Here is a 56974-nt window from a genome sequence, read left to right on the forward strand (position 1 = left end):
GCGGCTCACCGAGAACGTCAACGAGCTGGCCGGGAACCTCACCCGCCAGGTCCGGGCCATCGCCGAGGTCGCCAGCGCGGTCGCCGAGGGCGACCTGACTCGCTCGATCACGGTCGACGCCTCCGGCGAGGTCGCCGAACTCAAGGACAACATCAACTCCATGGTCGGCTCGCTGCGCGAGACCACGCGCGCGAACCAGGAACAGGACTGGCTCAAGTCCAACCTCGCCCAGATCTCCGGACTCATGCAGGGCCACCGCGACCTCGCCGTCGTCGCCGAACTCGTCATGGACGAACTCACCCCCCTCGTCGACGCCAGCTACGGTGCCTTCTACCTCGGCGAGGAAATCGACGGCCAGGCAGGGCTCACCCTGATCGGTTCCTTCGGCCGGCCGGTGGAAAGCCCCGCCGCCACGCGGGTGCGGCACGGCGAGACGCTGGTGGGACAAGCGGCACGCAGCCGCCGCATCCTGACCACCAACAACGTGCCAGCCGGCTATCTGATCTCATCCGGGCTGGGCCAAGCAGCGCCGGCCCACCTGATCGTCCTGCCCATCGTCGTCGAGGACCAGGTCCTGGGCGTCATCGAGCTTGCCTCCTTCGCCCCCTTCACGCCCGTGCACCGTGACTTCCTGGGCCGGCTGATGGAGACCATCGGCGTCAACGTCAACACCATCGTGGCCAACGCCCGCACCGACGAACTCCTCGGCGAGTCCCAGCGGCTGACCGGCGAACTCCAGGCCCGCTCGGAGGAACTCCAGGTCCAGCAGGAGGAACTCCAGCAGCTGTCGCTGGCTTCCAAGTACAAGTCCGAGTTCCTCGCGAACATGAGCCACGAACTGCGCACCCCGCTCAACAGCCTCCTCATCCTCGCCCAGCTCCTCGCACAGAACCCCACCCGCAACCTCTCCCCGAAGCAGGTCGAGTACGCGGGCATCATCCACTCGGCCGGCTCCGACCTGCTCCAGCTGATCAACGACATCCTCGACCTGTCGAAGGTCGAGGCGGGCAAGGCTCCGGGCGTACCCGTGGACCTGCTCACCGACGACGCCCGCCTGCAGCAGATCCTCCGCAATCTGCTGTCCAACGCGGTGAAGTTCACCGAACACGGCCGCGTCCACGTCAAGATCGAACCCGCGAGCTCGGCAGAGCTCCCCGATGAGCTGACGCAGGCCGGATCCGTGGTCGCCTTCCGCGTCATCGACAGCGGCATCGGGATCGCCGAGCAGCAGCTGGAAGCCATCTTCGCCGCGTTCCAGCAGGCCGACGGCACCACCAGCCGCAAGTACGGCGGCACTGGCCTGGGCCTTTCCATCACACGGGAGATCGCGCGCCTCCTGGGCGGCGCCGTCACCGCCCGCAGCGAAGTCGGCAAGGGCTCCACCTTCACGCTCTTCCTCCCCGTCTCAGGACGCGAACTCACCGAAGACGCCACGGCCGCCCTCGAAAGCGCGCAGCCCGGCAGCTCTGGGGCCGAGCAGCCGGACGGTGCTGCCCAGCCGGCCCTCGAAGAGCAGCGTCATCCCCGCCGCATTCTGGTCATCGAGCAGCGCAGCAACGGTCTCCTCAGCCTCGTCGCCGAAAGCGCGGCCAGCGATCTGACCGCGGGACGGGCAGTCACCGTGCCGGCAGACCGCGCCGAGGTCGTCACCGCCGTCACCGCAGCGGACGCGGCGGCCGTCCTGGCACAAGCGCCCTTCCACTGCGTGGTCCTGGAGCTCGGATCCGACGGGGAAGGACTGCGCTTCCTGCAGGCTCTCGCTGGGGACGGCGCGCTGGCCTCCCTGCCGGTCCTCGCCCACGACAACCGGCGCATGACACGGGAGCAGCAGGCAGAGGTCGCCGAGCGCGCCGCCGTCCAGCCGCTGGAAGTGCTCACCAGCCTGGACGAACTCCGCGAGCGCATCGCCCTGCACCTGTCGGCGGACCGTCCAGGCGACGTTCCCACCCTCGTGCGCGACGCCAGCCACCTTGCCGTCTCCGAACACGCCGTCGTCGACGCCAGCCTCGCCGGCCGGTCGGTCCTCGTCGTCGATGACGACCCGCGCAACCTGTACGCCATCAGCGGGATCCTGGAACTGCACGGCATGCACGTCCTGCACGCCGAGAACGGACGCAGGGGCATCGAAACCCTGACCGCCACACCGGGAATCGACCTGATCCTGATGGACGTGATGATGCCGGAACTGGACGGATACGCGGCAACCACAGAGATCCGGCGCATGCCCGAATACAGCGCTCTCCCGATCATCTCGGTCACGGCGAAGGCCATGCCGGGAGATCGTGAGAAGAGCCTGGCTTCCGGCGCGAACGACTACGTCACCAAGCCCGTCGACGCCAATGACCTCATCACCCGACTCCGCCGTTGGCTGCCGGCCCAGAACACCTCAGGCACCACCCCAGCCTGACACCCCTGGCCACCCTACGGAGGAACAGCGACGCTCGGTGAACACCACTCCTGACGAACACACAGCATCCCAACCCGACACCACCCCTACCCCCGCTGCGGGCAATGCCATACTCGGCGCCGCCCACCCTGAGAACGAGAAGCCTCTGCCGCACCGGTCCACCCCGCGCTCCGACGCCGGCACGGAGGCCGGTCGGCTCGCGGTGACCGTGGAGCGCCTGCGCGAAGAGGCGCTCGAAGCCCAGTCGGCCGCCGACGGGCGTGCTCTGGTGGAGCTGGCGAAGGGCATCCTCGTCGGACAACTCGGCTGCGGGCCCGCCGAGGCATCCCGACAGCTCGGCAAACTCGCCGAACAGTCCGGCGCCACCCTCCTCGCACTTGCCGTCGATGTCATCAACCAGGCCGCCCGTGACCGCGTCAGCGAGGTGGCGCAGGATTTCCTCGCCACCGCTGTCACCGAGCACACGTCCGCAGAGGCAGCACCGGCCGTCCGGCTGCGGACAGCAGAAAGCCGCGCCCTGGCGGCCGGCGATACGCCGGCCGTCGCCACAGCGCTCCTCGAAAACGCGCTCGCCCCCCTCGGCGCTCACTGCGTCGCGATCTGGGTAGCGGGAGCCGATTCCTCCCTCACCCTGGCCGGCCAGGCGGGCTTCACAGCGGAGGACGCTGACCGCTGGCGCTACGTCCCACCCGAGGTCGCCACGTGTGCCCGGCTCGCCCTCACCCACCGCGAGTTCTCCGTCGTCGCCAGCCTTTCAAAGGCCAGTCTGCCGACCATCGGACGGCGCCAGCACCCCGACGGCGGCCGCATCGTCATCCCCGCAGGCACCGGCGGCCGCATCCACGGTGTCCTGGAAATCGGATGGCCCCAACCCCTGGCCCCTCAGCCCGTACAGATCATCCGCCAACTGGAGGCGCTGGCCGAGCTGTGCGCCCACACCCTCGAAGAACAGTCCCCAGACCTCACTCCCGCCGCCTCTGACGCCGCGCACCACGCCGCCCTGGCCGAACTCACCGACCTCGCCGACCACCTCGACGACACGGTCCTCGTCCTTGCCCCTGTCCTCGACACCAACGGCCGTCTGGCGGACTTCCGCATTCACCACCTCAACAACAGCTTCATCGACCCGGCCGGCCGGCCCCGCTCCATGATCACCGGCCGCCACTTCCTCGAGATCTATCCGGCGGCAGCCGAGAGCGGTGGCCTCTACGATCAGCTGGAGAGGGTCTACGCCACCGGTGAGGCCTGCCAAGCACGACGCACCGCACTGACGACCTTCGTCGGAGAGGTCCCCCTCACCACCGTCGCGGACGTACGGATCAGCCGACACGGCTTCGCCCTTCTCCTCATCTGGAAGATCGAAGACGAAAAGGCGCGCCTGGCCAATCTGCTGCAACACGCACAACGCCTCGGCCGGGTCGGCGGCTTCGACCAGAACATGCGTACCGGGGAGATCAGCTGGAACGAGCAGCTGTTTGCCCTGTTCGGGCTGCCGATGAGCGCCAGGCCCGTCCCACTCGAGGACCTCGCCGCCCACGCACACGACCACGACGTCAATTCCATCGGGCGGTTCCTGCGCACACTCCTGCACAGCCAGCGCGAATCATCCGTGGAGTTCCGCCTCCAGCGACCCGACGGCATCACCCGTCACATCCGCATGGTCGCCGAACCCGTCCTGGACCACCAGGGCCGCCTCTACTCGGTACGCGGCGCCTGCCAGGACGTCTCCTCCCAGCACTGGACCGAGGTCGCCCTCGCCGCCACCCGCGACCAGCTGGCCGACACCGAAGCAGAATCCGCCGACCGCAGCCGCCTCGCCCTGCAACTGCAGCACGCCATCATGCCCCCGGCACCGGCATCCCTCGAGGTTCCCGGCATCCGGATCGCAGTGCGCTACCGACCGGCCGAGTCGGAATCCCTCGTCGGCGGCGACTGGTACGACTCCGTGATCCTCCCCAACGGGACAATCCTCCTCAGCGTCGGCGACGTCGCCGGGCACGGCATCCAAGCCGCCACCGGCATGGTTGCCCTGCGCAACGCCCTCCGCGGCCTCGCCGTCACCGGCGCCGGCCCGGCGCAACTGCTCGCCTGGCTCAACAGCGTCGCCTTCCACCTCACAAGCCACCTCACCGCCACCGCCGTCTGCGGTCTCTTCGACCCCAAGACCCGAACCCTGCAATGGGCCCGCGCCGGCCACCTACCACCGGTCCTGGTCAGGGGCGCGCAGGCCCATTCCTTCTCCCTTACCGCCGGCATCCTGCTCGGCGCACTGCCCAACGCCACATTTGCGGAAGAAGAGGTACAGCTCGAAGCCGACGACATCCTCCTCATGTACACCGACGGACTCGTCGAGCGCAGAGACATCGCCGTCACCGACTCCCTCGCCCAGCTACTCACCGTGGCCTCGCGGCCTGCGGACACCCTGGAAAAGCGGCTGGACAGCGTGCTGACATACAGCGCATCCGACACCGATGACGACACCTGCCTCATCGGAATCGAGGTCCGCTGACCCCGGGCCACCTCCGAAAGGGCGCTGAGGAACACCGCGCCTCCGGGCCTGCCCGGCCGAACGCGCCAGGACTCCCTGACGGCCGCGGACTACGAGTCGCCTGTCAAGGCCCAGCAGGATCCGCTGCCGGCCCGCCCCATGGGGTTCACCGATCCGGGTGCGGACGGCATCAAGAGGGCCTGGCAGAAGCTGGCCGAGGCGCGACGGCAGCGCGGCCTCGTCGCCCGCTGCTCGCCCGCGCTGCCGCCCGCTGTCCCGGATCGTCACCGGTGGACAGCGGGCAGATTGCACAGTTTGAGTCCGTCCTCGACGGACGCTCACACGCGGAGCCAGATGACCAGGGCTGCTGTGATCGCGGTGCCAAGGAAGTGATCAACACCCTCTTGTCCGGTCCGAGCCCGGCGGCCCGCAGCGAGCGCAGTGCCGCCACTCCGGCGACCGGCAGAGCCACCGCCAGCGCCAGGTCCAAGCCCTTCGGCACCTCGGCGAGCGCACCCACGTCCGATCGCGACGCGCCCGGTAGCAACGCCCCCCGGGGTCAGGGCCACCACCTGGGTGCCCACCAATGGACCGGTTCACTGCGGCCCGGCCCGCCCCGGCCCGCCCCGGCCCGCCCCCGCGACCGGAGGACGGGGCGGGCCTACCGCTTGCTGCCCCTTGCCGTACGGCTGCTGCGAGCGAGCGGGTACGCACGGGTTGCGGACCGGGACCCGCCGGCCGGGCTTCTCGGTGCACGGCTGGAGTTCCGTGGCCAGGGCGTGGGCGCCCTCGGTGACGCCTCGGCGCAGGGTGAGGAAGACCTGGGTGAGCCAGCGCCAGGTGTCCCTTCTGCGGCCCCCCCGCTGAGGTGCTCCGGCCCAGGGGTGCGGTCGGGGTACCGTCTCCCTGGCCTCGGCGACATCCTGCGGCTTTTTCATGGGGGAGAGAGGCGGCTGCCACGCCCGTCGTTCGGGGCCAAGCGTGGTGCCCCGGGCCTGAGCAGCAGGCCCCTACTTCCCGGGATCGGCACCCTCTCAGGGCGACCCTTTCACGGGAAGCCCTCACTCCGCACGCACCACCGCAGGCATGCCGGCACGGCCGAAGGAGCCAGTCGCGTGGGCGGTGGGCACCCTGATGGCGATGGTCCCGGCCCCGGCTCGCGAGGCCGGGCGCGTCCTGTCCGCCGCAGCCGCACAAGCTGGCTTGCCCGAGACGATGCTCGCCCAGGGGATGCTCGCCGACTCCCGTGGTCGGCCCGTCCCGGCCCGCGCCGAGCGGGCGCTGCGCCAGGCCGTCCAGGCGACGCGTACCCCGAAGACCAGGACTGCCTGCTCACCCTGAGCGTCCTCATGGCCGAGCCCTGTGCCTACGCCGCGGTGCACGATGCAGTCCAGTACACAGAGGGCTGAAACCTCAGTGCTCGGTTCCCGGAAACCTGCTGGGGACGATCTGCGCTGACCGGGCGCCCAGCAAGTACGAATCTCCGCGCCGGGCCGAGGCCGCCACTCTTCCACCACGATCCGTATTCGGATGCTGCGCATGGTGAAGGCGCCGTGTCAGTGCCTACGGGGGCGGTGGGGAAGTGGGGTCGGCTTCGGCCGCGTCGGCCAGGGCTTGGGCGGCGGCTTCTGCAGCCTGCGCGGCGTCGTCGGCGGCCTGGTTCGCCCTGTCCTGCGTGGGCCCGGCGTGGGTGGCCGGTGACGGAGGGAGCACTTCGTTGAAGGCGCGGCTGACGGCTTGGAGCGCGGAGGTGACCTCGCCGGGGATGATCCAGAAGGTGCTGCCTGGTCCTTGGGCAAGCTGCGGCAGTGCCTGAAGGTACTGGTAGGCCAGCAGCTTGGGGTCGGGGTCGTTGCGGTGAACGGCCTGGAACACCTCGTCGATGGCTCGGGACTGGCCCTCGGCCCGGAGGATCTCGGCCGTTCGCTCCCCTTCGGCGCGCAGTACGGCCGACTGCTTGTCCCCTTCGGCGGTCAGGATCTGCGACTGCCGTTGTCCTTCAGCTCCCAAGATCGCGGCGCGCTTGTCCCGCTCCGCTCGCATCTGCTTCTCCATCGCGTCCTTGATCGACTGTGGCGGATCGACGGCTTTGATCTCCACGCGGTTGACCCTCAGGCCCCATTTGCCCGTGGCGTCGTCCAGGACGCCGCGGAGTTGGCTGTTGATGGTGTCGCGAGAGGTGAGGGTCTTCTCCAGGTCCATGGACCCCACGACGTTGCGCAGGGTGGTGACGGTGAGCTGTTCGACGGCCTGGAGGTAGTTCGCGATCTCGTAGGCGGCCGCCCGAGGGTCGGTGACCTGGAAGTACAGGACGGTGTCGATCTCGACTACGAGGTTGTCCTCGGTGATGACCGGCTGCGGCTTGAAGGAGACGACCTGCTCGCGCAGGTCGATCACGGGATACACGCGGTCGATGTAAGGGATGACCACGTTGAGGCCGGGTCTGAGCGTGCGATGGTAGCGGCCCAACCGTTCCACGTTGCGGGCGCGTGCCTGAGGCACGATGCGGACGGCCCGCACCACTGTGAAGACGGCGAAGACCGCGACAATGACGCCGGCGACGACCCAGGCTTCCATGGTCACTCCCGCGGGTAGACGAATGCGGTGCTGCCGCTGATCTCCACGACATCGGCGGTCGTTCCCGTAGGGATCACCAGCGTCTCGTCGTAGGCCCGAGCGGTCCACTCCTCGCCTCCGATGCGGACCCTGCCGCCCTGGGCGGACACCTCACTGACCACGTAGGCAGGCTTCCCCACCAGCGCGTCCACGCCGAAGCGGGCCTCCTGGCGCGGTGAGAGGCGTCGCAGCGCGAGGGGGCGTACGAAGAGCACGCTGAGCGTCGCTACGAGGGCGAACACCAGGAACTGCCAGGGCACGGGGAGGCCGAGCGCGGCGGACGCGGCGGTGATCGCCGCAGCTGCGGCAAGCAACCCCAGTGCAGCAGTGAGAGTGAGCGCCTCCGCGACCGCCAGCACCGCTGCGGCGATCAGCCAGATCAACCACGGTTCCACGTCGGCCCTCCTCCCTCACGGGAAACGACCCGGGATGCTGCGGCACGTTCCGCTCCACTTGGCACGAAAGTACCCATTTCTACCTATAAGGAATCCAGGGATTCCGTCGGAGCTGTCGAGCCCTTCAGGGCGTAGTGTCGTGGCCAGCCCCCTGCTGCCATGCGCCTGCGCGGGATAAGCAGTTTGCGCGGTTTACAGATGATGTATGGGTAGATACGGGCCGCCACTCCTTACCTGGAGGCCCGTGCGCTTCGTCGCGGCCGCGATCGGCATCTGGACCTGCATCGCTCCCTGGGTAGTCGCCGGGGACGTCGCCCACACGCGCTCGATCACCAACAACCTCATCACCTGCATCCTCGCCACTCTCTTCGCCCTCGCCGCAGCCTCCGGCGCCCGCGACCACGACACCAACGGGCAGAGCCCCGCTTCGCGCCGCCCCCTGCCTGGAGTGCGCTGACACCGAAAGGGCCCGCTCGAATGGTGTTCCAGGGAGCGGGGCCTTCGCTGCAGCTGGCCCCCTGGACGGGCCCCCGCCCGGTTTGAGACCGCGAGGGGTGGACAGCCGCCGGGTGTGCTGCGCTTGCGCAACGCGGGGCGCGACCGAGACCGCGAGCCCGCAAGAGGCGGCCCACCATGACACACCCAATCCCAGTTGTGCCGGCGCTCGCCGGCCGCCCGGGGGTGCTGTCATTCCCGCTGGGACGCAGGATGTCCAGAGCATCGTTCATGTCCTCCGGTCCGAGCATCGCCCGCTCCGTCTCCTGGCCGACCCGCTGGTCGTGGCCTACGTCTCCACGGCAGCGCATCAGGGGAGTTCGCCTGGGCAGGCGCCTCGTATGAACCGACATATCGATGTGGATGGCTCCTATTGGATGCAAACGGCCGCTTTCCCGTCCTTCAGACCTCTTTCGGGGGCAACGGAGGCGGACGTGGCGGTCATCGGCACTGGAATCGTCGGGCTGAGCACGGCCTGGGAACTCGCCCGTGCGGGGCTGACGGTCGTTGTGCTGGAGGCAGGCCGACTGGCCGGCGGCGTCACCGGGCATACGACGGGCAAGCTGACCGCCCTGCACACCAGCGTGTACGACACGCTCCGGAGCAACCACGGGGACGACACCGCCCGCACGTACGCAGCCTCTCAGAGCGCCGCTCTGCGGCACGTTGTCGAGGTCTCGGAAGAACTCGGCATCAACTGCGAACTGGAGAGGCGCCCGGCCTACACCTACTGCGAGCAGCCCGAGGGCGTCGACGCCCTCGGCGCGGAAGCGGAAGCGGCGCGGTCGGCCGGCCTCGACGCATCGTTCGTCACCGACACGGGCCTGCCCTTCCCCGTTGTCGGAGCCGTCAGGGTTGAGAATCAGGCACAGTTCCACCCCCTGAAATACCTCAAGGGGCTCGTCGAGGACATCGTCGCGCTCGGTGGACGGCTTCACGAGGGCACCCGTGTCACGCAGTTGGAGAACGGCGAACCGTGTCGGCTCACCACCGACTCCGGGGCCACCGTCTCAGCCGGGCACGTCGTCGTCGCCACTCACCACCCCGTGTTCGACCACGCTCTCCTCTCCACGAGGCTCACCCAGCACCGTGACCTGGTGATAGCGGGCTCCATGGCCGCGCGACACGACCCCGAAGGCATGTACATATCGGAGGAGGGCGGCAAGCGCTCAGTCCGTACGGCCCCGCTGGCGGACGGCAGCCGGCTGCTGATCGTCACCGGGGAAGCCTTCACACCCGGCACCGGTGAGGACACGGAAGCCGGATACGCCCGTCTCCGGGCCTGGGCCGAGCAGCGCTTCCCCGGTATCACGATCGCCCACCGGTGGGCCGCGCAGGACAACAGTTCCACCGACACGCTGCCCCTCATCGGCCGCCTCCCCACGGCCGGTGACAACGTCTACGTGGCCACCGGTTTCGCCGGCTGGGGCATGACGGGCGGGGTCATGGCCGGAACGATCATCGCCGACCTCGTCCGCGGCGAGGAGGAGCCCTGGGGCGGTCTCTACGCCCCCGGCCGCGTCGGCTCGCCCCTCCGCTCGGCGCCGACGTACCTGAAGGCTCAGTGGGACGCCGGGAAGCACTTCGTCATGGACCGCCTGGACACTCTCGGCGACGGCACCAACGGCCCGGTCGAGAGTCTGCAGGCCGGTGAGGGCACCGTGGTCCGGGCCGGGGGCCACGCCTGCGCCGTACACCGCGACGATCAGGGCGAACTGCACGCGGTGACCGCCGTCTGCACTCATTTGGGGTGCCTGGTCGCCTTCAACAACGCCGAACGGACCTGGGAATGCCCCTGCCACGGCTCCCGCTTCGGCATCGACGGCGAAGTCCTCCAGGGCCCGGCACTGCGGCCACTGGAACGAAAGGATCCCGGCGAACTCTGACCCGCCCCGCACGCCGACCGCAGGCTGCTCCGGCGATGAGGAAGGGGCTCGTACGGAACGGGCCTCCGTAGCGGGGTGCATGGGCGGCTTGGGCCGGTGGGCTCCGGCGCGCAGGGCGGGCTTCGGACCGTTGGTGGCCCGAAGCCCGCTGATCTCGCAGTGGCTGGGTGTCCTGGCACGTCAGGTTGCGGCGGGGAAACGTTCCCAGACGCGGTGTGCTGCGAGAAGTTCCAGGAGCTGAGGCAGTGCCTGTGCGCTGCCGGTGATGATGACGCCGGGTTCACCGACCGAGATACCGGCGGCCTCGAAGAGGGTTTCGGCGCCGCCCCAGCCGGCGAGGGCCTTGCCGTGCCGATATGCCTCGGTGAGCAGGGTCAGGACCCGCGGATCGCTGACGGCGGGGCCGGGGGCCGCGGCCTTGGCGTCACGGGCTCCGTACGCGTCAGCTCCTGATCCCGGGACACCAGCGAAGACCAGCGCGTCGAACTCGACGGAGCGGGCGGTGGCGAAGGTGCGCTGGACGGGGATCGAGTCACCGCCCGTGCCCAGTACTCCGCCGGCCGGGGCGATGATCAAGGGCACCAGGCCGGCGTCCAGAACCGCCTCGCGGAGCTGCTGCACGCCCGACATGTCGGTCGCAGGCCCGGTGACGATGCCGATGACGCGTCCGTCCAGAGGCCAGGTCGCGCCGACCTGCGACAAGCGGGGGCTGGGGCGGACGTCGGTGAGGGGTTCGGTGGCGGCCGGCACCGGGAGCCCGAGCCCCGCCGCGACCTGCGTGCACAGCTCGGGGTCGATGTTGGCGAGTACGCCGAGAGCGCGTTCCTTGATGGCCTGTTCGTAGCACTTGGACAGCTCGAACGTGTAGGCGGCGATGATGTGTTCGCGCTCGACCGGGGTCATGCTGAGCCAGAACATGCGGGGCTGGGAGAAGTGATCGTCGTACGAGGCGGGTGCTTCGCGGACCTTGCGTCCGGCAGGGACCTCGACGGGTACCTCGATGAAGGCTCCGGTGTCGGTGCCGGCGAAGAAGGGGCAGCCGCCGTCGAGGCTGTTGGGCTTGTAGGGGGCCACGCCTCGGTGGACGGCGGTTTGGTGAAAGCCGTCACGGAGCATGTCGTTGACGGGCGCGTGCGTGCGGTTGATCGGAATCTGCGGGAAGTTGGGGCCGCCCAGCCGGGTGAGCTGGGTGTCCAGGTAGGAGAACATCCGCCCGGCCAGCAGCGGGTCGTCGGTGGCGTCGATGCCGGGGACGAGGTGGCCGGTGTGGAAGGCGACCTGCTCGACCTCGGCGAAGAAGTTCGACGGGTTCGCGTTCAGCGTCAGCAGCCCGACCGGCTTCACCGGCGCGAGCTCCTCCGGAACGATCTTCGTCGGGTCGAGGAGATCGATGCCCTCGAACATCTGGTCGGCGGTGTCGGGGAAGGTCTGGATGCCCAGCTCCCACTGCGGGAACGCGCCGGACTCGATGGCGTCGAAGAGGTCGCGACGGTGGAAGTCGGGATCCACCCCGGCGAGGATCTGCGCCTCCTCCCAGACGAGGGAGTGCACGCCCAGCTTGGGTTTCCAGTGGAACTTCACCAGCGTCGTGGTGCCCTGGGCGTTGACGAGGCGGAAGGTGTGGACTCCGAAGCCCTCCATCATCCGGTAGGAGCGGGGGATGCCCCGGTCGGACATGTTCCAGATGGTGTGGTGGGTGGCTTCGGTGTGCAGGGAGACGAAGTCCCAGAAGGTGTCGTGCGCGCTCTGGAGCCGCGCGAGCCGAGGACGGTGGAGAACCGCACGAACACCGGAGTCTCCACGTCCGAGGCCAGGAACGCGGCCTTACTGACCGTCTGCGCGGTGCCGTAGGACTGGAAGACGCCGTGCGCGGCCGAGCCGCGGGCGTGGACCACACGCTCGGGGATCCGCTCGTGGTCGAAGTGCATGAGCTTTTCACGCAGGTGGTGGTCCTGCAGCAGTACCGGCCCCCGGGGGCCCGCCTTGAGCGAGTGGTCCGTGTCCGCCAGGCGCACCCCTTGCGCCGTGGTCAGGTATGCGCCGCTCTGCGCCATCCGGGCCTGGTCCGCGCCGGTGGGCTGCCCGGTCGGGCTGACCGTCTCCGGGCCGCTCTGGTCCGCCTTCGGAGGCAGCGGCTCCACCGGCGTCGTCGGCTCGACGAGCTGCGGAGAGACGGGGGCAGGTTTGCCGGGGACCCCGTCCCCCGGGCCCTCTGCCGGGCCGGTGTGCATGACGTCGGCGATTTTCTCAGCGACTGCTTTCACCGGGTTCTTCTCGGACATCTCATCTCCAGACACAGGGGAGGGCCCTCGGGCCCTAACGTGTGACCCGAGCGATATGTCCCGAAACCTGGACTAGCCTGTCCGGCCCGCGAGGCGAGATCACTGGACGTCGATCCTCCACGCGGCGGCCTGTGCGCAGCCCGGCCTCGACGGCTTACACATGACGGCGGGGGTCTGGAGGAGCCCTGGGCGGACTGTCGGGCGCAGGTCAGAGATTCGCTCGGGCCGAGAGGGTCGAATGCCCGGACTGCAAGGCGTCCGAACGGGCCAGAGCGGTCAGGGCGCTGGTCACGTCGCGTGCCAGGTCCCGGCCGCCTTCGCTCTCCTCGTCCTCATCACTCTGCCCTTCCTCCCCGACTTCAGGTCCGCGCCGCTGTGGGACGAGCTCGGAGCAGCGGACTACCCCAGCCTGAGGGGCACTGCTGCTCGTGGGCGTCGGCACCACCGTCCAGCGCTGCCCCCGGAACGGGTTCGGCGACGGACACCAGCGCGCGTACGACGCGCAGACGAGATGTCGCTGCTGTCGAGTTCTCCGTCGAGAACCAGGGTGGGCACGCCGATGGAGGCCGCCCGGTCCGCTGCGCCGACTTCTTTCGGTGTCCCCGCCCCGAGCCCGCTGGCGTGCCGCACGACGTTGGCGGTGGCAGGCCACCGTTACCACCTGGATCAGGGCGGTCACTCCCGCACGGTCCTGCACGACCTGTCCACATGCCCGTTCGGGTTGACCGTCAAGCATCTGGCCACGCCCGCGACACCGCCGCTCGCCGTCATGGGCGAGGTGCGTGTGGTCGACCGCTCCGGTCGGGGTCGGGGCCTGCGCTTGACGCAGGCGTGGCCGGGCGCGCGGTGTCCCCGATTCATTCGATCTTGGTTCGCCGTGGGCGGTCGCGCATGCGGTGCGCGGTGGTTGCGCGCAGCGTCCACGGCCGATCCGCTCATCACTGGACAGTCGACCCGCCTCCGGGGACGGCCCGGTCGGGCACGGGGCGGCGGGTCTTCGTGTCCAAGACACGAGCAGCCTCTCGCAATGATCAATAGATCCGAACGTTTGGAAACCCGGGCGTGGTGAAGACGGCTGTTAACACCGGCTCTATTCATCGAGGTAGGAGAAGCGCATGGGCATCATTGCCTGGATCTTGATCGGATTGCTCGCGGGCTTTATCGCCAAGGCGCTGATGCCGGGCAAGGACCCCGGCGGCGTCATCATCACCATGCTCATCGGCATCGCGGGTGGCCTGCTCGGCGGCTTCCTCGGCAAGGTCATCTTCGGCGTCGACTCCATCGACGGGTTCTTCGACCTGTCCACCTGGATCGCCGCCATCATCGGCTCGGTCATCCTCCTCGCCGTCTACCGACTGGTCACCGGCAACAGGCGACACCACAGCCACGCCTGAACGACCTCGCCAGACCCGGACGCAAACGGCTCCCCCTCTCTGCCGAGGGCGGAGCCGTTTCGCTGCTACGCGTGCAGCCCAGGCCGCGCCCGTCCCCGTGGCGCGTCCACTTCCGGCAGGCCAGGGGTGACCTGCCGGCCGGCAGTGGGCCGGGTGTGCCGGTGCGGGGCTTCCGGAGACGGTGCGTAGGGCGACCCGCATGGGGTAGGCGCGCGGCACTGCCCGCGAGTGGAGGAGGACCCGTATGCCGACCCGGTCCGTCTCAGAGCATGAAGCAGCGCCTGAACGCGACGCCCTCCTGGGCGGTCGCTACCGGCTCCATGGCCCCATAGGGTCCGGCGGCACGGCGGATGTCTTCCGCGGCGTCGACCAGGTGCTGGGCCGTGAGGTGGCCGTCAAGGTGTTCCGCGCGGGCACCGACACGATCACTGCCGACCGCTTCTGCGACGAAGCCCGCACACTGGCCCGTCTGTCCCACCGTGCCCTCGTCACCGTCTACGACGCCGGCCGACACGGCCAAGGCGCGTACATGGTGACGGAGTTGATCCGCGGCGTCACCTTGCGCACCCGGATGGATGCCGGCCCCCTCAGCGCCGTCCAGGTGACGCGGATCGGCGCCGACATCTCCTCAGCCCTCGACCACGTGCACGCCCACGGCGTCATCCACCACGACGTGAAACCCTCCAACATCCTCCTGGGCGCGGAGGGTTCCCCACACCTGGCCGACTTCGGGCTCTCGCGGACCGTCCACGACGACTCCCACAGCGCCCACGACACGCTTGTCGGCACCCTCGCCTACATGGCCCCGGAACAGTTCCTCGGCCAAGGCGCGAGCACGGCCAGCGACATCTACGCCCTGGGAATGACCCTCCTCGAAGCACTCACCGGCCACCGCGAATACCAGGGCACGCCCGTGGAGATCGGCACCGCCCACCTCCTGCGCCAACCCCGGATACCCGAAGGGCTGCCGGACGACCTGGCTCGCCTCCTCAGGACGATGACCGCCCAGACCCCTGCGGATCGCCCCGACGCCGCCACTGTCCACCAGCGCCTGCAAGGCATGGCACAGGCGCCGCAGCCCCGTACCGCATCGAGCACGGCGCTCACCCGCACCTCCACACACTGCTCATCGCCGCCATCCCCTGCCGCGCACCCCGTGCGAACGCCCGCGCGAACGCCCGCGCGAACGCAGAGCAGGGCAATCAGCCGGCGACAGGCGGCTCTTTTCAGCCTTGCGGCTGCGAGTGTCGCGGTCAGCTGCGCGGTGGCGCTGGGGGGCATAACAGCAGGGAAGAACACACCCAACACCACTCCCTCGCCCGAGCAACCGTTGGCGTCGAAGAACACCGAGGTGGCCGGCCCGGCAGGATCACCCAGCACGCTGCCCGTGTCGCCTCCTGCCGCCTCAGCCCCTCAGCTGCCGGTCGCGGCACCTTCCACCACAAACGAACTTGAGGCGTCCACCAGCCCGATCGATTCATACTCCGCTCCATCCGTCACAAACCGCCCGACGAAGGCTCCTGAGCCAACGAAGATCCCCGGGAAGGCCAAGCGAAAGAAGGACCAGGGACGGTGAACGAACCACCCCTGAAACGCTGGCACGCTCCGGTAGACGACCGTTGTTGAACCCGTTCCCATGCTGCGGGGCGCAGGGCCGCCGCCCGGAGGTGCTCCCGGCCGCCGTCCGCGGACGCGTCGTGCCGGTATGGTGCCGAGTGGACGGCGACGAAGCTCCGTTGGGGCCTCGCGGTCGATGAGGCGGAGAAGGACCGGCTGCTCGACATCGCGGCCGGTTGCGGACCAGATGTGATGGCCACGGACACGGCCGGCAGGGTTCACGGCTGGCAGTTCAAGGACATGACAGGACCGGAGCCGTCGCCCATCGCGGGGAAGTCGGTCCAGCGCATCTTCAAGAGCATCCATCAGCCCTTGGACTCGAACGCGGACGTGCAGACCCTCGGCTCCTCTTGGCAGTGGTACGCGAGCGGGGTCTGCAGGCCGAGGGCGTGATGCGCATGGGGCTGTTGGCCGGGGAGGCCCGACGATGGCATGAGAGCGGAATCCTTGCTCGAAGACTCGTTCAGAGCGAGGACGGCCGGTTCTTCCCTCCAGGCGTTCAAATGGGACGAGGATGGTTCTTCCGTGCGAGCCTGGCATCGGGACGAGGCGTGATTCCAAGGCCTGATGCTTCGACGTCCGGCCCGGCTGTGACCGCAGGCGCCTGATGGGCGGGCCCACCCTCGGCGACGGAACCTTGCAGGCCCCGCCGCTCGGTGGAACCCTTTCGCCCCGTTACCTCTCTAGCCTGATGCGCACCGGTTGGCGGTGCCCTGGACCGGTGCGTCCAGACCGAGACGCCGCAAAGGGTTCCCTGATCCATGGGTCTGACAAGCAGTGAGCTGCTCCTGTGCGCCGTGCTGTGCACGGCACTGGCCTTCGCGGCCACCGTGCTGCTCTGGCCGCGACTGGCGCGGGGGAGCCGGACACGGGTGCTGGGGCGCGCGGGGCTGATCCTCCTCGTGCAGGTGTTCCTGTTCGCGTCGGTCGCGCTCGCGGCGAACCGCAGCCTGCTGATCTACGGTTCCTGGGCGGACCTGGCCGGACACGCACGCCAGGAGGCCGTGCGCGGCGGAGTGGCCGTGGAGGTGCTGGGGCGGCAGGCTCCCGACGTGCCCGGCGGTGGCAATCCCCTGGTGAGCGGCGTGATCGAGAAGGTGACCCTGCACGGTGAGCGGTCCAGGAGCGCCGCCCAGGCCTACGTGTACCTGCCGCCGGAGTACTTCCAGAAGGGCAACGAGCAGCGGACGTTCCCCGCCGCGGTGGTCCTGACGGGCTACCCGGGCACGGCGGAGAACCTGCTGAAGGGTCTGCGCTACCCGAAGACGGCCTGGAACCTGGCCAAGGAGAAGAAGGCACAGCCGATGATCCTGGTGATGATGCGGCCCACCGTCTCGGCCGAGAACACCCAGTGCGTCGATGTCCGCGCCGGCGGCCCGCAGAGCGAGACCTTCTTCGGTACCGACGTCCCCCGGGCCATATCCAGCACCTACCGCGTCGGCACCTCGGCGCGCAGCTGGGGCATCATCGGCGACTCGACCGGCGGCTACTGCGCCCTGAAGATGACGGTGCAGCACCCGGAGACCTACGCGGCCGGCGTGGGCCTTTCGGCGGACTACAAGCCGGAGATCGACCAGTACTCGGGCGACCTCTTCCACGGCGACAAGGACGAGGAGAAACGATCCGACCTGCTGTGGCATCTCGCCAACCGGCCGCAGGGCGCATCCTCGTTCCTCGTGACGACCTCGCTGCAGGGCGAGCAGAACTACAAACCGACCCATCAGTTCATCAAGGCGGTGAAGGATCCGGCCCGCGTCTCCTCGATCACACTCGACCGTGGAGGACACAGCTTCAACACCTGGAACCGCGAGATCCCGCCGGCCCTCGAATGGATCGGCGGCCGGCTCAGCGCCGAGTGAGGAGACCGGACGGGACATCTCGGCGGGGCGGTGGGCCGCACCGCCGGACCCCCGAGGGGGCGCTACGCCGAGCTCTTCAGAGAGCCTCCCTGCGGCCGCCCGTACCCCACGCGGCGCGGTGACCGTCACGCGCGACGGACATGCCGGTTGTCCGGCTCGCGGCCGGCGTTCTGGCAGCAGGCCGTCCGAGTCCGTGATCGTCACCAGCACCCCCGCCTGACCCGCAGCAATCAGCCGCAACCTCTCCAGACGGTCAACGTGCGGCGCCGCTGCGCAGTGCGAGGGTGGTGCCTGCCGCGGTGGCGAGGTCAGTTTCCCGAATCAGGCGTACGGCGACGAGGCTGGCGGCTTCGCCCCATGTGCAGAGGGTCTGATCGCCGTCGAGGCCACTGCGAGATGGGGCCGGCGCCGTACAGGGCTGGTGCCCACCGGGCCGACTTCGACGCCGCAGTGCGGCTCGGGTGGATCTCCCCGGGTGCGCGCGTTCACGGCACCACCGAGTGGTTCCGGCAGCGGCCACTGCCGGAACTGCCGACCGCAGGCCCGGTTCGTTGGACGACGACAGAAGCCGCCGGGGCGCGCCCCAGACACCGCCGAAGCCGTGACGGCGGACTTGCAAGCGCGTTGTCCCGGAGGGTCGGGGACCGCGGCGCAACCGCGGCGGACCGGATCATGAACCTTGGACCGATGTTTGCGCTCCAGCCCCGCAAGCGGTTCGCGAAGGACACCGTGCTCATCGTGGACGGCACCCTGGTTCCCACCCGTGAGCACACCGTCGCCGAGCGGTCGAAGAACTACCGGTACTCCACCAGCCACCAGGTCGCCGTCGATGCCGACACCCGCCTGGTCGTCGTGGCCGGTCGGCCGCTCGCCGGAAACCGCAACGACTGCAGGGCCTGGGAGGAGTCCGGCGCCAATGCTGCCGTCAGCGGAACGACCACGATCGCCGACGGCGGCTACTCGGGCACCGGCCTGGTCATCCCGCACCGCCGCAAGCGCGGCCCAAGTCCCACAAGCAAGTCCTGGCCCGCGTCGAGGACGTCATCGCCCGCATGAAGACCTGGAAGATCCTCCGCGACTGCCGCTTGAGGGGGAACAGCGTCCACCACGCCATGCTCGGCATCGCACGGATGCACAACCTCGCCCTCGCCGGATAGATCAGCGGATCCCGTTGCGGCCAACCATGCCCGAGACGACTCGGAGGCTGAGCTCCCTTCACACCACCCAGGCGCCGGTGCGGCGGCATCCGTAGGCCGTCCCGCCGGAGTCGGAGGACGCCGTGCGGCTTTTCGCTCAGGCCGGGCGGGAGGCTTCGGCACCGGCGACGGCCGCCGGAGGCGCGACCGGAAGGACGGGGTGGACACCGACCAGAGGGTCCGCCGAAGCGTGGGCGTCCGCCAGGGCGGCGGCCACCGCGTCCACGAGCGGGTCGGGGGCGTCCGCGCGACGGGCCAGCACCAGGCGGCTCGGCGGATGGCCGTCTACCGGGACGAACGCGATGCCAGGGCGCGCGTGTCGGCGCGCGGCGCCGGCCGGAAGTATCCCGGTTACCCCGTCCCACACCACCGCGTGCAGGCATTCCTCGACGGACGCCACCACCGGGCCGGGAGTGTCCTCGTCAGCGGCGAGCCAGTACGCGCGCCACCGTGCGTCCGTCCCGGCCGGCAGCCGGAAGCGCGGCCTCCCCGCGAGTTCCCGTACGTGCAGCCGTGACCTCGCGGCGAGTACGTCGTCCGCGGGCAGCGCCGCCACCAGGGGCTCGACGCCGAGCTGACGTACAGTCAGTCCCGAGGTGTCGAAGGGGAGACGGGTCAGTGCCAGGTCGACCCGACGCTCGCGCAGCCCGCCCGTCGGATCGGTCACGGGCGCCTCGTGCAGCCTCAGACGCAGTCCGGGGCGAGTGTCGCGCAGTACCGCGAGCGCCGCGGGGCAGGAGTCCAGGCCGGCGCCGGCGACGGCGCCCAGGACGACCTCGCGTACGGACTCCGCGGCCCGCACCCGCTCGCGGGCGCGCTCGGCCCGGGCCAGCAGGTCGCGGGCCTCCGGGAGCAGGACCTTTCCTGCCGCCGTCAGGCGCGCACCGGTCGGGATCCGGTCGAACAGACGGCACCCCAGGTCCGCCTCCAGATCGCGGATCCGGCGGCTGAGGGGCGGCTGGGCGAGGTGGAGCCGCACGGCGGCGCGGCCGAAGTGGCCCTCCTCCGCGACCGCGACGAAACAGCGCAACGCCCTCAAGTCCATGACCGGCCACGATACCGACAACGGCACCGCCCCCACGGAACCGGTCTTGGACGCGGGGGCGGGGTCCGGGATGAGGTGGAGACGTTCCACCCCATCGACTCCCCGAGGAGTACCATGTACGCGCACCCCGACGACCTCCACCGCGCCCGCTCCGTGGGCGCCGCCGCAGCGCCCGAGTTCGCGGCCTGGCTCGCCTTCCAGAACGCGGTCGACCGCGAGGACGGCGCCGTCCCCCGCCGTTACCGCGAGCTGATCTCCGTGGCCGTGGCCCTCGTCACTCAGTGCGCGTACTGCCTCGACGTCCACACCGCGGCCGCCCGCAGGCACGGCGTCACCGCCGAGGAACTCGCCGAGACCGCGTTCGTCACCGCCTCGGTCCGGGCCGGCGGAACCCTCGCCCATGCCCTCCTCGCCGACCGCCTCTACGAACAGCACGGCCACCACGCCCCGTCCGCCACCTCCGCGAGCGCGACCACCCCCTCCGGCTGACGGCCCACCGGTCCGGCCCTCCGGCAACGGGACCAGCATTCCGGCGAGGCAGCCGTGGCCGGTGCCGGGAGGCAAGGGTCAGAGGTCTTCCGCGTCGGAGCCGCCGGGGTGTTCCGCCTGCCGGGGGAAGCGGGCGTTCTCAAAGGCATCCAGCCCGAAGAGGGCGTGCTCGGCGGTGTGCCGACCCCGGCGCCCAGGCACGGACGGACCCCCTCGCCCGGCTGGCCCTGTCGACCGCGCCGACCGACAGCGACCGCAAGGTGGAGGTCGGCGGCGCGAGCACAGAGTGACACTGCTGTCCACGGCCTCCGACGTCCGCCCGGGCGGACGGCCTTGCCCATCCGGGCCGGAGGCGCTCCGGCCGGGCGGCATCGGTCACGGCCACCCCGGTCTTCCCGGCGAGGGCCCGGCTGACCGATGACGGGTGACCGATGACCGGTCACGCCTCGGCCGGGAGTTGCATGGCCCGGTCACGGCGCTGACGTGCCGGTTGACCGATCGCGGGAGACGGATCGGCCACAGTCGGCCTGCCGACCGGTCACGGCTTCTGCTGGGCAAGCCCTCGACTCGGAGGGCTTGCCCAGCGTCCGGATCACCCGGCGGGACGGCTCCCGAAGTCGAGGCGTCAGCGTCCGGGCTGCGGAGGATCCCGTCGCCCACCTCGTACCCCTCGACCGCCCCGACGCCTTCCTCTCTCTCGCCCGGTCCGGTGACATCGGCTTCACCGCGAGTGGAGCTGGCCGGCGGGGAGACGATTGACCACCTCCACAAACTGATCACCACACCCGCGGCATCACCTGCGAACTTCCCGGAGTCCGGGCGTGCGGGCCGGACCGCCTGGCGTTTCCACTGGAAACGGCTCGTCGTTCGCTGTCGATGGCGGGCAGCTATCGGGGCTCCCGGCGCCCTAGCCTGGGGTCGTGATCAACAGCCGAAGGAGCATGCGGAAGCGGCGGGACATGGCGCGTTCTGCGGTGGGCGGTTCCCGCACGAGGCGGTGTATCACCGGCGGGCTTCGTTGCACCTCCACGGGAGCGGGCAGATCGAGCGGTCGCCCTTGAACCTGTCGGTGTGCGTTCTGGCGTCGATACCACTGCCAAGATGGCGATGGCCGCAATGGGACTCGCCGGCGTCGATCTCCGGGACTTCCTCGCCGATCTCCAGAAACATGGCAGCCCGGCGTCGGCATGAACGTCGCCCCCCGACATGGACGCCTCCGCGGTCGAGGAACACCGCCGACAGCCGATCACGCCGGTGGGCGGTCGACCTGGACTGGTCGACGTGACCGATCAGGACTGGCCATGGGCATGAAGACTCGATCTCCGCCGGCCACGACCGAGTCGAGCCATGCGCCCGCCACGATGAGCACTACCGCCGTGCCCGGCCGTCCCTGCCGGCTCGCAACCCGAGGCCCAAGCACGCGCAGGAAACGGGTGGCGGCTGTGAGCGGGCGCATCATGAGGGTGAGGCGTCGGATACGGCCCTCATCGTCGAGATCGAGATACTGGGTCTCCTCCAACCGCAGGCGACCGACATGACCCGCGGCGCGCAGAACCGCGTGCTGTCCGTCCTGGAACTGTGCCTCGTAGTGGATGCCGGTGAACACTTCGAACACGCTCGTCAGGAGTTCCTCGAGTTCACCGTGCCCCCGAAACGTGAACCGGTCGGTCAGTGGCGAAACGAGCTCGACGTCCTCGGACAGAGCGGCTACTGCCGCTCTCGCATCCCCCGCCTCGCCGGCCATTCGCCAAGCTGCGACGTGATCAGTCATGCCATCCCCGCAAGGCGCTCGGCAATGACGAGAGTGCCGGGCGCTGCGCGCCCGCCCGGGCCCGGCTGGACCGAGACGCCCTCCGGATGAACCGCTCCACTGCAGCTACGACACGTGACGGACACCTCTAGGACCTCTCCGCAGTGGTGCCGAAACACGATCGGCGGACCATCCGGCGCGTGCCAGCGGTCGCCCCACTGGGTGAGTGCCAAAAGCACCGTCACGAGCTCCCGTCCCGATGTGGTGAGCACGTAACGGAACCGCTGAGGACGCGCGGAGTACTCGACCCGTTCCAGCACATCGCCGTCCACGAGTCCGTCGAGCCGATTCTTCAGCAGTGCGCGGGACACGCCAAGATCGCGGACCAGCTCCTCAAAAGTGTCAATGCCGAGAGAGATGTCGCGCAAGACCAGCGGTGACCACCAGTCACCCATGACATCCAGGGAGCGCGACAGCGAACAGTGGAAAGCTGCGAATGAGGCACGAGGCATGGCCACAACCTAGTGCATTCATATTCTGAACGCACTCACGAACTAGTTCGGCGGCTGTGCTGGGGCAGCTCCGGGAATTGCCATCACCCTCACGGGCGCGAGATCCCGCACTTCGCGTGCGACCGATGGTTTGCCCTGAGCTGCATCGGGCGGCGGCTGGCGCATGGCGTGATAGCGCTTTCGGCGAGGCGATTCCGGCACGCCGATGGCGGGATGCCGTCCTGCCCGCGCCCACGATCAGTCCGCGAATACTGTGCCGCCCGACTCGTGTGGTGATCAAGTGGGAGTTTCCGAGCAATACCGTTGGAAAAAAATGACTGTTTATGGCCGTGTTATGTTTGCCGGGCTTTAGCGGCTGTGGGCCGCGGGTCGGCACCAGGGGCTCGCCCTCGACGGAGCTGCAGCGGGTGGGTGGGACCGTGCGCGCCTCACTCCACCGCGCTGCTGCGGACCGGGCCGAAGCAGGCTCCGCGGCGCTTTGTCCGTCAGGGGAACCCGTAAGCGGGACGATCGCCGACCATGCCCGAGTGCACCGCTGAAGAAATGCCCATCGCCCTGCCCCGATTCCGGGCGGGTAATAATGACGAAATGAAATGACTGGAATGACTCGCCATCAATACCGCTGCTCAGTCCGTTGGTCGGACATGGACGTCTACGGGCACGTCAACAACGCCGTCTTCCTCACCTATCTCGAGGAAGCGCGCAGCGACATACTGGGTGGCCAGGCCGCAATAGCCGGTGTGGACACCTTCACGGCGGGCTGCGTGAGCGCGAAGCACGAGATCGAGTACAAGGCGCCCTTGGAGTGGCGCGAAACTCCGGTCACCGTCGAGGTCTGGGTTACCGGCCTCAGGGCGGTGTCCTTCAGCCTCGCCTACGAGGTGAAGGACGAAGGGACTCTGTACGCGAGGGCAGCCTCCACGATGGTTCCCTACGACCTGGAGGGCAAGCGCCCGCGGCGCCTCACCGAGGCTGAACGCGCCTACCTCACAGGTTTTCTGCCGCAGCAATGACCGCTTGACCGAGCCGGCCGGCGTCACACCCACATGGGCGACGACCGCCGACCACGCCCGAATGGCCCCGCTGAACAACCGCCATCGTCATCCCGTGATGCCGGGCAGGGAATAACGACGGAATAAAATGACTCGAATGACACCCTGCTGCTCGGCTTGGGGGCGCGACCTCGCCGTTCTCAATCCGTCTCCGCCCCGAGGCTCATCGATCGTGCCGCGGGACGAGTAGGTCACAACCTCCGATGAGGCGGGAAGTCTGACCCGCCTCACTCGCACAAGAAAGAAACTAGTGAAGAATCGCTTTGTCCCATTCTCTATTGTGTGTCTGTTGAGTCTGAGTGCGTGTTCCGCAAATGGTCAGGGAATGCAACCCGCCGAGATGCCGTCGAGCACAACTCAGGCGGCGCAATACCCGAACACGGATGCAGGCTTCCGGAAGCTGATCATAGCTGCACGTTTCGACAAGGATGTGGTGGCCTCACTGGAGCCGAACGCCGCTGACTACGCAGCGGTCTTCGAGCCGGAGTTCGCGGCCCAAGCCGAGAAGATGTACGAAGAGTGGATCTGGTCCAAGCCCCCCACCACGCTTGACGTCGACCCTGAAAAGACCGAAATCAAGGTGGCGAAGGCTACCACGGACGCCATCAGAGATTGGCCGAATGAGGTTAGCGAAGAATTCCCCGGTGGATACGAGAGGGTGGCCCCTCATTTCAAACCGGGAACGACGATCTACCGGTGGAAGTATCTGGAGCCAGGCGAAGTACTCGGTAAGGCGTACGACGGAATGGCACACGTCAATGGGCGCTGGGTGTGGTTCCCGAAGCCGTGGCGCGTCCTCGACTAGCCTGACCCGAGACCGTGTCCACGTGGCGAGGCGTCATTGGCCTCGGTCTGGGGCGGGGATGTCCTACGCGCTGGTCAGTGGTTGCGCCTGGCGGGCGCCCGGTGCTTCGGGCGTCTGTGATCAGTCCGCCCGGGGCGGCTCAGGGCGCCCGCACCGTCGGCGGCGACGAGGGGATCACGGCAGGCAGCGTCCGGAGGTCACGATGCGGCGGTGAGGGGGGGGCAGCCCGTGCTGTGCGCTGCGCGTTGATCAGGCACCTCATCGACTCCATGGCCTGGGTGGCCGATCCGCGGGCGGGCCCGGTTGAGGCGGTCGGCTCACACCCCGCTGGTGCGGGAGGTTGGGGTATGGGCCGCTGCCCGTTGATGTCGCCTGCGGCGGTGCCGAGTTGGTGGAGCCGGCCCCTGTCAGGCCGGCTCCGCTCTGGTCGTCGACTGCAGTGCGGTTCCGGGCCCGCCGGACAGGCGAGAGACGGGGGTCTACCGCGCGCATAGTAAGCATGGCTTATCCCACACAAAGGTGTCTTTACTTGCGCTTACTTCCGTGCGATTGCAGGATTCTGCCGCGGGCAGGGAGCGTGAGTCGCACGTGCCGCACCCTCTTCGTCGGGCAGCGTGCGTGGTTCCGGTGTGTGATGCCTGTTCCCGAGTCCGGATATGTCACCTCCTCACAGGCCGACATCCCGGGCGGGGGGCTGAGCAGACAGAGAGCGCCGGCGGGTGCCCTGCGGGCAAGAAGGGGCAACGAGTGCACCCACCACTCGGCCGTTCCCGCACTGTCGGCCGTCAGCCGCGGGAGTCGCCACCGGTGACGGCAACTACCTTGGGGGAGTGATGACTTGGGCTTGGTCCTCCTCATCGGAGCGGACGGGTGCAGGCACCTCGTGAGTGCGTGGGGACCAGTTCTGACGGACCGTGTCGGCGGCAGGCGTCGGGGCAACCAGTGAGTCCTGCCTGTAGCCGAGAGTAGTCATCGACGCCTGGTGGGCCGCTCCCAGTCTGTCTCGTGACGGGGGGCCGAACCAGCAGGCGAGGAGACGGCTTGCCGTGCCGGTTGCCGGATGGATGCGATCTGTCGCCGAATTCTTCAAACAGTTGAGCGTTTGACCTCTGCTGTTCACGCTTTACCTGTCAAGTGCCCGGAGGCACGGCCTCGGGCCCCACCGATTCAGAAGCGAGTCGAGCATGGTGCGTGTCCGTACATCCTTGGCACAGTTGCCCGCCTATGTCCCGGGCCGCAAATTGCCCGGCGCGGTAGTGCTGGCCAGCAACGAATCCCCGTACGGGCTGTTGCCCGGCGTAGCCGCAACGCTTACGGAGCTGGCCGGCGGCATGTCGCGCTACCCCGACCTGAGCGCCACCGCACTCGTGCAGGCGATAGCCGGGCACCACGAGGTCGAGCCGGATCGGATCGCGGTGGGCGCCGGATCCTCGGAGGTCTGCGGACAGCTGCTGCACTCGGTAGTCGGCTTCGGCGACGAGGTCGTCTTCGGATGGCGGTCCTTCGAGGCGTACCCGATTCTCACGGCGGTCGCAGGCGGTGTGGCGGTACGGGTCCCACTGCTCGACCATGCGCTGGACCTCGACGCCATGGCCGCGGCGATCACCGACCGGACCCGGCTGGTCTTCGTCTGTAACCCAAACAACCCCACCTCGACCGCAGTCGGAGAGCGGGCGCTGCTCGACTTCGCGGACCGCGTCCCGGAAGAAGTGCTGATCGTCGTCGACGAGGCCTATCGGGAGTACGCGGATCCGGCGCTGGTCCCCGATGCCCTGGCCCTGCTCGGCGACCGCCCGAACGTGGTGGTTCTTCGGACATTCTCCAAGGCCTACGGACTGGCGGGACTGCGCGTCGGCTACTGCGTGGCGCCGCCGTGGATCGCCGCTCATGTGCGCAAGACGCAGGTGCCGTTCAGCGTCAGCACCCTCGCCCAAGAGGCCGCCGTCGTCGCCCTCGGCGAGCGCGCGGAAGTCGCCCGGCGGGCCGCCCTCACGGTCGTCGAACGGGAGCGCATGACCATGATGTTGCACGCGCTGGGCTTCGAAGTCCCCGACTCCCAGGCCAACTTCGTGTGGCTACCGCTCGCGGACGAGAGCGCTGACTTCGCCGTCCACTGCCTTGGCGGGCAGGTCGTGGTCCGCCCGTTCCTCGGGGAGGGCGTCCGGGTGACGATCGGACTGCCGCAGGAGAACGAGGCTTTCCTCGATCTCGCCGCGACCTGGAGAGGCTGAAGGCCGTGCACCCCAGTCCTTATGAGCGGCATCGCGAACTGCTTCAGCAAGCCGTGCGGGCCCTCGCCGCCGGTGAATGCCGGCGGCCCTTCACGGAGGCGACCGGACAGGATGCTGCCGACGCGGGCATGAGATCGGTCCGAACAGCTGTGAAGGTCTTCGGCTCCCTGCTGGGACGGCCCTTCGAGCTCGACCAGCCCGGCGAGCTCGGCCGGGTGTGCACCGAGTCCTCGCCCTATGGGATCGGCATGGGCATCAGCTACCCGCGATGCGACCCCGCAGCTCTGGTGGCGGCTGCCGCCCAGGCGATGGCCGGGTGGCGCGTCGCCGGCCCCCACCGACGCGCCGGGCTGGCCGTGGAGATACTGCGCCGGCTGAACACCCGCAGCCATGAGCTGGCTCTTGCGGTGCATCACACCACGGGGCAGCCGCCGCAGGCGGCGTTCCGGTCCGCGGGGCCGCGCGCCCAGGACCGTGCGCTGGAGGCCGTGGCCCTTGCCTTCACGGAGTCGGAGCGCATTCCGGCGGACCTGAACTGGGAGAGCGGTCAAGGGACCCAAGGGAGCGGGCAACCGTCGCCGATGCGGGGCACCAGCACCCTGGTGCCCCGCGGAGTGTCGCTGCTCATCGGTTGCCCCGACTATCCGCTCTGGAACGGCTACCCGGGCCTGTTCGCCAGCCTGGTGACCGGCAATCCGGTGATCGTCGCCCCGCATCCGCGTTCCGTGCTGCCGCTGGCCATCACCGTGCGCGTCGCCCGGCAGGTGCTGGCGGAGGCCGGCCACCCACCGGACATCGTGACCCTCGCGGTGGCCGAACCAGCGGAACGGCTGCACGAGAGGCTGGCCACGGACCCGGCGGTGCGAATCGTCGACTACACCGGATCGGCGCAGTTCGCCGGCTGGCTGAAGGAACACGCCCGCCAAGCCGCCACGTTCGTCGACCGGACCGGCCTGAACACGGTGATCGTCGACTCCACCGGTGACTACCGGGATCTCGTGCGGGGCCTGGCCCACTCCCTGTGCCGGTGCAGCGGCACGGTCCGCACCACGCCGCAGAACATCCTGGTGCCGACGACGGGCATCGCGACCGATGAGGGGCGCAAGAGTCTGGGGGACTTCGGGGCCGACCTGGGCGAGGCCGTGGACCGGCTGCTCGGGCATCCCGCACGTGTGGCCAGGCTGCTGGGCGCGATCGCCAGCGATGCGGTGCGGGCGGGGCTGGCTGAGGCCACGCGGTACGGCACCGTGCTCCATGCGTCCGGAGCGCTGCGCCATCCGAATCATCCGGCCGCCGATGTGCGCAGCCCCCTGCTCGTCCGGCTGGCGGCGCAGGACGAACGGATCTACGCCAGGGAGTGGCCGGGGCCCGTCTCGTTCCTTGTCGGTACCGACTCGACGTCGCACAGTCTGGCTCTCTTCCGCCGCACGGTGGGCCGTCACGGGGCGTCGTACGCCACAGTGCACTCGACCGACCCGCTGGTGCTGGCGGTCGCCGAGACGGCAGCACTGGACGCCGGCGTGCACCTGGTGCAGAACCTCGCAGACGACTTCCCCGCGGACCCCTCCTCAGCAGGCGCGGATTTGCCCCCCGAGGGCGCCCACTTCGTCACCGGGCGGTTCCGGGTGGTGCGGTCTCGGCAGCATGCGGCCGGGACGGCCCCGGCTCCTGTCGTGGAGGCGGCCCCGAGGCCGACCCCCATCGGGGCTGCGGAGTCGCCTCGGGCTCCGGCTCCGGACGCGGGTTCCGCAGCCGAGCTGGTCGACGTCTGAGTGACCGAGCAGTCAGGCAGTCCAGTGCGTCCCGCGTCCCCGCACCTCGTCGAAGACCAGCCAGGTGCGGGTCGAGCGCACCCCCGGTACCGCCTGGATGCGCTCCAGCACGACCTGGCGCAGCACCGAGTTGTCCGGAGTGCGGACCAGCACCAGGACGTCGAAGTCGCCCGCAACGAGGGTGACATGCTCGACGTAGGGGATCTCGCGCAGTTCCCGGGAGGTGTCCCGCCACGCATTCTGGTCGATCGTCAGCGTCACGTACGCGCTCGTGCCGAGGCCGGCCCGCTGCGGATTCAGCCGCGTGCTGAAGCCGGTGATGACCTCCTCGGCCATGAGCCTGTTGATCCGCGTGTACGCGTTGGCCCGCGAGATGTGCAGCTTGTCCGCGAGTGCCTTGATCGACACCCGGCCGTCGTCGAGGAGCCCCGCCAGGATGTGCCGGTCGGTGTCGTCGAGCCGGACGGCAGTTCGTCCGGTCATCGACTCCGAGGGTGAGTTTTGCTCGGACACTTTGCCCTCCCAGAGCGTGTTGTTCGGCAGTCCGTCGCTGGATCGCCTGAAACCTTGAACAGATATTCCGCACTAGCGACGATACTCGCGTCAAGTGTCCAGAGAGAATGAGTGGCCTCATGCCCGTGAAGAACCTTCGCCAGACGGTCCAGGGCCTCCTGCCGTCCCTCACGCCTGTGCGGTTCGTGGCCGAGGACGGCACGCCGGTGGCCAAGCCCGCGCCCGGCTACACCGAGCCTGCGCCGGAGGCGCTGCGCGAGGCCTACCGGCGGATGGTCGTGGGACGCCGGTTCGACACCCAGGCCACCGCGCTGACCAAGCAGGGGAGGCTCGCGGTCTACCCGTCCAGCCGGGGCCAGGAGGCCTGCCAGATCGGAGCCGTACTCGCGCTGCGGCCGGACGACTGGTTGTTTCCCACCTACCGTGACTCCGTGGCCCTGGTCGCCCGCGGCATCGACCCGCTCGAGGTGCTGACGCTGCTGCGCGGCGACTGGCACTGCGGATACGACCCGGTCGCCACCCGCGTCGCCCCCCAATGCACCCCGCTGGCCACCCAGGTGCTGCACGCGACCGGCATGGCGGAGTCGTTGCGCCGCACAGGCGGAGACGGTGTGGCGATGGCCCTCGTCGGGGACGGGGCGACCAGTGAGGGGGACTTCCACGAGGCGCTGAACTTCGCTGCCGTCTTCCGCGCGCCGGTCGTCTTCTTCGTCCAGAACAACAAGTACGCGATCTCCGTGCCGCTGGCCCGGCAGTCCGCGGCGCCCGCCCTCGCGTACAAGGGCATCGGACACGGGATGCGTTCCGAACAGGTTGACGGCAATGATCTGGTCGCCGTGCTGGCGGTGCTGACCGCGGCTGTCGAGCACGCCCGTGCCGGGCACGGACCGGTCCTGGTCGAGGCGCACACCTACCGCATGGACGCGCACACCAACGCCGACGACGCGACCCGCTACCGGGACGCGGCGGAGGTCGAACGGTGGAGCGCCGCCGATCCGGTCAGCCGTCTTGAGACGTACCTGAGGGCCCGCGGCGCCCTCACCGACGAGGACGTAGCGGCGGTGCGGGAGGAGGCCGAGGCCCTGGCGACAGAGCTGCGCGGGGGCATGAACGAGGAGTCCGTGCCCGACCTGCTGGCGCTCTTCGACCACGTCTACGCCGAGCCGACTCCGCAGCTGCGCGAACAGCGCGCCCTGCTCGCGGCCGAGCTGGCCGAAGACGCTGCTTCCCCCGCACTCGACACCGAGGAGAACTGACGGCCATGGCCAAGGTCACGATGGCGCAGGCGCTGAACACCGCACTGCGCGACGCACTGCGCGAGGACGAGCGCGTGCTCGTTTTCGGCGAAGACGTCGGTCCGCTCGGCGGCGTCTTCCGGATCACCGACGGGCTGACCCGTGACTTCGGCGAGCAGCGCTGCTTCGACACCCCGCTGGCCGAGGCCGGCATCGTAGGACTGGCCGTCGGCATGGCGATGGGCGGCTTCCGGCCCGTGGTGGAGATGCAGTTCGACGCCTTCGCCTATCCGGCCTTCGAACAGATCGCCTCACACGTGGCCAAGCTCCGCAACCGGACCCGGGGGCGGCTCGCGCTGCCAATGGTGATCCGTATCCCCTACGCGGGCGGCATTGGGGGAGTCGAGCACCACTGCGACTCCAGCGAGGCGTACTACGCGCACACCCCGGGCCTGAAAGTCGTCACCCCGGCGACGGCCGATGACGCTTACTGGCTGCTGCGCGACGCCATAGCCGACCCCGACCCGGTGGTCTTCCTGGAGCCGAAGAAGCTGTACTGGTCGAAGGAGGACGTCAACCTCGAGCGGCGCGGAGCGCTGCCGTTCGGGCAGGCGGCGATCCGGCGGAAGGGCCGCGACGCCACGGTCGTCGCGTACGGGCCGTCGGTGCCGGTGGCCCTGGCCGCGGCCGAAGCGGCGGCGGCCGATGGCATCGAGCTGGAGGTCGTGGACCTGCGCACGCTGGTGCCCTTCGACGACGAGACGGTCACGGCATCGGTACACCGGACCGGGCGCTGCCTGGTCGTCCAGGAGGCCCAGGGCTTCGCCGGCGTGGGGGCGGAGATCGCCGCACGGGTGCAGGAGCGCTGTTTCCACTCGCTGGCCGCGCCGGTCCTGAGGGTGGCCGGCTTCGACATCCCGTATCCGCCGCCGAAGCTGGAGCACGCGCATCTGCCCAGCGTCGACCGGATCCTCGACGCCGTCGACCGTCTCCAGTTCAGCGACGCGCCGGACACCCGGCATCTGCTGAAGGGAACGGCCGCATGAGCACCGCAGCGCTTCAGGAGCAGCTGTTCCGGCTGCCCGATCTCGGCGAAGGGCTGACCGAGGCCGAGATCATCGAGTGGAAGGTCGCGGTCGGTGACACGGTGACGATCGACCAGATCGTCATCGAGGTCGAGACCGCCAAGGCCGCAGTCGAGGTGCCGGTCCCCTACGCGGGCACCGTGCTGCAACTGCACGCGGAGGCGGGTACGGCGCTGGAGGTGGGGGAGCCGCTGATCACGGTGGGTAGGCCGACTTCCGGCCGGCCCGACGGCGCGGTGGAGGGCCCCGGCGCCCAGCCTCCCGTCGATTCGACGTCGGCCGACCCTGCGGCTGACCGATACCGGGAGGAGGAGCAGGCCGGGTCCGGCAACGTCCTGATCGGCTACGGCACCGGGCACGGCCCGGCACCGCGTCGCCGCCGCCGACGCGGGGGCGCCGCGACGGGAGGCGGCACTGGTGCCGAGGCGGCGCCGTCCGGAGAGCTGCACGCTCCCCGGGTCATATCCCCCCTCGTACGCAGGATGGCGCGGGATCACGGGATCGACCTCGCCGCGTTGGCGCCATCGGGTCCCGCAGGGGTCGTGCTCAGACGAGATGTCGAGCAGGCCGTTGGGCGGCCCGGCCAGCCGGCGACGGACCCCGATACCGCACCGGTCACCCCGGACCGGCAGCAGTCGGCGGACCGCGCACCGCACACTCGGCCGGCGCCGGCCGGCCCTGAGCGCATCCCGCTGCGCGGAGTCCGCCGCGCGGTCGCGGACAAGCTTTCCCGCAGCCGCACCGAGATCCCCGATGCCACCACCTGGGTCGACGTGGACGCGACGAGCCTGCTCCAAGTCCGGAAGGCCATGCAGGCCGCAGACCCCGGCCGCCCCATCGGGCTGCTGGCCCTGCTCGCCCGATTCTGCATCGCCGGACTGCACCGCTTCCCGGAGCTGAACTCCACCGTCGACACCGAGCGGCGGGAGATCGTCCGCTTCAGCGAGGTGCACCTGGGCTTCGCCGCCCAAACCGAGCGCGGCCTGGTGGTCCCCGTCGTCCGCGACGCACAGCGCATGACGACCGCACAACTGGCTGCCGAGCTGGCCCGGTTGACCGGACTGGCCCGCGACGGGGCCCTGCCGCCCGACCGTCTGACCGGCGGGACCTTCACCCTCAATAACTACGGCGTGTTCGGTGTCGACGGATCCACGCCCATCATCAACCACCCTGAGGCCGCTCTCCTCGGCGCGGGCCGCATCGTGGACAAACCGTGGGTGGTGGACGGCGAGCTGGCCGTCCGCAAGGTCATGCAGCTCTCCCTCAGCTTCGACCACCGGGTCTGTGACGGCGGTGTGGCAGGCGGGTTCCTGCGCTTCGTGGCCAACTGCGTGGAACGCCCGGCGATCCTGCTCGCCGACGTCTGATCCAACCCCGCTTCCCCTACTTCCCCTGCGTCCGCCTGGGCGCCTCACACCCATCAACCTACCGAACGTTCGGCCAGGAGCTCTCAGTGCCCACCGACCAGAATCCCGACTTCTTCGTCCGCCACGCGGCTCTGCTCGACCAGGCGGTGGAGTGTGCCGCCGACCGCACCTACTGGACGCCGTACCAGGAAACCCCCAGCGCCTCTGCGTACGGAGCCGAGGCATCCGGGCTGGGCGAGGCCGCCTTCCGCCGCCTCCTCGGCAACCCCTTCCTCATCGAAGGACATCCGGCCACCGGCACCGTCCCCGCCACCGAAGTCTCGCCCTACGGCTTCCCGCTCGGCATCAGTTACCCGTACCTGCCGCCCGAGGTGGCCGTCGCGACGGCCAAGTCAGCCGCAGTGGCATGGCGCGTCGCGAGCCCGGACACCCGGGCCGGCGTTGCAGCGGAGATCCTTGCCCGGCTGAACGAGGCGACCTTCCAGATCGCCTACGCCGTCCAGCACACCACCGGCCAGCCCTTCACGATGGCGTTCCAGGCCGGCGGTCCACACGCCCAGGACCGAGGCCTCGAAGCAGTCGCCCATGCGTGGAACGAGCAGACACGCCATCCGGTCGCGGCCCGCTGGAGCAAGCCACAGCGCAAGGGCGGCCCAGTCGTCATGGACAAGACCTTCACTACCGTGGGACGCGGTGTGGCAGTACTGATCGCCTGCAACACCTTCCCCACCTGGAACGGCTATCCGGGACTGTTCGCGAGTCTGGTCACCGGCAACCCGGTGGTCGTCAAGCCTCATCGACGTGCCGTGCTGCCACTGGCGATCACCGTGCGGATCGCCCGTGAGGTGCTGGCGGAGGCCGGCTTCGATCCGGACGTGGTATTGCTCGCCGCCGCGAAGCCCGACGAGCGCACCGCCCCCGCCCTGGCCACCCACCCCGATGTGCGCATCGTGGACTACACCGGCTCCAGCGAGTTCGGCGACTGGCTGGAGACCAACGCCCGCCAGGCCGCGGTCCACACCGAGAAGTCCGGACTCAACACCGTCGTCATGGACTCCACGGACGATTACGCCGGTCTGCTGCGCAACCTCGCCTTCTCCCTGTCGCTCTACAGCGGCCAGATGTGCACCACCCCGCAGAACATCCTCGTTCCCCGCAACGGCTTCCCCACCGACCAGGGGCGCCGTACGGCAGACGAGTTCGCCGCCGACCTCGGCGCCGCCCTGGACGGGCTGCTCGGCGATCCGGCCCGTGCGGCCGCCACCCTCGGCGCGATCGTGAACGACGGTGTTCTGAAGCGCGTGGCGGAGGCGGCGGAACTCGACCGTGTCGCCCATCCGTCGAGGCAAATCACCCACCCGGACTTCCCGGACGCGGCCGTCCGTTCCCCGCTGTTGGTCCGGCTCGAGGCCGAGACCGACGAAGAGACATACACGAGCGAGTGGTTCGGGCCGGTCTCCTTCGTCATCGGTATCGACTCCACCGCGCACGGCCTGCGTCTCCTGCACGACACCGTACGGCGCCACGGCGCGCTGACCGCCTCCGTGTACGCCACCGACGAGGGTGTGCTGGAGGCGGCACGAGCCACCGCGTTGGAGGCGGGCGTGAACCTGTCGGAGAACCTGACCGGTGCGGTCTTCGTCAACCAGTCCGCCGCCTTCAGCGACTTCCACGGCACTGCGGCCAACCCCGCGGCCAATGCCGCCCTCACCGACCCGGCGTTCGTCACCGGACGCTTCTCGGTCGTCCAGTCCCGGCGCCACGCACCCGCAGAGGAGCACGTCGATGCGTGATGATGAGGTCTACCTGATCGACGGGGCCCGCACTCCGCTCGGCCGCCACCGAGGTGCCCTGGCCTCCGTACGCCCCGACGATCTGGCCGCCCTCGTGGTCGGCGAGGCGGTACGTCGCTCTGGCATCCCGGCCGACACCGTGGACGAGGTGATCCTCGGCGCCGCGAACCAGGCGGGCGAGGACAACCGGGACGTGGCCCGGATGGCCGTCCTGCTGGCCGGACTGCCGGACACCGTGCCCGGATACACCGTCAACCGGCTGTGCGCGTCCGGACTGACGGCCGTCGCCTCGGCCGCCCAGGCGATCCGTGCGGGGGAGGCAGACCTGGTCGTCGCGGGCGGAGTGGAGTCAATGACCCGTGCCCCCTGGGTGATGGCCAAGCCCGGCACGCCCTGGGCCCGGCCCGGCGAGGTCCACGACACCTCCCTCGGCTGGCGCTTCACCAACCCGCGCTTCCCGGCCGCGACCAGCCTGTCCATGGGCGAGACCGCCGAGGAGGTCGCCGCCCTGGACGGCATCACCCGCCTCGACGCGGACACCTTCGCGCTGCGCAGCCACCGCAGGGCGGAGGCCGCCCAGAGGGCGGGCCGCTTCAAGGAAGAGATCGTGCCGGTGCGGGTGGCGGACGGCGAGGTGACCCAGGACGAGGGGCCTCGGCCGTCCACCTCGCTGGAGAAGCTCGGCGGACTGCGCACGTCCTTCCGCAGCGACGGGATCATCACCGCGGGCAACTCCTCGCCGCTGTCCGACGGGGCCGCTGCCATCGTGGTGGCGAGTTTGGCGGCGGTCGAACGATACCGGCTCACCCCCCGGGCCCGCGTCGTCACCGCCGCATCGGCCGGGGTCGAGCCCCGCTTGATGGGGCTCGGGCCTGTGCCGGCCACCTTGAAGGCACTCGCCCGAGCGGGCTGGCGGTCCGACGACCTGGACGCCGTCGAGGTGAACGAGGCCTTCGCCGCCCAAGCGCTGGCAGTCGTCCGACGCTTGCGGCTCGACGAGGACCGCGTCAATGCCGACGGCGGCGCCATCGCCCTCGGACACCCGCTCGGCTGCTCAGGCGCCCGCATCCTGCTCACCCTGCTCGGACGCATGGAACGCGAGGACGCCCGACGGGGACTGGCGACCATGTGTGTGGGGGTCGGCCAGGGCGTGGCGATGCTGGTGGAGCGCGTATGAGCACGCGGGACGACACGGCGTACGAGACCCTGCGGGTCGAGGCCGGCGCGGACCGGGTTGTCGTGACCCTGCACCGGCCGGAGGCTCGCAACGCCATCAGCAGCGGCATGATCGCCGAACTGCATCGCGTGTGCGAGGACCTAGAGCGCGCGCCGAGGCTGCTTCTGCTCACCGGGCACGGCGGGGTCTTCGCCGGCGGCGCCGACATAGCCGAACTGCGTTGGCGTGGCCGGGAGGAGGCGCTGCAGGGAATCAACAGCCGTCTGTTCGAGCGGGTACGCAGGCTGCCCCTGCCCACCGTGGCCGCGGTGGACGGCTGGGCGCTGGGCGGCGGCGCCGAGCTTGCGTACGCCTGCGACATTCGGATCGCCGGGCCAAACGCCGTCTTCGGCAACCCCGAACCTGGCCTGGGCATCCTCGCCGCCGCCGGGGCCTGTTGGCGGCTGCGGGAGCTGCTCGGCGAGTCGGTGGCCAAACAGGTCCTGCTCGCCGGGCGGAACCTCGACGCACCTGCCGCGCTCGCCTGTGGGCTGGTCACGGACGTCGTACCGGCCGAGCGGCTGAACGCCGAGGCACACGCCCTGCTGGACCGCATGGCTCGTTCCTCGGCGCTTGCCCTGCGGCTGACCAAGCTCGTCACCGACGCCCCGGGTGCCCACCCGGTGGCTGACGACCTCGCCCAGGCCGTGCTGTTCGAGGGTCGCGACAAGGAGGAGCGCATGACGCGATTCCTGGAGAAGAACGAGAAGAACGGAGGCCGGGCATGACCTCGGCATCAGTACCGCCCGCCGTCGTGGGGGTGATCGGCGGCGGCCGGATGGGGACCGGTATCGCCCAGTCCTTCGCGGCCGCAGGGTCGTCCGTGGTCGTCGTGGAACACGACGAAGCGGCCGCGACCGTCGCGCTGAACCGCATCGCCGCCGGCCTGAGGCAGGCCGCCGAGCGCGAGGGGCCCGGCGGATCCGCTACCGGTGAGGCACTGGACCGGGTCACCGCCGTGACCTCGATCGCCGAACTTCCCGCCGACGCCGATCTCGTCGTCGAGGCGGTACCCGAAGACACCGTGCTCAAGGCCCGGCTGCTCGCCGCCGCCGAGCGGGCCGTGGGGGAGCGGTGCGTACTCGCCACCAACACCAGTTCGCTGCCGGTCACCGAACTCGCGGCGGCCCTGAAGCGGCCGGGACGCTTTCTAGGCATGCACTTCTTCAACCCGGTGCCCGTCTGCGCGCTCGTCGAACTGGTCCTCACTCCCGACACCACCGGGGAGACCCTGACAGCGGCGGTCGGCTGGACACACGCCCTGGGCAAGCAGGAGGTCGTCGTCCAGGACTCGCCGGGATTCGCCAGCAGCCGTCTCGGCCTGGCCCTCGGTCTGGAGGCCGTCCGCATGGTCGAGGAGAGGGTCGCCGAGCCGGAGGCCATCGACACGGCCATGCGCCTGGGATACCGGCACCCGATGGGGCCGCTGCGCCTCACCGACGTAGTAGGTCTCGACGTACGGCTGGCCATTGCCGACCACCTGCACAGGACGCTCGGGGAGCGGTTCGCCCCGCCGGCATTGCTGCGGGAGAAGGTCGCCCGCGGCGAGCTGGGCCGCAAGACGGGGAAGGGGTTCTACTCATGGCCGTGACCGATGGTGCGCCCACCGAGGCTCAGGAGCCGGGCCGTCCCGCCCATCACGGGGTCGCCTACGACGTCACCGACGCCGTGGCCGTCATCGAGCTGCGCGGTCCCGGGAGCGGCAACGCGCTCGACACCCATATGCGCAGCGCCCTCCTCATGGCGGCACGCCGCCTGACCACGGACACCGCACGCGGTGTAAGGGCTGCCCTGATCACTGCCCGCGGAAGGCATTTCTGCGTCGGCCAGGACCTCAGGGAGCACGCCCGGCAGCTGAACACCGCGCCCGAGGCGGCCTTCGCGAACCTTCCCAACGACTACAACCCGCTGCTGAAGGAGCTGCACGGGCTGCCGGTCCCGCTCGTCGTGGCCGTCGAGGGCGCATGTGTCGGGGCTGGGCTCGGCATCGCGCTCTGCGCGGATCTGCGCGTCGCCGCCGAAGGAGCCCACTTCGCGACTGCCTTCACCGGCATCGGCCTGGCCTCCGACTCGGGGGTCGCCCGCGGCCTCGCCCGCCAGCTCGGTCCTTCGCGGACCGCAGGACTCATGCTCCTCGGAGACCGCTTCTCCGCACAGGACGCCGAACGCTGGGGCCTGGTCCACCGCGTCGTGGCGGACGGCTCGGCCACGGCTGAGGGGCTGGCCGTCGCCCGCTCCCTCGCAGGCGGACCCACCGCCGCCCACCGAGAGATCAAGGCACTGCTTCGGTCCGCGGCCACCGCCACGCTGCCGGCCGCGCTGGAGCGCGAAGCCGTGATCCAGCGCCGGCTCGGCGCCACCGAGGACCACCGCGAAGCCGTCACGGCGTTCCTCGAACGCCGCAGCCCGGCCTTCCGCGGCCATTGACCCACTCATCGAGTACGACGGGACACGCATACCCCATGAACACCCCCACCGTCACACCATCCGGGCCCCAGGGCCCCGAGGCCACCTTCGAGGACACCATCGCCCGCGACCAGCGCGTCGAGCCCCGGGACTGGATGCCCGACGGCTACCGCACCACGCTGATCAGGCAGATCGCCCAGCATGCCCACTCCGAGATCATCGGTATGCAGCCGGAGGGCGAGTGGATCACCCGGGCACCCTCGCTGCGCCGCAAGGCCATCCTCTTCGCCAAGGTGCAGGACGAGGCCGGGCACGGGCTGTACCTCTACTCCGCGGCTGAGACCCTCGGGGCGGACCGCACGGACATGACGGCGCGTCTGATCGACGGCCGCCAGAAGTACTCGTCCATCTTCAACTACCCGACCGAGACCTTCGCCGACGTCGGCGTGATCGGCTGGTTCGTGGACGGCGCGGCGATCTGCAACCAGGTGCCCCTGTGCCGGACGTCGTACGGCCCGTACGGGCGCGCCATGGTCCGTGTGTGCAAGGAGGAGTCCTTCCACCAGCGGCAGGGGTACGAACTCCTGCTGACGATGATGGGCGGCACCGACGAGCAGCGGGAGATGGTGCAGGACGCGGTGAACCGCTGGTGGTGGCCGTCGCTGATGATGTTCGGCCCGCCGGACGCCGACTCGCCCAACTCCGCGCGATCCATGGCCTGGAAGATCAAACGGCACTCCAACGACGAACTGCGACAGCGGTTCGTCGACATGACCGTGCCGCAGGCCCAGAAGCTCGGCGTCACCCTGCCCGACCCCGGCCTGCGGTGGAACGAGGAGCGCGGGCACCACGACTTCGGCGCCCCCGACTGGGACGAGCTGAAGCGCGTGGTCTCCGGCGACGGACCGTGCAACGCCGAGCGGATTGCACGGCGCCGGGCCGCCCACGAGGAGGGCGCCTGGGTGCGGGAGGCGGCCTCGGCCCATGCCTCCAAGCGGGCGACCCGGGTGCGTGAAGGAGCGGCGGCATGAGCGGCACCGACCGGACTTCCGCCGGCGGACCCGTCCGCATACGGGACGAGTGGCCGCTGTACGAGGTGTTCGTCCGGGGCAAGCGTGGACTGAACCATGTCCACGTGGGCTCCCTGCGCGCGCCCGACGACGCGATGGCCCTTGTCCACGCCCGCGACCTGTACACCCGGCGCAACGAGGGCGTGAGTGTCTGGGCCGTGCGGTCCGACTCCATCGCCGCCTCCACCCTCGCCGAGAAGGATCCCTTCTTCGCGCCCAGCGGCGACAAGGTCTACCGGCACCCGACCTTCTACGACATCCCCGACGACGTACCCCACATCTAGGAGCGGCCGCCAATGAGTCACGAGGATCTGTACGTCGACCACGACAACGCGCAGTGGGCGTTCGGCACCGGTTTCACCGACCCCCTGCACGGCGTCGACCAGAGGGTGCCGGATGGCATCGACGCCGGAGACCTGGCCGCCTGCTGTCTGGCCCTGGGCGACGACGCCCTGGTGTCCGCCCAGCGGCTCGCCGAGTGGTGCACACGCGCCCCGGAACTGGAGGAGGAACTCGCCCTGGCCAACATCGGCCTCGACCTGCTCGGCCAGGCCCGGCTGCTGTATGCCAGGACGGGACGGGCCGACGGTACGGGCCGCGGCGAGGACGCGTACGCCTACTTCCGTGATCCAGACGGCTTCCGCAACCTACGGCTGGCCGAACTGCCCGGCGGCGACTTCGCCTTCACGATCACACGGCTGCTCGTGTTGTCCGTCTGGCGGCTGGCCGTCTTCGAGGAGCTCACCAGCGCTCCTGATCCGGTGCTCGCCGCCATCGCCGCCAAGAGCGTGAAGGAGCTCTCCTACCATTGCCACTACGCCGCGGTGTGGACCGTGCGCTTGGGCGACGGGACTCCCGAGTCCCGTGACCGTCTCAGAACGGCGCTGTCCGACGTCGCGCCCTGGCTGGGAGAACCACTGACCGACCAAACCGCAGCCGGTCTGGGCGCCGAGTCCGCAGTGGTCGCCGACAGGACGCTGCGGCATCTCGCCGACGTCGTGGTGCGAGCGGGATTCGACCCCTCCGAGGTCCTGCCTCTCGGCCCGGCGTCCGCCCCTGCCATACCCGGCTCCGGCCGCGACGGTGACCGTACCGAACACCTGGCGCCGCTCCTCACCGAACTCCAGAGCATCGCCCGCGCACACCCGCAGGCGCAATGGTGACGCTCGCAGATGCCGGCGAGCACCGCCGAGATGCGGCGCACCGCGCCTGGCGTACCGCCTGCGAGATCCCCGATCCTGAACTGCCCATGCTGACCCTCGCCGACCTCGGAGTGCTCCGCGGTGTCGAGGTGGAGCAGGACGGTACGGTCGTCGTGCGGCTCACCCCGACCTACTCAGGCTGTCCCGCCGTGGCCGAGATGCGGGCGGAAGCCGCCACCCGGCTGCAGGCGGACGGCTTTCCCGCCGTTCGGGTCGTCACCGTGCTCGACCCGCCCTGGACTACCGACTGGATCACATCCCAGGGCCGCCTCAAGCTCGCCGAACACGGCATCGCACCACCGGGGCCTCGGCGCCTCAGCGAATCCGGGCCGGTGTGGCTGTCCCTCGGGCCGGCCCCGTCGGATGTGCCCTGCCCGCGCTGCGCCTCGGTCGATACCGAGGAGATCTCACGGTTCGCCGCAACTGCCTGCTTGGCGCTCCGCCGCTGCGGCACCTGCCTGGAGCCCTTCGAGCACCTCAAGGACCTTTGATGACGACCCCCTCCCGTCCCCCCGTCACGGCGCGGACCCGTCTGCGCCCCACCTTCCACGCCCTGCGCGTCGCAGCGGTTGAGGGGCTGTGCTCCGACGCCGCCGCGCTCACCCTCGCGATACCGGACCGTCTGGCCGAGGAATTCGCGTTTCTCCCCGGCCAGTGCCTCACCGTGCGCCGGGAGATCGACGGCCGCGACGAGCGCCGCTCCTACTCCATCTGCTCCCCCGTCGGGGAACCTCTGCGCATCGGCATCCGCGTCATACCGGGCGGCCTGTTCTCTTCCTGGCTCGTCCACGGTGTGCGCCCGGGAGACACCCTTGAGGTGATGGGGCCGGTCGGTGCTTTCACGCCCGACCTCACCGGAGCCGGACAACCCGGTGGTTCCGGTCAACCCGGTGGACTCGGCCACTTCGTGCTCATCGCTGCCGGATCCGGCATCACACCGATGCTGTCGATCGCCGCCTCAGTACTCGGCGCCGACGGCTCATCCCGCATCACCCTCCTCTACGGCAACCGGCGAACCGATACGGTCATGTTCGCGGACGAACTGGCAGATCTGAAAGACCAGTACCCGGCCCGCTTCCAGCTCGTTCACGTGTTGTCCCGCGAGCCGCGCCAGGCCGAAATGCTCTCCGGCCGCCTCGATGCGGCGCGGCTCGCCGCCCTGCTCGATGCCCTGGTCGACACTGACGGCGTCGACCAATGGTGGCTGTGCGGTCCGCACGGCATGGTCCGTGACTCCAGCGCCATCCTGGCCGGGCTCGGCGTCCCGGCCGACCGAATCCACCAGGAACTGTTCCACGCCGATGAAGAGCCGCCCGCCGCCCGCCACGAGGTCTCGGCGATCGGTCTCGCCACGAGCGAAGTCACCGTCGTCCTTGATGGCAGGGCCACCACGTTCCCGGCCCCCCGGGACCGGACCGTCCTCGACGCTGCCCAACAGCTCCGCCCCGACCTGCCGTTCGCCTGCAGAGGCGGCGTCTGCGGGACGTGCCGCGCCCTGGTGACCCAGGGCCGGGGGGACATGCGCCGCAACTACGCCCTGGAGCCCGCGGAGGTGGCCGCGGGATACGTCTTGACCTGCCAGACCCGCCCCGCATCGGACGAGCTCACCGTGGACTTCGACATGTGAGCGCGAACATGTCGACAACGTTCGGTTTTCTCGACGATGAACGATCGGAAACCTGCGCTGGAAAAGGCACATGCCGTTCGGCACAGTAAGCCCGGGTCAATCAATCGCTGGTTTCGAGCAGGCCTTCGGTAATGCAGGGTGAAAGCCGGCTTGCCGCCTTGGTCCCCGACGCGGGTATCGCGCAAACTCGAGCCGCCCGCAACGTTCGTTGACCGACGGCGTGCGCCTATCGAAATCTTGAGCGGACCGGCAGTAACGGACCGCACTGCATCAACTTATGGAAAGTGAGAGCAAGGCGTGAGTGAGCAGCCGCTCGTAAAGCCCGGAGCGCCCTCCAGACCGGCCCGGCCCAATGTCGACGCTGGAGACGCCGGTTACAGCAAGTCGTTGAAGTCCCGGCACGTCAGCATGATCGCCATCGGCGGTGCCATCGGCACCGGCCTCTTCCTCGGTGCCGGCGGCCGCCTCGCCGAGGCCGGCCCGTCGTTGTTCGTCGCGTACGCGGTCTGCGGCTTCATCGCCTTCCTCGTCGTTCGCGCGCTCGGCGAACTCGTCCTGTACCGGCCCTCGTCCGGCGCCTTCGTGTCGTACGCCCGGGAGTTCCTCGGCGAGAAGGGCGCCTACACCGCAGGCTGGATGTACTTCCTGAACTGGGCCACGACCGGTATCGCCGACATCACCGCGGTGGCCACCTACACCCACTACTGGGGCATGTTCTCCGACATACCCCAATGGGTGATCGCGCTGATCGCCCTGGCGGTCGTCCTCGCGGTCAACCTGATCTCGGTGCGGATCTTCGGCGAGCTGGAGTTCTGGTTCGCAATCGTCAAGGTCGGCGCCCTTGTCCTCTTCATGTGTATCGGCATCTTCCTGCTGGTGACCCAACACCCCGTCGACGGTCACAACCCCGGTCTGTCCGTGATCAGCGAGTACGGGGGCGTCTTCCCCAACGGTCTGCTGCCCATGCTCCTGATCACCCAAGGCGTCATCTTCGCCTACGCCGCAGTCGAGTTGGTCGGCGTTACGGCGGGTGAGACCGAGAACCCCGAGAAGATCATGCCCAAGGCGATCAACTCGATCATGTGGCGCGTGGCGCTGTTCTACGTCGGCTCGGTCATCCTGCTCTCGATGCTGCTTCCGTGGAACAAGTACGTCGCCGGCGAGAGCCCCTTTGTGACGGTGCTGTCCAACATCGGTGTCCCCGCCGCGGGCGGCGTGATGAACCTCGTCGTCCTCACCGCGGCCATGTCCTCGCTCAACTCCGGCCTCTACTCGACCGGCCGCATCCTGCGCTCCATGGCGATGTCCGGCTCGGCGCCGAGGTTCACGAGTGCGATGAGCCGCAGCCAGGTTCCCTATGGTGGCATCCTGCTCACGACCGGTATCTGCGTGCTCGGCGTCGGCCTCAACTTCGTCGTACCGGCGGAGGCGTTCGAGATCGTCCTGAACTTCGCGGCGATCGGCATCCTGGCCACGTGGGGCATGATCATGATCTGCCACCTGCTTTTCTGGCGGAAGACGCAGCAGGGCGAGCTGACGCGTCCTGGCTACCGGCTGCCCGGCTCGCCGTGGACCGAGATCGTGACCCTTGGCTTCCTGGCCTCCGTCCTGGTGCTGATGTATGCCGACGGCGGGGCCGCACGCACCACCGTGCTGGGTCTTCCGCTGATCGTCGGAGCCCTCGTCGCCGGGTGGTTCGGCGTGCGCGGCAGGGTGGCCGGCATGCGCAGGGCAGCCGAGGACGCCCAAGCCAGGCCATGACCTCGACGGCGACACATCGGGGCGGCTCGCCCAGGCATCAGTGGCGTGACATTACCTGCCTGATCCAGGCTGTGCCGCCAACCGGCCCAGAACGCGTTCAAGCGTGACCTCGCAGCGCTTTTCAATGGCCCGGTGTCGCCTTACCATCCGACCGCGCACCAGGGATTCCTGGCCACGGCGCACCCCTCGATACGGCACCCAGCCCTAGAGCCGGCGGCGCTGATCCTTGTAATCCGCCGCCGTCAGCCCGAGTCAACCGCGAGGCGTAGCGTGACATCACACTCTGCGCGTCCGGAACAAGCTCTCCCACGAGAAAGCCAGCTGTTTCAGGCGCTGTCATGTTCGATCTTCACCGGCTAAGACTTCTCAGGGAGCTCAAGCACCGCGGCACGCTGGCCGCCGTTGCCGCTGCCTTGTCCTACAGTCCATCGACCATTTCTCAGCAGTTGTCGCTGCTGGAATCCGAGGTCGGCGTCCGGCTACTGGAACACGTCGGTCGGCGGGTACGCCTCACCCAACAGGCGGAGATTCTCGTCGCCCACACCGAGGCTGTCCTGGAGCGGCTGGAACGCGCGGAGACCGACATCGCGACATCCTTGACCGATTTGACCGGAACACTCCGTATTGCCTCCTTTCAGAGTGCGGCGCTGGCCCTGGTCCCCACCGCACTGAACTTGTTGCATGCCGCTCATCCGCTGCTGCGTGTCCATCTCACTCAGATGGAGCGGGAAAGTGCCATTTCTGCTCTGCTAGCGCGTGACTTCGATCTGATCATCGATGTGGAGTACCCCGGTATTCCCGGTCCCCGGCCCGCGGAGGTGGAGCAGGAGGAGTTGTGTGAGGACACCCTGCATCTGGCTCATCCGGCCATTGGGGGCATGGCCGACCCCATGGAGGCTCTCCTCAGCCTGGCAGGACGGCCGTGGATCATGGAGCCCGAAGGAACCATGGCTCGCCGCTGGTCGATGGCACTGTGCCGCGAAGCAGGCTTCGAACCCGACATCCGTTACGAGTCCACCGATCACTTCCTGCATCTGCGGCTAGCCGAACAGGGTCATGCGGCCGCGCTGCTTCCGGGTTTGGCATGGCACGGCCGTCCCCCGACCGTCCCCATACAGCCACTGCCACGGGCTCATCACAGACGCAGACTGCTCACTGCCGTGCGTCGCGGAGGCGGCCAGCACCCCACCATCAAAGCCGCCCGACAGGCACTGCTCCAGGCTGCTGAGCAGCTCGTGCTGTGACCGCATGAGCTGCGGGGCCCTGCTCTTGTCAGGCCAGACGTCTGAGCACGTCTTCGACCGCGTCGATGAGCGGATCGCCTTCAGTGCCTGCCCGCCGTATGAGACCCAGTTCGACGTCAGGAAGTTCTGGCAGGCCGCCGTACGCGGCGGTGCCGTGTTCCACGCAGGCGGGCAGTAGAGCCGCAGCGCCGAGGCCGGCCCGGACGGCGGCTTGCACGGCGGCCAGGCTGGTGCTTTCGAAAACAACACGCCATGTACGTCCGTTGGCTTCCAGCGCGTCGAGCACCGGCGTGCGCCAGCGACACGGCAGGGAGAACAGCACGAGAGGGAGGGGGGCAGCGCCTGGATCCAGTCCGGGCCCGACGGCCCATCTCAGCGGCAACCGAATCGTCCAGCGCGGTAGGCCGGGCAGGTAGGACGGATCACACAGGGCGATGTGGATGCGTCCGGAGGAAAAGGCCTCTCTCATGTACGGCCCAGGAGCGCTGACCACTTCCAGCGTCGCTTCGGGGTTAAGGCGGGCAAAATCGGCAGCTGCCTGGGGAAACGGTGCAGCGGCGAGGTCCTCGATCAGTCCCACACCGCAATGACCCGTCACCGTTCGCCTTGTTGCGGTGAGCGCCTGGGCAGACAGGGCCAGGATCCGCTCGGCATAGGGCAGCAATGCCTCGCCGGCCTTGGTCGGGCTCACTCCGGTGGCCGTACGGTGCAGCAGTGGCTGTCCGACGGAGCGTTCGAGCTTCCGCAACTGCTGGCTGAGGGCCGGCTGGCTGTACCCGAGCGCGGCTGCGGCGCGACTGAAACTGCCGAGGCGGGCGCAGCTGACGAACATCCGCAGCAACGACGTCTCTAGATCGCGGTCGAAGGCCATAACCGCACGTTATACGGCCCCCTGTTCATTGGGTAGTTCCATCTGAAGGAGCGAATCATTAGCGTCAGTCCCATGCACTACTTCCACGTCGATGTGTTCAGCTCTCAGCCCTTCAGCGGCAACAGCCTCACTGTCTTCCCGGATGCCGCCCAGCTCAGCAGCGGTCAGATGGCGGCCATCACACGGGAAATGCGCCACTTCGAATCGATCTTCCTGACAGGTGAGGACGCGGGAGACGGAGCTTGGCGGGCCCGCGTCTTCGACCTCGTCGAGGAACTCGACTTCGCCGGCCACCCTGTCATCGGAGCCGCCTGCGTCCTGCACGCGCTGCACGGCAGTGGCGACCGTGAGACGTGGACGATGAAATTGAAAGCCCGCACGGTGGAGATCACCACACATCGGCGTGGTCCTGGGCGGTACGCGAGCGTGCTGGATCAGGGCGCTCCCTCCTTCCTCGGCCAGCCGGACCGGAAGGACCTGGCGTCTTGGTTTTCGCTGAATGAAGAAGACCTGGATGCGGATCTCCCGCCCGAGGTGGTCTCCACCGGCCTGCGCTACCTGGTGCTGCCGGTACGCAGCGGCGCACTCGAACGGGCCCGGATCGCTTTCGATCTCGACACGCCGCTTTCCAGTCTCGGCGCACAGTTCGCCTATCTCCTCGATGCCGACACCTTGGAGTCACGGCACTGGAACAACGACGGTATCGTCGAGGACGTGGCGACCGGAAGCGGAGCAGGATGTGCCGCCGCCTATCTGCGCCGCCACGGCCGCATCCGCGACGGGGAAAAGGTGGTCCTCAGACAGGGCCGGTTCACTGGCCGTCCCAGCCAGATGACGATCAGCGCGCAGGGCCCAAGCGGGGACGTCCGCTCGGTACAGGTCGGCGGCGAAGTCTCGTTCGTCGCGAACGGACGTTTGGAGGAGCTGCCAGCATGAGCGGCTTGCTGGAATACTTCCGGTCCGACAGCCGTCGTCTGGTCGCTGTCGGGTGAACCCATCCGGGGGAGCGGGCCAGATTCGACGCCATCTTTTTGCGGAGTCGGTCACGACTTCTCTCTGACGGCTCGGCCGGTAGAGCGTCGGCGATGTCACGTAAAGGATGCCGCGTCCGGCAGAGCAGTTTCTCGACCTGAGGATTCAAACTGGCTGCCCATTCAGCCAGCCTAGCGCCGCATGGCAAATTCGGCCGCTTTCGTATATCGCTGCACTGCATATCCTGATGCCGCCCGCGGCCACGACGTCACCACGCCTGCGAAGGCATGGGAGACGACCGTCGCTTCGCAAAAGCGCTCTGCCCCCACCAGCGCGTAGGCAAGTGTGTTCAGGTCGGCGAGGCGGACGCGGCTGCAAGAACCCGCGGCTGAGACAGAGCCGGGTTGCCCGCCCCAGCGCTACGGTTTCCCTTAACGTCTCGGCCGACTCCCTCGGCAGTCAAGCGCTCAAGCCGGCCTGCCACCATAGGAGGCGGTCGCGCCGAGAGTCCCCCAGCCAGTGGCACTGGCACAGCAAACGTAAGCCGCATCTCGTCAGGGGAAGACCCATGCTCAGATTCCTAGCCGCCGAAGCCGATTCGACGTCCACAAGAGCAGGACAACACGGGCCGGACTCGGATGCCGAATTCCGCGCCGGTTGGTCAGTTGCACAGACTGGATCAATACACTCATGAACGCTGAACTTCCCACCGGATATGAGATATCCGCAGACCCCGCCCGCCTTGATCTTGCGCTGATCCACCACTGGCTGTCACAGGACTCCTACTGGGCCATTGGCCGATCCAGGGAAAAACAGGACATGGCGATCGACTGTTCCCTTAACTTCGGCGTCTACGACAGCGCCTCAGGCGCCCAGGTCGGCTATGCCCGTGTTGTTACGGACTCGGCCACCTTCGCCTGGTTGTGTGACGTCTACATCGCACGCGACGCACGTGGAAAGGGTCTGGGAACCGCTCTGGCCACTGCGATCCGGGACCATCTTTCTCCTTATGGCCTGCGTCGCATCCTGCTGGCCACGGCGGACGCGCACGCGGTCTACGCCAAGGTGGGCTTCGCATCACTGGAGAAACCGGAGAAGTGGATGACTCTAGGGGAGCAGTGAGCCCCCGAGCACCTCGGCGAAACGGGCCTCCAGCCGCGATACGGGGAACGCGAAACCGGACCAGGGCAGGCGGTACGAGCTGCCGCGATGCGGTGCGCGGGGAAGCCAAGCGCCTCGCCGTAGTTGCGGTTCGACGAATTCGGAACACCGCTCCGCCAGCTCGTCCCAACACGCTGCGACCCTCTTCGGCGTGTGGTCCTATGATTCCGGACGGGAGCAGGGAGAGGCATGCCGGAAGACCAGTCGGGCCTGTATCAGGCAGGCGAAACGGTGCTGTTGGTCAAGGTGCCCGAAGCCGAGCCGCTCATCGGCCAATGGCGCCAGCGGTTCGACTCCTCGGCCGGAGCCAGGCTTCCGGCGCACGTGACGGTGCTCTATCCATTTCTGGACCATGGCCGCATCGATGCCGACGTGCTCGGCGCGCTCGCATTACTCGTTGGTGCCCACGGAGCCTTCGACATCCGGTTCGAAGGCTTCGGGCGGTTCCCCGACGTGCTCTTCCTGGTGCCGACACCGGGGGGTCCGCTGCGGGCTCTTACTCAAGCCGTCTGCGAACGATGGCCGGAGGTCCCGCCCTATGGGGGCCGGTTCGTCGAGGTCGTCCCGCACCTGACGGTGGCCCACGGTCAGGAGCGGAGCGTATTCGACGAGGCCGAGGCCGCCCTCACCGGCCGTCTGCCGGTCACCGCCCGCGTTTCGGCGGTTCAGCTTTTGGTTTGCGACGGCGAGTCCTGGCATGAACAGGCGACCTTTCCCCTGCGCGGTCGAGGTGAATCATGTAGATGAGGTCGTCGCGGCTGGTGAGGTTGCCGTACCGAAGGTCGCAATCCGCCAGAAAGGGTACTTGGAGTTGGATTGCTCCGGACGGGCTGTGGGAGATCGCGGAGCCGCTGATCCCACCGTCAAAGGTGCGGCCGCAGGGCGGGCGCCGGCGCGAGCGCATCATCGGCCCGGCGCGCGGCGGGCCACCGCCTCGTACAGACGCCACTCGGCCCCGCGCGGGCCTCCGACACCTGCCTGGCCAGCACCGAGACGCCGGGCAGCAGCACCCTGCGTCTGCCGTTGGATCCATTTCACGACGCGCATACCCCCGAGCCTCCATCCGGGATGGCTATAGCGCTGATGGCGGCAGTCGTCAGCACGGGGCCGACGACCTGACCCGTGCTCATGAGTCCCTGATGCCCCAGCGTTCCAAGCAAATTAGGTGTATCTGGTTGATACTGATCCGGCTTGCTGCAGCGCTGCCTATCAAGTCGATCGCCTTGCTGAGGTCGGTCATTTCCCCCGTCAGCAGGCGAGGGAGGTCGCCCCCCTCCCTACGCGCGAGTATTCAAGCAAGTTGATATGTAAAGAGTTTGACTATTTGATGGAGGTCGGCTCTATTCTTCCATCCAGGAGGCGACCCCCTTGCATGCCCGTATAGGCCCCGCTGTGGGCACAGCGGTTCTGTGTCACGCGTGGTTCTTCTTCGGTTTCCTCTATGAGGAGATCGTCGATGTCCCGAACATGATGATGGGCGCACATGCTGTGGAAGCCCAGTCTTTGTGGGACCCGTATCATTCGGTCACCAACCCGGTCTTCTACTATGCGATCGTGGCTGTCCCGGTACTGGGCTCGCTGGCCTTTCTCTGGCTGAAGCGGGGCGGGCTGTCGCCCGCGAACCAGACTCGCCTGCGACTCGCCACCTGCGGCCATCTCGCTATGGCCGCGCTCACCTTCGTCGCCGTCACGCAAATCAACGGCACGCTGTATTTCGGGCCTCCGATCAACGACCCGGCGCGCGTCGGCACACTTGCCTGGGCCTGGTTCGGAGTCAACGCTCTGCGCATCGGGGCCACAGCCTTCGCCACGGTCAAACTCCTCGACTTGTACCTGAACATCCGCGGTGGGTCGACACGTTATCCCGCAAGACCTGCCTCTCGACTGCCCACCACCGAGGTATCACGGCAGCCGCGTCAACGGGATACACCAGCCCGTAGGCCAGGGCCGAAGCTGGCTCTCACCGTGGCAGCGTGCATTGACGATCCGGCGCGGGCTCGGGCATCGGCTGCTTCCCCGCGGGGTGCCCCGTCGCGATCGTCAAGGGGCTGGAGGTGGTCACGGCTGAAGCGCCAGGAACGCCGGGCCGGCCGCGTTCGCGCTGCAGATCAAGCCTCGCCACGATCGGGAGCTTTCCTTTCGCAGTTGGGGGCCACCGCGTAAGGGCTGTCCTTCCCACAGCGGCGGGTAGGCACGGCGGGCTGCCGCATGGTGCTGGAGGCCGGGCGCGGCCGAGCTGGGCGACAAGGTGGCGGACCCACTCCTCACGATCGGTGGCGTCACCGGGTGACAACCCGCGTCGCGCCCACCTCCGTGGCATCCGTGGAACTCTTCGAAGCCGTGGATCAACGTGAGTAACGTGACGGTGGCGACGGGCCGCTCACGGAAACCGTCAGCGCCTGAACCTGACTTGAGGCTAACGTTCGATTCTCTCGACGATGAATGATCGGAAACTTGCGCTAGAAAAGGTGCTGGCCGATCGGCACAGTAGCTCCGAGTCGATCAACTTGTCGGCTCGCTGGAAGTCGGCGCCAGAGCGTCCCCCGCTGGCGTTGTCACACGACCAGCAGGTCGTACAGGAACCGCAGGGCCGACCTGGGCAGAACGACATCTGATGGTTGTTGACGGTGCCCAAATCGTCCAATTCGGGGATGAGGCTACGGGCGACGCGAAGACGACTCTCTTCTCTCTTCAAAGGTGAACGCATGAGCCAGCATGTGACAGTCCTGTGCTGGAACCTCAAACGCAACGGTGCTGGTGACACCACCAAGCGGCGGCGTGCTCACGAGCTGCTGGCATCCCTCGACCCTCACCTCGTCCTCCGCCAAGAGATGGATGGTGCTGCGGCGGACGGCAACCGGATCATGTACGAGGTTGAGGCTGTCCTTGGCTTGCGCGGCTGGCTCGGCCCCCGAGCCTGCACGGCCGTCTTCGCGAACCCGACGCTGTTCCAGCCGCTGAGGGAGTGTGAGGACGTCGGCCCTGTTTGGGTTCATCCACCCACGGTTGCGGTCTTCCGCTTCACACCAGGCGGCAGCCAGTCCCTGCCCCTTGTTGTGGCTTCTTATCACCTGAACCACGCCTCGGCCACAACCCGCCAGGCCGAGGTGGAGCGGCTGACGAAGTGGGCCGACCGCAAGTGGACGATGCCGGACGGCGAGCGGATGCTGATGCCTGCCCTCATGGGCGGTGACAACAACTCCTACCCGGTGCCCGGTCTGGAAGGGGACCTCCCCCTGCCGGATTTGGAACAGATCGCCGACCGGCCGCACCGGCTCCACCGCTCCCACATCGGCCCCGATGGGCAGCGGCTGTTGGACACCTGCCCTGACGAGGCTCTGCGCACCGCCGGCCTGGAGGACGTGGCCCGCTATTGGGCGAGCACCCGCGATGGCGACAAGGCAGCCGCGTCCCGCACGATGAACGCCAGTCCGACGCACGGCCCGGACACGCGGATCGACAGGATCTACGCCACGCCCGCCCTACTCGGAGCGGTGAGGGATTTCGACGTGATCGAGGTCGAACCGGGTATGTCTGACCACCACATCGTCCGTCTGACCCTGGACGCCGACCGCCTGACCGACGCCCTCACCTACCGGCCCCGGAGGCAAGCCGCGCCAGCTGTAGCATCCGAAACGATCGACGACTGAAGCGCTCAGCTTACGACCAAACCGGGACCGGCGCCTGCCGTGGGCCGGCCGCGCTCGGCACCATGCCCGCAAGATCACGTTCACGGGTATTGCCGACGTAAGCCCCAAAGCCGGCACATGGAGGCCGCGGCGACCGACGACGCGCTGGCTCTGTTCGTGCTGCTGATGCAGGTGAGGCCGATCAGCGCCGCGCGCCGCGCGCCGGACCGGGACTGGGTGGCGGCCCGGGGCCGAGTGGCGAAGGCGTCACGGATGCTCGATGGGGTGTTCCGGCTGTGGAGCGAGCAGCAGGACCTGGTTGCCGAGAGCGGGTCGGATCTGGATGCGGGCGCGATGTGGCGGGCGCTGGAGACGGAGATCGGCCAAGGGACTGGTAAGCCCGCATGTTGAGGTCTCGCATATTCTCTGACAGTTTCCAGCTTGACCACCCTGAGTAGTCGGTGGTGCCTACTGATCACTCTGCGCCGTGGTGACCGGGCTCGTAGGGCGGGATCGTCCAGCGCATCGTTGTCTGGCCCGTGGGGCCAGGCTGAAGAGTCACGGGATAGACCTGCCCGAAGCGGCGTTCGCCGCGATGTCGCATCGAGTGGTCGCCGCTGTCCCAGTTGATCCCCAGAACGGAGCAGTCAGCGACCTCGATGGCGCCGATCTGAAGCGGGTGGGTCCAACTCGCTCGGTTGAAGCGGTGGAAGTCGGTGTGCTCATCGACTGCAACCATGACGCCCCGGCCCTGTTCGTCGCCTTTCCAGTCGTTGAGGGCGTCGCCGAGCTTCTTGGCGTCATCGAGCGGGAGGTCGAGCCACCCTCGCACTTGACCGCCGTGTCGCAAGATCAGGTCTCCGCCGAACTGAAGATGGGCGGCCTCCGCGTAGCCTCCCCAGTAGGCGACGTCGGCAAGGCCGTCGGTTGACGGATGGCCGTCTCCGGTCCAGGAGTCCAGGGCAAGCGCGTCACCGAGCACCATGCCGCAACGGTCGACCGGTAGGTCGCCGAGGATGATCGGCTCGTCTCCGGCGGTGCCGGCCCATGGCAGACCGAGATCGATCTCAAGGACTGCGATGGCTGGTCCTCCGTCGAAGGGCGACGCCGCCGTGCCAGCCCGCACCATCAACGGCCTGTCACTGGCGGCGCGAACCGAGACCATCTCACACATCCAGTCGTGGCCGTGTCCGCCGCCGACCGATGCCGCGGCCCTTGCGCGCTCGGACAGCGGTCGGCCCAGCTGCGGCCAGTAGTCGATCCACGACGCCATCCCCAATACGAGGACTCCCGACGGCGCCGTCACGACTCCCAGGTCAATGTCAGTCTCAGCCATCCGGCGATTGAACCTTCCTTCTGCTCTCAGGATCAAGGTTCGGCCGGGGCAGCGCCCGTGGTCACCCGGGGCATACCGGTTCCAGGTTCCCCCGGCCTCGGTGACCAGGCGGGTGGCTGTCTTGTCGTGGTAGCCGAGCGCCTTCGCGATGACGGGGGCTGGGGCTTGGAGGACGAGTTGGCGGATCGCGGAGGTCCTGCCGCGCTGTGGCGGGACGCCGATCATTCGCAGGTGCGCTTGGAGGCTGACCGGATTCATGGGCTGTCCGGGCTGGCGGCCGGGGAAGAGCCACTGCGAGCTTCTACTGCTGGCGTAGGGCAGGTGCTGGCGGGACTGGACGTATGCCCGCAGGAGGTCAGCGACCGGTTCCGGAAGCGGGGACGGCGGGTCTCCCAGCCGGACGGTGAGGGTGGCCCCGTCGTCGATGACGTCGTCGACGGTGAGGCGGACGATGCGGGTGACCGGTTGTGCGTAGAGGAGAACGAGCGCGGCCGCGACCCGGGCCCGCAGGGGCAGGGAGTCGTCACTGAGGGTCCGCCGGAGAATGGCGAGTCGGCGGTGCTGGTGCAGTGGCGCTTGGTCCTGGTTGATGACTTGGGGTGGCAGGGTGAGGCGGGGCATCCGGCAGGAACGTCTGAGCCGGGCGCCGGGTGGCCAGCTTCTCCGTGTGCCAGGCGTCGACGTCCGCCTGCTGGCAGTGTTCGAGGGGGCGGCCTCGGTCGGCGAGCCAGGAGAGGAAGGTGCCAGCCTGAGTGATCTCCTGTTTCGCCTGGCCGGTCTGGGAACGTCCCAGAGGCCCCTTCTCGGCCTTGCTCCGCAGGCGCCGCATCTGGTGCCAGGTGGCGAAGTGCTGAAGAAGCCGACAGTGTTCAGGATCCTCGATGACGCCGAGCCGTTCGGTCAGCCAGCGCTGGTAGAGCATGAGCTGTCGGTCGACGCGTGGCAGGACGCCGCTGTCCATCAGTAGGTCACGCAGGTGGGCGACGGTTCGCCAGGGTGTTTCCTGGTGCAGCCCATCGTGGGTGAGCGGGATGCCGCCGGCGGCCAAGCCGTGGAGGAGACGGACGACGTTGGGGTTGCGGAGCCAGATCAGGCGGCTCTTGGGCTGGTCCATTTCCAGCAGGATGGTGACCAGCGGTTGCAGCGGAGGGGCGACGTGGCCAGTGCCGTTGTCGAGGAGACGGCTGAGCGTGTCGGAGAGGGTGCAGCGTTCGCAGAGACGTCCGCCGAGCAGGAGCCCCTCGAAGCCGCAGCGGTCGCAGAAGAAGTCCCGGGCGATGCTGGCGCAGTCGCGGCAGATCGGTGTGCCGTCGGTGTCCCGGCCGGGCAGCAGCCGGTCGGTGCCGCAACGGGGGCAGCTGCCGCGGACGCGCATCGCGCGTTCGTAGCAGGTCCGGCAGATCGGACCGTCCGACCACTCGGCGGACTTCGAGGCCCGGCGGCCGCAGCGTGCGCAGTCTCGGATCATCCACCGCTCGTACTCTTCCGGCGTCACCGCTCACCCCTCGGGCGTCAGCCGGACCCGGGTGGGCCGTCGGGCAGCGAGATTGATCGGCGCCTCTTCGCCAGCCGCGCGGCGGGACGGAAGGTTCTGGGCTGAGGTGGTGATCAGGTCGGTGGGCGTGCAGTCGAGGATGTCGCAGAGGGTGGCCAGCACGGGCAGGGAGAGCCGCTCCGGGGTGCCAGAGACCAGGCGGTGGACCTGGGAGGAGGACAGTGTGATGCCGCGTTCAGTCAGGTGTGGCAGGAGTTCGGCGACGGTGAACATGCCGCGGGCGGCCATCAGCTCGCGCAGGCGCCATCGGTAGGTGATCTGGCGTGGCATCAGGAGGTCCTTCCCGGCCGCAGAGCGGCCTCGATGGTGGCGTCCAGGACACGTCGCAGGGAGCGGGTGCGGAAGTCTGAGGAGACGCAGGTGTAGATCGCGGTGGTGGAGGCGTGGTCGTGACCGACCTGCTACTGGACGAACAGCGGGTCGTGGCCGTCCTCGATCAGGTGGGTGATGTAGGAACTGCGCAGCGAGTGGAACTCCAGCGCAGGGTCCAGGCCGACGGCGTCCCGGTAGCTGGCGAAGCGGGAGTCCAGGCGTTGAAGACCGACCCGCGGGCCTCGCTCGGATGGCCACAGGGCCCGGCCGGTCGAATGCCGCATCCCAGGCCGCACCTCGCTGATCCATTCCTCGATCGTGCCGGGCGTCCAGTGCCAGACGGTGAGCACGCTGCGGCGCTTGGGCGGCGACCCCTTCTTGGCCTTGCCGTAGCGGACCAGCAGGGTGCCGTAGTCGCCGAACTCCCGGCCCTCCGGGTTGCGTCCGAAGTCGGTGAGATCCAGCATTCGGGTCTCGTTGCGTCGCAGGCCGTAGGCGTACGCAACCTTGAACAAGGCGGCATCTCGGAAGGCCGGCAGCCAGCCCTTGCGGCCCTTGCCTCGACCGCGCAAGACCTCCTCGTCGGCATGATCGAAGAATGCCTCCAGCTCGGGCTTGGTGAATGCCCGTCGTTCTGGCTCGCCCTCGGCTTCGTCGGCGTGCGTCGCGGCGTTCCAGTCGTAGGCCACCTGGACTGGGTGAGTACCGAAGTGCCGCAGGCACTCGTCGCTCCAGCCATAGGCTGGATTGGTCAGGAAGTCGCAGAACTGCCGTACCGAGGCCTGATAGTTGCGCAGGGTGGAGCGGACGCAGCCGTGCACGGCCCGCAGATCGGCTGACCATTCGTCGACGTGCTGCGGCGTCCACTGCCACGGCATCGCATCGGCATGCCGGGTGAACGCCCGGACCGTACGTTCCTGGTCACCGACGTACCCCAGTGAGAGATTCCGGGTGAGCTGCTGGTTGCGCCAGCCCTTGATCTTCGCCTCGAAGACCTGCTCGTCCGGCCGCAGCAACGGCAGACCGTCGATCAGGTGCAGCCGAGCAGACCCTGGAATGAGATCGTCCCCACCCATCCGCCATCACTCTCCGTCTATCGCATCTGACGCGAGAATTTCGCATCAGATGCGACTCGGGGGCGTCTTCGCAGTTCAATCGCTCGATGGAGTGAGACCTGCAGATGTCCGCCGAGGAGGCCGCTACCGTGGTTCCGAGCTCAGCGTCCCTGGTGAGACCGGTTCCAGACGGCCCCAGACCAACATCCGGGATGGGTGTCGCCTATTCGCATCCGATGCAATTGGCGTCGGTAGGAACATCGGGACAGCAGTTGGTGCTGAGAACGTGTCCTGGCCGAGCAGGACGCGCCCCCGGCCCTGGTCGCCGATGTGTTGACGGTGGTGAGCGAGCTCGTCTCCAATGCCCGGCGGCATGCAGGAGGGATCACGGGATTCCAGGTCACTGTCCGCGCTGACCAGGTCATCGTTAAGGTGTCCGACCGCTCAGCTCTCCTGCCGCACCTCAGACCACCCTCCGCGCACACGCCCGGCGGCTTCGGATGGCGCGTGGTGAAGACCCTCGCCCCGAACACCTTCGTCCGCTCCCACCCCAGTGGCAAGACCATCATCGCGACCCTGCCCACTCGCAAGCCGACGGCCGCTGCGTACCTTGACCCCGGAGTCGTTGTCGGTGCCGCTGCCCGGGCCGCGCCTGGCGGGCTTTCCGCAGGTCGGAACACTGGCCGGTGATCGTTACGGCGGCAACCAGTAGAGCGAGGGCGCCGCAGGCATCGAAGACTCCGCACCATTCGGACCACTGCCGGGGCGCGACCTGGTCCCTCTGGTAGTGGACGGCGTCCCACCCGGCGTGGCCCAGCCAGCCGGCCGCGAGGACGAGCAGGGCCAGGGCGCCGTCCAGGAGAACGGCTGCCAGGGCGACAGCGGCGAAGGCGATGAAACCGGCGAGCTGTCCGGCGAGGGCCCCTGGGCGGTGCAGTTCGTGTCGGACCGCGCCGAAGAGGAGGTAGAACAGCGGCATGACGGCGAGGACTCCCGCGAGGAACGCCGGTGAGGGTCCGGCCCCACCCGGGCCGACGTCCGGTACGCACCGGCCGTCGCCCCCTCGAGGATCTACATAAACTCCGTTTGGCGCCTGCCTTGCATCTGGTGGGTCGGCGTAAATGAGCCGCATCCGCCGGTAGCCCGCAAATTTCCGACGGTCTTCGTATTACCCCCCTGATGTGGCCGGGGCCGCTGGAGCGTGCCCGTGGGGACAAGAGGCAACGGCCGAGGACGATGGGAGTCGCATGTGCCGCAGCAGATTGTGTGTGGT

Annotated in this window: 50 protein-coding genes and 2 pseudogenes; 39 read left to right on the plus strand and 13 right to left on the minus strand. The window is 68.8% G+C overall.

What is annotated here, in order from left to right:
- From IG86_RS0127490 to IG86_RS45550, 3 genes are all read left to right on the plus strand, one after another.
- A partial coding sequence (locus IG86_RS0127490; RefSeq protein WP_037943170.1) for a hybrid sensor histidine kinase/response regulator occupies positions 1-2407 on the plus strand: 2407 nt, incomplete at its 5' end.
- Between the two features lie 37 nt (positions 2408-2444).
- Positions 2445-4916, plus strand: a complete 2472-nt coding sequence (locus tag IG86_RS0127495; protein ID WP_385872044.1) for a SpoIIE family protein phosphatase — start codon at positions 2445-2447, stop codon at positions 4914-4916.
- A 75-nt stretch (positions 4917-4991) separates the two neighbouring features.
- The gene (locus IG86_RS45550) at positions 4992-5288 is read left to right on the plus strand and encodes a putative T7SS-secreted protein (protein WP_362951576.1); all 297 of its coding nucleotides are present in this window, start codon (positions 4992-4994) and stop codon (positions 5286-5288) included.
- Positions 5289-5491: 203 nt separating this feature from the next.
- Here IG86_RS45550 and IG86_RS43150 read toward each other — a convergent pair whose 3' ends face one another.
- On the minus strand, positions 5492-5833 hold the full coding sequence (locus tag IG86_RS43150) for a hypothetical protein (RefSeq protein ID WP_157854902.1): 342 nt from the start codon (positions 5831-5833) through the stop codon (positions 5492-5494).
- Positions 5834-5981: 148 nt separating this feature from the next.
- Between IG86_RS43150 and IG86_RS0127500 the strand changes: the two genes are divergently transcribed.
- Positions 5982-6236, plus strand: coding sequence for a hypothetical protein (locus tag IG86_RS0127500; protein ID WP_157854903.1), 255 nt, complete (start codon positions 5982-5984; stop codon positions 6234-6236).
- Positions 6237-6458: 222 nt separating this feature from the next.
- Here the strand turns inward: IG86_RS0127500 and IG86_RS0127505 are convergent, their stop codons facing one another.
- Both IG86_RS0127505 and IG86_RS0127510 read right to left on the minus strand, forming a co-directional pair.
- A complete protein-coding gene (locus IG86_RS0127505) occupies positions 6459-7472 on the minus strand; it encodes an SPFH domain-containing protein (protein WP_030834034.1) in 1014 nt (337 codons plus the stop codon).
- 2 nt (positions 7473-7474) lie between these two features.
- Positions 7475-7906 (minus strand): NfeD family protein, encoded by a 432-nt coding sequence (locus IG86_RS0127510; protein ID WP_030900408.1) that lies wholly within the window; start codon positions 7904-7906, stop codon positions 7475-7477.
- Between the two features lie 244 nt (positions 7907-8150).
- On the opposite strand from IG86_RS0127510, the gene IG86_RS0127515 reads away from it, so the two are divergent.
- Positions 8151-8363: an SPW repeat domain-containing protein gene (locus IG86_RS0127515; protein WP_051785444.1), complete on the plus strand. Its 213-nt coding sequence runs from the start codon at positions 8151-8153 to the stop codon at positions 8361-8363.
- A gap of 379 nt (positions 8364-8742) precedes the next feature.
- Positions 8743-10287, plus strand: a complete 1545-nt coding sequence (locus tag IG86_RS0127520; protein WP_030834043.1) for an FAD-dependent oxidoreductase — start codon at positions 8743-8745, stop codon at positions 10285-10287.
- A 180-nt stretch (positions 10288-10467) separates the two neighbouring features.
- Here the strand turns inward: IG86_RS0127520 and IG86_RS39110 are convergent.
- Positions 10468-12569, minus strand: a pseudogene (locus IG86_RS39110) (catalase).
- A gap of 1115 nt (positions 12570-13684) precedes the next feature.
- On the opposite strand from IG86_RS39110, the gene IG86_RS0127530 reads away from it, so the two are divergent.
- The 5 genes and pseudogenes from IG86_RS0127530 to IG86_RS39120 all read left to right on the plus strand — a co-directional run.
- Positions 13685-13963 carry a GlsB/YeaQ/YmgE family stress response membrane protein gene (locus IG86_RS0127530; protein WP_030834046.1) on the plus strand — a complete coding sequence of 93 codons (279 nt, stop codon included), beginning with the start codon at positions 13685-13687 and terminating at the stop codon, positions 13961-13963.
- A 244-nt stretch (positions 13964-14207) separates the two neighbouring features.
- A complete protein-coding gene (locus IG86_RS40180) occupies positions 14208-15539 on the plus strand; it encodes a serine/threonine-protein kinase (protein ID WP_051785445.1) in 1332 nt (443 codons plus the stop codon).
- Between the two features lie 233 nt (positions 15540-15772).
- Positions 15773-15973: a hypothetical protein gene (locus IG86_RS0127540; protein WP_157854904.1), complete on the plus strand. Its 201-nt coding sequence runs from the start codon at positions 15773-15775 to the stop codon at positions 15971-15973.
- A 368-nt stretch (positions 15974-16341) separates the two neighbouring features.
- Positions 16342-17439, plus strand: a complete 1098-nt coding sequence (locus IG86_RS0127545; protein WP_030834054.1) for an alpha/beta hydrolase — start codon at positions 16342-16344, stop codon at positions 17437-17439.
- Positions 17440-18093: 654 nt separating this feature from the next.
- Positions 18094-18596 (plus strand): annotated as a pseudogene (locus tag IG86_RS39120) (transposase); the annotation flags it as partial.
- A gap of 136 nt (positions 18597-18732) precedes the next feature.
- Here the strand turns inward: IG86_RS39120 and IG86_RS0127555 are convergent.
- Complete coding sequence (locus IG86_RS0127555) at positions 18733-19680, minus strand: LysR family transcriptional regulator (RefSeq protein WP_045937456.1); 948 nt, start codon at positions 19678-19680, stop codon at positions 18733-18735.
- A gap of 114 nt (positions 19681-19794) precedes the next feature.
- Between IG86_RS0127555 and IG86_RS0127560 the strand changes: the two genes are divergently transcribed.
- The gene (locus IG86_RS0127560) at positions 19795-20169 is read left to right on the plus strand and encodes a carboxymuconolactone decarboxylase family protein (protein WP_045937454.1); all 375 of its coding nucleotides are present in this window, start codon (positions 19795-19797) and stop codon (positions 20167-20169) included.
- 1246 nt (positions 20170-21415) lie between these two features.
- Here the strand turns inward: IG86_RS0127560 and IG86_RS40185 are convergent.
- Positions 21416-21940, minus strand: a complete 525-nt coding sequence (locus tag IG86_RS40185) for a hypothetical protein (RefSeq protein ID WP_157854905.1) — start codon at positions 21938-21940, stop codon at positions 21416-21418.
- Positions 21937-22431 carry a winged helix-turn-helix transcriptional regulator gene (locus IG86_RS0127575; RefSeq protein ID WP_030834060.1) on the minus strand — a complete coding sequence of 165 codons (495 nt, stop codon included), beginning with the start codon at positions 22429-22431 and terminating at the stop codon, positions 21937-21939. The genes IG86_RS40185 and IG86_RS0127575 overlap by 4 nt, the downstream gene beginning before the upstream one ends.
- 602 nt (positions 22432-23033) lie before the next feature.
- On the opposite strand from IG86_RS0127575, the gene IG86_RS0127580 reads away from it, so the two are divergent.
- The 4 genes from IG86_RS0127580 (at position 23034) to IG86_RS0127595 (ending at position 28291) form a co-directional block, all read left to right on the plus strand.
- Positions 23034-23444: an acyl-CoA thioesterase gene (locus IG86_RS0127580; RefSeq protein ID WP_030834061.1), complete on the plus strand. Its 411-nt coding sequence runs from the start codon at positions 23034-23036 to the stop codon at positions 23442-23444.
- Positions 23445-23808: 364 nt separating this feature from the next.
- Positions 23809-24288, plus strand: coding sequence for a hypothetical protein (locus IG86_RS0127585; RefSeq protein ID WP_030834063.1), 480 nt, complete (start codon positions 23809-23811; stop codon positions 24286-24288).
- Between the two features lie 1184 nt (positions 24289-25472).
- Complete coding sequence (locus tag IG86_RS0127590; protein WP_030830774.1) at positions 25473-26519, plus strand: histidinol-phosphate transaminase; 1047 nt, start codon at positions 25473-25475, stop codon at positions 26517-26519.
- Positions 26507-28291, plus strand: coding sequence for an aldehyde dehydrogenase family protein (locus tag IG86_RS0127595; protein WP_078848511.1), 1785 nt, complete (start codon positions 26507-26509; stop codon positions 28289-28291). Before IG86_RS0127590 ends, IG86_RS0127595 begins: the two co-directional genes overlap by 13 nt.
- A gap of 12 nt (positions 28292-28303) precedes the next feature.
- Here the strand turns inward: IG86_RS0127595 and IG86_RS0127600 are convergent, their stop codons facing one another.
- Positions 28304-28774, minus strand: a complete 471-nt coding sequence (locus tag IG86_RS0127600; RefSeq protein WP_030830767.1) for an Lrp/AsnC family transcriptional regulator — start codon at positions 28772-28774, stop codon at positions 28304-28306.
- 149 nt (positions 28775-28923) lie between these two features.
- On the opposite strand from IG86_RS0127600, the gene pdhA reads away from it, so the two are divergent.
- The 15 genes from pdhA (at position 28924) to IG86_RS0127675 (ending at position 44810) form a co-directional block, all read left to right on the plus strand.
- Complete coding sequence (pdhA, locus tag IG86_RS0127605) at positions 28924-30060, plus strand: pyruvate dehydrogenase (acetyl-transferring) E1 component subunit alpha (protein ID WP_030830764.1); 1137 nt, start codon at positions 28924-28926, stop codon at positions 30058-30060.
- Between the two features lie 5 nt (positions 30061-30065).
- Entirely contained in the window at positions 30066-31085 is a 1020-nt protein-coding gene (locus tag IG86_RS0127610; protein WP_030900416.1) for an alpha-ketoacid dehydrogenase subunit beta, read from the plus strand.
- The gene (locus IG86_RS0127615; protein ID WP_030900419.1) at positions 31082-32491 is read left to right on the plus strand and encodes a dihydrolipoamide acetyltransferase family protein; all 1410 of its coding nucleotides are present in this window, start codon (positions 31082-31084) and stop codon (positions 32489-32491) included. The genes IG86_RS0127610 and IG86_RS0127615 overlap by 4 nt, the downstream gene beginning before the upstream one ends.
- Before the next feature lie 86 nt (positions 32492-32577).
- Positions 32578-34284 (plus strand): phenylacetic acid degradation protein PaaN, encoded by a 1707-nt coding sequence (gene paaN / locus IG86_RS0127620; RefSeq protein ID WP_030900422.1) that lies wholly within the window; start codon positions 32578-32580, stop codon positions 34282-34284.
- Entirely contained in the window at positions 34277-35461 is a 1185-nt protein-coding gene (locus IG86_RS0127625; protein WP_030830751.1) for a thiolase family protein, read from the plus strand. Before paaN ends, IG86_RS0127625 begins: the two co-directional genes overlap by 8 nt.
- Positions 35458-36228 carry an enoyl-CoA hydratase/isomerase family protein gene (locus IG86_RS0127630; protein WP_030830748.1) on the plus strand — a complete coding sequence of 257 codons (771 nt, stop codon included), beginning with the start codon at positions 35458-35460 and terminating at the stop codon, positions 36226-36228. The genes IG86_RS0127625 and IG86_RS0127630 overlap by 4 nt, the downstream gene beginning before the upstream one ends.
- Complete coding sequence (locus IG86_RS0127635) at positions 36225-37091, plus strand: 3-hydroxyacyl-CoA dehydrogenase family protein (RefSeq protein WP_030830745.1); 867 nt, start codon at positions 36225-36227, stop codon at positions 37089-37091. The genes IG86_RS0127630 and IG86_RS0127635 overlap by 4 nt, the downstream gene beginning before the upstream one ends.
- Positions 37082-37927, plus strand: a complete 846-nt coding sequence (locus IG86_RS0127640; RefSeq protein ID WP_030900426.1) for an enoyl-CoA hydratase/isomerase family protein — start codon at positions 37082-37084, stop codon at positions 37925-37927. Before IG86_RS0127635 ends, IG86_RS0127640 begins: the two co-directional genes overlap by 10 nt.
- Positions 37928-37962: 35 nt before the next feature.
- A complete protein-coding gene (paaA, locus tag IG86_RS0127645) occupies positions 37963-38937 on the plus strand; it encodes a 1,2-phenylacetyl-CoA epoxidase subunit PaaA (protein WP_030900428.1) in 975 nt (324 codons plus the stop codon).
- Positions 38934-39260, plus strand: coding sequence for a 1,2-phenylacetyl-CoA epoxidase subunit PaaB (paaB, locus tag IG86_RS0127650; RefSeq protein ID WP_030830736.1), 327 nt, complete (start codon positions 38934-38936; stop codon positions 39258-39260). The genes paaA and paaB overlap by 4 nt, the downstream gene beginning before the upstream one ends.
- A gap of 12 nt (positions 39261-39272) precedes the next feature.
- The gene (paaC, locus tag IG86_RS0127655; protein WP_030830734.1) at positions 39273-40139 is read left to right on the plus strand and encodes a 1,2-phenylacetyl-CoA epoxidase subunit PaaC; all 867 of its coding nucleotides are present in this window, start codon (positions 39273-39275) and stop codon (positions 40137-40139) included.
- Positions 40133-40669 carry a 1,2-phenylacetyl-CoA epoxidase subunit PaaD gene (gene paaD, locus IG86_RS0127660; RefSeq protein ID WP_030302963.1) on the plus strand — a complete coding sequence of 179 codons (537 nt, stop codon included), beginning with the start codon at positions 40133-40135 and terminating at the stop codon, positions 40667-40669. Before paaC ends, paaD begins: the two co-directional genes overlap by 7 nt.
- Positions 40669-41805: a 1,2-phenylacetyl-CoA epoxidase subunit PaaE gene (gene paaE / locus IG86_RS0127665; protein ID WP_030830732.1), complete on the plus strand. Its 1137-nt coding sequence runs from the start codon at positions 40669-40671 to the stop codon at positions 41803-41805. The genes paaD and paaE overlap by 1 nt, the downstream gene beginning before the upstream one ends.
- Before the next feature lie 297 nt (positions 41806-42102).
- Positions 42103-43566, plus strand: a complete 1464-nt coding sequence (locus tag IG86_RS0127670) for an amino acid permease (protein ID WP_037943174.1) — start codon at positions 42103-42105, stop codon at positions 43564-43566.
- 338 nt (positions 43567-43904) lie between these two features.
- Positions 43905-44810 carry a LysR substrate-binding domain-containing protein gene (locus IG86_RS0127675; RefSeq protein WP_030900434.1) on the plus strand — a complete coding sequence of 302 codons (906 nt, stop codon included), beginning with the start codon at positions 43905-43907 and terminating at the stop codon, positions 44808-44810.
- Positions 44811-44838: 28 nt separating this feature from the next.
- On the opposite strand, the gene IG86_RS0127680 is transcribed toward IG86_RS0127675, so the two are convergent.
- Positions 44839-45681 carry a LysR family transcriptional regulator gene (locus IG86_RS0127680; RefSeq protein ID WP_030900436.1) on the minus strand — a complete coding sequence of 281 codons (843 nt, stop codon included), beginning with the start codon at positions 45679-45681 and terminating at the stop codon, positions 44839-44841.
- 72 nt (positions 45682-45753) lie between these two features.
- Between IG86_RS0127680 and IG86_RS0127685 the strand changes: the two genes are divergently transcribed.
- The 6 genes from IG86_RS0127685 (at position 45754) to IG86_RS42465 (ending at position 51854) form a co-directional block, all read left to right on the plus strand.
- Positions 45754-46617, plus strand: a complete 864-nt coding sequence (locus IG86_RS0127685) for a PhzF family phenazine biosynthesis protein (protein WP_030830723.1) — start codon at positions 45754-45756, stop codon at positions 46615-46617.
- A 726-nt stretch (positions 46618-47343) separates the two neighbouring features.
- On the plus strand, positions 47344-47775 hold the full coding sequence (locus IG86_RS0127690) for a GNAT family N-acetyltransferase (RefSeq protein WP_030900438.1): 432 nt from the start codon (positions 47344-47346) through the stop codon (positions 47773-47775).
- A gap of 228 nt (positions 47776-48003) precedes the next feature.
- A complete protein-coding gene (locus tag IG86_RS0127695; protein WP_030900441.1) occupies positions 48004-48561 on the plus strand; it encodes a 2'-5' RNA ligase family protein in 558 nt (185 codons plus the stop codon).
- Positions 48562-49206: 645 nt separating this feature from the next.
- Positions 49207-49977: a hypothetical protein gene (locus IG86_RS43155; protein WP_157854906.1), complete on the plus strand. Its 771-nt coding sequence runs from the start codon at positions 49207-49209 to the stop codon at positions 49975-49977.
- Positions 49978-50519: 542 nt separating this feature from the next.
- Positions 50520-51464: a hypothetical protein gene (locus IG86_RS0127700; protein ID WP_051785447.1), complete on the plus strand. Its 945-nt coding sequence runs from the start codon at positions 50520-50522 to the stop codon at positions 51462-51464.
- A gap of 117 nt (positions 51465-51581) precedes the next feature.
- The gene (locus IG86_RS42465) at positions 51582-51854 is read left to right on the plus strand and encodes a hypothetical protein (RefSeq protein ID WP_030900449.1); all 273 of its coding nucleotides are present in this window, start codon (positions 51582-51584) and stop codon (positions 51852-51854) included.
- A gap of 64 nt (positions 51855-51918) precedes the next feature.
- Here IG86_RS42465 and IG86_RS44605 read toward each other — a convergent pair whose 3' ends face one another.
- The 4 genes from IG86_RS44605 to IG86_RS39130 form a co-directional block, all read right to left on the minus strand.
- Positions 51919-53400, minus strand: a complete 1482-nt coding sequence (locus tag IG86_RS44605; RefSeq protein WP_244306099.1) for a site-specific integrase — start codon at positions 53398-53400, stop codon at positions 51919-51921.
- A complete protein-coding gene (locus IG86_RS42470; RefSeq protein WP_051785448.1) occupies positions 53303-54274 on the minus strand; it encodes a hypothetical protein in 972 nt (323 codons plus the stop codon). Before IG86_RS42470 ends, IG86_RS44605 begins: the two co-directional genes overlap by 98 nt.
- Positions 54275-54277: 3 nt before the next feature.
- Complete coding sequence (locus tag IG86_RS0127720) at positions 54278-54604, minus strand: helix-turn-helix domain-containing protein (RefSeq protein WP_030900452.1); 327 nt, start codon at positions 54602-54604, stop codon at positions 54278-54280.
- Between the two features lie 131 nt (positions 54605-54735).
- Entirely contained in the window at positions 54736-55722 is a 987-nt protein-coding gene (locus tag IG86_RS39130; RefSeq protein WP_244306101.1) for a tyrosine-type recombinase/integrase, read from the minus strand.
- Positions 55723-55992: 270 nt separating this feature from the next.
- Here IG86_RS39130 and IG86_RS45555 point away from each other — a divergent pair, with 270 nt between their 5' ends.
- Both IG86_RS45555 and IG86_RS0127730 read left to right on the plus strand, forming a co-directional pair.
- Positions 55993-56391 carry an ATP-binding protein gene (locus tag IG86_RS45555; RefSeq protein ID WP_362950626.1) on the plus strand — a complete coding sequence of 133 codons (399 nt, stop codon included), beginning with the start codon at positions 55993-55995 and terminating at the stop codon, positions 56389-56391.
- A 118-nt stretch (positions 56392-56509) separates the two neighbouring features.
- Positions 56510-56713 carry a hypothetical protein gene (locus IG86_RS0127730; RefSeq protein ID WP_030900457.1) on the plus strand — a complete coding sequence of 68 codons (204 nt, stop codon included), beginning with the start codon at positions 56510-56512 and terminating at the stop codon, positions 56711-56713.
- Positions 56714-56974 lie beyond the last annotated feature (261 nt).

This window comes from Streptomyces virginiae (genome assembly GCF_000720455.1).
Classification (GTDB): Bacteria; Actinomycetota; Actinomycetes; order Streptomycetales; family Streptomycetaceae; genus Streptomyces; species Streptomyces virginiae.

Bases quoted from the DNA above. Each gene is read 5' to 3' on its own strand.
- IG86_RS43150 (WP_157854902.1), bottom strand. From the start codon at position 5,833: ATGAAAAAGCCGCAGGATGTCGCCGAGGCCAGGGAGACGGTACCCCGA.
- IG86_RS0127500 (WP_157854903.1), top strand. From the start codon at position 5,982: ATGCCGGCACGGCCGAAGGAGCCAGTCGCGTGGGCGGTGGGCACCCTG.
- IG86_RS0127505 (WP_030834034.1), bottom strand. From the start codon at position 7,472: ATGGAAGCCTGGGTCGTCGCCGGCGTCATTGTCGCGGTCTTCGCCGTC.
- IG86_RS0127520 (WP_030834043.1), top strand. From the start codon at position 8,743: ATGAACCGACATATCGATGTGGATGGCTCCTATTGGATGCAAACGGCC.
- IG86_RS0127530 (WP_030834046.1), top strand. From the start codon at position 13,685: ATGGGCATCATTGCCTGGATCTTGATCGGATTGCTCGCGGGCTTTATC.
- IG86_RS40180 (WP_051785445.1), top strand. From the start codon at position 14,208: ATGCCGACCCGGTCCGTCTCAGAGCATGAAGCAGCGCCTGAACGCGAC.
- IG86_RS0127540 (WP_157854904.1), top strand. From the start codon at position 15,773: ATGGCCACGGACACGGCCGGCAGGGTTCACGGCTGGCAGTTCAAGGAC.
- IG86_RS0127545 (WP_030834054.1), top strand. From the start codon at position 16,342: ATGGGTCTGACAAGCAGTGAGCTGCTCCTGTGCGCCGTGCTGTGCACG.
- IG86_RS0127555 (WP_045937456.1), bottom strand. From the start codon at position 19,680: ATGGACTTGAGGGCGTTGCGCTGTTTCGTCGCGGTCGCGGAGGAGGGC.
- IG86_RS0127560 (WP_045937454.1), top strand. From the start codon at position 19,795: ATGTACGCGCACCCCGACGACCTCCACCGCGCCCGCTCCGTGGGCGCC.
- IG86_RS40185 (WP_157854905.1), bottom strand. From the start codon at position 21,940: ATGACTGATCACGTCGCAGCTTGGCGAATGGCCGGCGAGGCGGGGGAT.
- IG86_RS0127575 (WP_030834060.1), bottom strand. From the start codon at position 22,431: ATGCCTCGTGCCTCATTCGCAGCTTTCCACTGTTCGCTGTCGCGCTCC.
- IG86_RS0127580 (WP_030834061.1), top strand. From the start codon at position 23,034: ATGACTCGCCATCAATACCGCTGCTCAGTCCGTTGGTCGGACATGGAC.
- IG86_RS0127585 (WP_030834063.1), top strand. From the start codon at position 23,809: ATGCAACCCGCCGAGATGCCGTCGAGCACAACTCAGGCGGCGCAATAC.
- IG86_RS0127590 (WP_030830774.1), top strand. From the start codon at position 25,473: ATGGTGCGTGTCCGTACATCCTTGGCACAGTTGCCCGCCTATGTCCCG.
- IG86_RS0127600 (WP_030830767.1), bottom strand. From the start codon at position 28,774: ATGACCGGACGAACTGCCGTCCGGCTCGACGACACCGACCGGCACATC.
- pdhA (WP_030830764.1), top strand. From the start codon at position 28,924: ATGCCCGTGAAGAACCTTCGCCAGACGGTCCAGGGCCTCCTGCCGTCC.
- IG86_RS0127610 (WP_030900416.1), top strand. From the start codon at position 30,066: ATGGCCAAGGTCACGATGGCGCAGGCGCTGAACACCGCACTGCGCGAC.
- IG86_RS0127615 (WP_030900419.1), top strand. From the start codon at position 31,082: ATGAGCACCGCAGCGCTTCAGGAGCAGCTGTTCCGGCTGCCCGATCTC.
- IG86_RS0127625 (WP_030830751.1), top strand. From the start codon at position 34,277: ATGCGTGATGATGAGGTCTACCTGATCGACGGGGCCCGCACTCCGCTC.
- IG86_RS0127630 (WP_030830748.1), top strand. From the start codon at position 35,458: ATGAGCACGCGGGACGACACGGCGTACGAGACCCTGCGGGTCGAGGCC.
- IG86_RS0127635 (WP_030830745.1), top strand. From the start codon at position 36,225: ATGACCTCGGCATCAGTACCGCCCGCCGTCGTGGGGGTGATCGGCGGC.
- IG86_RS0127640 (WP_030900426.1), top strand. From the start codon at position 37,082: ATGGCCGTGACCGATGGTGCGCCCACCGAGGCTCAGGAGCCGGGCCGT.
- paaA (WP_030900428.1), top strand. From the start codon at position 37,963: ATGAACACCCCCACCGTCACACCATCCGGGCCCCAGGGCCCCGAGGCC.
- paaB (WP_030830736.1), top strand. From the start codon at position 38,934: ATGAGCGGCACCGACCGGACTTCCGCCGGCGGACCCGTCCGCATACGG.
- paaC (WP_030830734.1), top strand. From the start codon at position 39,273: ATGAGTCACGAGGATCTGTACGTCGACCACGACAACGCGCAGTGGGCG.
- paaD (WP_030302963.1), top strand. From the start codon at position 40,133: ATGGTGACGCTCGCAGATGCCGGCGAGCACCGCCGAGATGCGGCGCAC.
- paaE (WP_030830732.1), top strand. From the start codon at position 40,669: ATGACGACCCCCTCCCGTCCCCCCGTCACGGCGCGGACCCGTCTGCGC.
- IG86_RS0127675 (WP_030900434.1), top strand. From the start codon at position 43,905: ATGTTCGATCTTCACCGGCTAAGACTTCTCAGGGAGCTCAAGCACCGC.
- IG86_RS0127680 (WP_030900436.1), bottom strand. From the start codon at position 45,681: ATGGCCTTCGACCGCGATCTAGAGACGTCGTTGCTGCGGATGTTCGTC.
- IG86_RS0127685 (WP_030830723.1), top strand. From the start codon at position 45,754: ATGCACTACTTCCACGTCGATGTGTTCAGCTCTCAGCCCTTCAGCGGC.
- IG86_RS0127690 (WP_030900438.1), top strand. From the start codon at position 47,344: ATGAACGCTGAACTTCCCACCGGATATGAGATATCCGCAGACCCCGCC.
- IG86_RS0127695 (WP_030900441.1), top strand. From the start codon at position 48,004: ATGCCGGAAGACCAGTCGGGCCTGTATCAGGCAGGCGAAACGGTGCTG.
- IG86_RS0127700 (WP_051785447.1), top strand. From the start codon at position 50,520: ATGAGCCAGCATGTGACAGTCCTGTGCTGGAACCTCAAACGCAACGGT.
- IG86_RS42465 (WP_030900449.1), top strand. From the start codon at position 51,582: ATGGAGGCCGCGGCGACCGACGACGCGCTGGCTCTGTTCGTGCTGCTG.
- IG86_RS44605 (WP_244306099.1), bottom strand. From the start codon at position 53,400: ATGCCCCGCCTCACCCTGCCACCCCAAGTCATCAACCAGGACCAAGCG.
- IG86_RS0127720 (WP_030900452.1), bottom strand. From the start codon at position 54,604: ATGCCACGCCAGATCACCTACCGATGGCGCCTGCGCGAGCTGATGGCC.
- IG86_RS39130 (WP_244306101.1), bottom strand. From the start codon at position 55,722: ATGGGTGGGGACGATCTCATTCCAGGGTCTGCTCGGCTGCACCTGATC.